At 61.8% G+C, this 56,938-nt stretch carries 49 protein-coding genes and 1 pseudogene (2 of these 50 cut by a window edge); 28 read left to right on the plus strand and 22 right to left on the minus strand.

Annotated features, from left to right (window positions below):
* The 8 genes from ytfQ to HJB82_RS04935 form a co-directional block, all read left to right on the plus strand.
* Positions 1 to 800, plus strand: partial view of a galactofuranose ABC transporter, galactofuranose-binding protein YtfQ gene (gene ytfQ / locus HJB82_RS04900; protein ID WP_207584209.1) — the 3' portion only. 163 nt of this gene lie to the left of the window's left edge; the window shows 800 of its 963 coding nt (coding positions 164-963); the start codon falls outside the window, past its left edge; the stop codon is at positions 798 to 800.
* Between the two features lie 221 nt (positions 801 to 1,021).
* Positions 1,022 to 2,545: a galactofuranose ABC transporter, ATP-binding protein YtfR gene (ytfR, locus tag HJB82_RS04905; protein ID WP_207584210.1), complete on the plus strand. Its 1,524-nt coding sequence runs from the start codon at positions 1,022 to 1,024 to the stop codon at positions 2,543 to 2,545.
* A complete protein-coding gene (locus tag HJB82_RS04910; RefSeq protein ID WP_207584211.1) occupies positions 2,542 to 3,555 on the plus strand; it encodes an ABC transporter permease in 1,014 nt (337 codons plus the stop codon). The genes ytfR and HJB82_RS04910 overlap by 4 nt, the downstream gene beginning before the upstream one ends.
* Positions 3,552 to 4,520, plus strand: a complete 969-nt coding sequence (gene yjfF / locus HJB82_RS04915; protein WP_207584212.1) for a galactofuranose ABC transporter, permease protein YjfF — start codon at positions 3,552 to 3,554, stop codon at positions 4,518 to 4,520. Before HJB82_RS04910 ends, yjfF begins: the two co-directional genes overlap by 4 nt.
* A 15-nt stretch (positions 4,521 to 4,535) precedes the next feature.
* Positions 4,536 to 5,321, plus strand: a complete 786-nt coding sequence (locus tag HJB82_RS04920; protein WP_221115962.1) for a FadR/GntR family transcriptional regulator — start codon at positions 4,536 to 4,538, stop codon at positions 5,319 to 5,321.
* 165 nt (positions 5,322 to 5,486) lie between these two features.
* On the plus strand, positions 5,487 to 6,848 hold the full coding sequence (gene glmU, locus HJB82_RS04925; protein WP_207584214.1) for a bifunctional UDP-N-acetylglucosamine diphosphorylase/glucosamine-1-phosphate N-acetyltransferase GlmU: 1,362 nt from the start codon (positions 5,487 to 5,489) through the stop codon (positions 6,846 to 6,848).
* Between the two features lie 109 nt (positions 6,849 to 6,957).
* Positions 6,958 to 8,784, plus strand: coding sequence for a glutamine--fructose-6-phosphate transaminase (isomerizing) (gene glmS, locus HJB82_RS04930; protein ID WP_221115963.1), 1,827 nt, complete (start codon positions 6,958 to 6,960; stop codon positions 8,782 to 8,784).
* A gap of 134 nt (positions 8,785 to 8,918) precedes the next feature.
* Positions 8,919 to 9,626, plus strand: a complete 708-nt coding sequence (locus HJB82_RS04935) for a DUF502 domain-containing protein (protein WP_207584216.1) — start codon at positions 8,919 to 8,921, stop codon at positions 9,624 to 9,626.
* An 80-nt stretch (positions 9,627 to 9,706) separates the two neighbouring features.
* On the opposite strand, the gene recG is transcribed toward HJB82_RS04935, so the two are convergent.
* Positions 9,707 to 11,824, minus strand: coding sequence for an ATP-dependent DNA helicase RecG (gene recG, locus HJB82_RS04940; protein ID WP_221115964.1), 2,118 nt, complete (start codon positions 11,822 to 11,824; stop codon positions 9,707 to 9,709).
* A gap of 92 nt (positions 11,825 to 11,916) precedes the next feature.
* Here recG and HJB82_RS04945 point away from each other — a divergent pair, with 92 nt between their 5' ends.
* From HJB82_RS04945 to HJB82_RS04955, 3 genes are read left to right on the plus strand one after another with little or no spacing between them, the layout of a single operon-like run.
* Positions 11,917 to 12,222 (plus strand): succinate dehydrogenase assembly factor 2, encoded by a 306-nt coding sequence (locus tag HJB82_RS04945; RefSeq protein WP_207584218.1) that lies wholly within the window; start codon positions 11,917 to 11,919, stop codon positions 12,220 to 12,222.
* The gene (gene mfd / locus HJB82_RS04950; protein ID WP_207584219.1) at positions 12,219 to 15,722 is read left to right on the plus strand and encodes a transcription-repair coupling factor; all 3,504 of its coding nucleotides are present in this window, start codon (positions 12,219 to 12,221) and stop codon (positions 15,720 to 15,722) included. The genes HJB82_RS04945 and mfd overlap by 4 nt, the downstream gene beginning before the upstream one ends.
* A 16-nt stretch (positions 15,723 to 15,738) precedes the next feature.
* Complete coding sequence (locus HJB82_RS04955) at positions 15,739 to 16,206, plus strand: OsmC family protein (protein WP_221139644.1); 468 nt, start codon at positions 15,739 to 15,741, stop codon at positions 16,204 to 16,206.
* A gap of 32 nt (positions 16,207 to 16,238) precedes the next feature.
* Here the strand turns inward: HJB82_RS04955 and HJB82_RS04960 are convergent, their stop codons facing one another.
* Together HJB82_RS04960 and HJB82_RS04965 are read right to left on the minus strand one after the other, a co-directional pair.
* Positions 16,239 to 16,910, minus strand: coding sequence for a DsbA family oxidoreductase (locus HJB82_RS04960; protein ID WP_221139645.1), 672 nt, complete (start codon positions 16,908 to 16,910; stop codon positions 16,239 to 16,241).
* 64 nt (positions 16,911 to 16,974) lie between these two features.
* Entirely contained in the window at positions 16,975 to 18,777 is a 1,803-nt protein-coding gene (locus HJB82_RS04965; protein WP_207584222.1) for an extracellular solute-binding protein, read from the minus strand.
* A gap of 283 nt (positions 18,778 to 19,060) precedes the next feature.
* Here HJB82_RS04965 and HJB82_RS04970 point away from each other — a divergent pair, with 283 nt between their 5' ends.
* A complete protein-coding gene (locus HJB82_RS04970) occupies positions 19,061 to 19,720 on the plus strand; it encodes an invasion associated locus B family protein (protein WP_207584223.1) in 660 nt (219 codons plus the stop codon).
* A 109-nt stretch (positions 19,721 to 19,829) separates the two neighbouring features.
* Here HJB82_RS04970 and hspQ read toward each other — a convergent pair whose 3' ends face one another.
* The 3 genes from hspQ to HJB82_RS04985 all read right to left on the minus strand — a co-directional run bounded on the left by hspQ (position 19,830) and on the right by HJB82_RS04985 (position 22,247).
* Positions 19,830 to 20,159: a heat shock protein HspQ gene (hspQ, locus tag HJB82_RS04975; protein ID WP_003539613.1), complete on the minus strand. Its 330-nt coding sequence runs from the start codon at positions 20,157 to 20,159 to the stop codon at positions 19,830 to 19,832.
* Between the two features lie 260 nt (positions 20,160 to 20,419).
* Positions 20,420 to 21,829 (minus strand): type I glutamate--ammonia ligase, encoded by a 1,410-nt coding sequence (gene glnA / locus HJB82_RS04980; protein ID WP_003559365.1) that lies wholly within the window; start codon positions 21,827 to 21,829, stop codon positions 20,420 to 20,422.
* 79 nt (positions 21,830 to 21,908) lie between these two features.
* Positions 21,909 to 22,247 (minus strand): P-II family nitrogen regulator, encoded by a 339-nt coding sequence (locus tag HJB82_RS04985; RefSeq protein WP_003579240.1) that lies wholly within the window; start codon positions 22,245 to 22,247, stop codon positions 21,909 to 21,911.
* A gap of 343 nt (positions 22,248 to 22,590) precedes the next feature.
* On the opposite strand from HJB82_RS04985, the gene HJB82_RS04990 reads away from it, so the two are divergent.
* On the plus strand, positions 22,591 to 24,063 hold the full coding sequence (locus HJB82_RS04990; RefSeq protein ID WP_221139646.1) for an NAD(P)H-hydrate dehydratase: 1,473 nt from the start codon (positions 22,591 to 22,593) through the stop codon (positions 24,061 to 24,063).
* A 108-nt stretch (positions 24,064 to 24,171) separates the two neighbouring features.
* Here the strand turns inward: HJB82_RS04990 and HJB82_RS04995 are convergent, their stop codons facing one another.
* From HJB82_RS04995 to uvrA, 3 genes are read right to left on the minus strand one after another with little or no spacing between them, the layout of a single operon-like run.
* Positions 24,172 to 24,978 carry a DUF72 domain-containing protein gene (locus HJB82_RS04995; protein ID WP_207584226.1) on the minus strand — a complete coding sequence of 269 codons (807 nt, stop codon included), beginning with the start codon at positions 24,976 to 24,978 and terminating at the stop codon, positions 24,172 to 24,174.
* Positions 24,979 to 25,002: 24 nt separating this feature from the next.
* Complete coding sequence (locus tag HJB82_RS05000) at positions 25,003 to 25,464, minus strand: GNAT family N-acetyltransferase (protein WP_221139647.1); 462 nt, start codon at positions 25,462 to 25,464, stop codon at positions 25,003 to 25,005.
* Positions 25,461 to 28,382 carry an excinuclease ABC subunit UvrA gene (uvrA, locus tag HJB82_RS05005; protein ID WP_207584228.1) on the minus strand — a complete coding sequence of 974 codons (2,922 nt, stop codon included), beginning with the start codon at positions 28,380 to 28,382 and terminating at the stop codon, positions 25,461 to 25,463. Before uvrA ends, HJB82_RS05000 begins: the two co-directional genes overlap by 4 nt.
* A 282-nt stretch (positions 28,383 to 28,664) precedes the next feature.
* Between uvrA and HJB82_RS05010 the strand changes: the two genes are divergently transcribed.
* Entirely contained in the window at positions 28,665 to 29,177 is a 513-nt protein-coding gene (locus tag HJB82_RS05010; protein ID WP_207584229.1) for a single-stranded DNA-binding protein, read from the plus strand.
* Positions 29,178 to 29,268: 91 nt separating this feature from the next.
* Here the strand turns inward: HJB82_RS05010 and HJB82_RS05015 are convergent, their stop codons facing one another.
* Positions 29,269 to 29,916: a MarC family protein gene (locus HJB82_RS05015; protein WP_207584230.1), complete on the minus strand. Its 648-nt coding sequence runs from the start codon at positions 29,914 to 29,916 to the stop codon at positions 29,269 to 29,271.
* A gap of 248 nt (positions 29,917 to 30,164) precedes the next feature.
* On the opposite strand from HJB82_RS05015, the gene gyrA reads away from it, so the two are divergent.
* Complete coding sequence (gene gyrA / locus HJB82_RS05020) at positions 30,165 to 32,984, plus strand: DNA gyrase subunit A (protein WP_207584231.1); 2,820 nt, start codon at positions 30,165 to 30,167, stop codon at positions 32,982 to 32,984.
* A 339-nt stretch (positions 32,985 to 33,323) separates the two neighbouring features.
* Here the strand turns inward: gyrA and HJB82_RS05025 are convergent, their stop codons facing one another.
* Together HJB82_RS05025 and HJB82_RS05030 are read right to left on the minus strand one after the other, a co-directional pair.
* A complete protein-coding gene (locus tag HJB82_RS05025; RefSeq protein ID WP_003586478.1) occupies positions 33,324 to 33,479 on the minus strand; it encodes a hypothetical protein in 156 nt (51 codons plus the stop codon).
* Between the two features lie 130 nt (positions 33,480 to 33,609).
* Positions 33,610 to 33,898: pseudogene (locus HJB82_RS05030) on the minus strand (hypothetical protein).
* Positions 33,899 to 33,988: 90 nt separating this feature from the next.
* On the opposite strand from HJB82_RS05030, the gene coaD reads away from it, so the two are divergent.
* From coaD to tgt, 5 genes are all read left to right on the plus strand, one after another.
* Positions 33,989 to 34,483, plus strand: a complete 495-nt coding sequence (gene coaD, locus HJB82_RS05035) for a pantetheine-phosphate adenylyltransferase (protein WP_207584232.1) — start codon at positions 33,989 to 33,991, stop codon at positions 34,481 to 34,483.
* 74 nt (positions 34,484 to 34,557) lie between these two features.
* Complete coding sequence (locus HJB82_RS05040; protein WP_207580474.1) at positions 34,558 to 35,130, plus strand: peptidylprolyl isomerase; 573 nt, start codon at positions 34,558 to 34,560, stop codon at positions 35,128 to 35,130.
* A gap of 28 nt (positions 35,131 to 35,158) precedes the next feature.
* Positions 35,159 to 35,668 (plus strand): peptidylprolyl isomerase, encoded by a 510-nt coding sequence (locus HJB82_RS05045; protein WP_007628975.1) that lies wholly within the window; start codon positions 35,159 to 35,161, stop codon positions 35,666 to 35,668.
* Positions 35,669 to 35,739: 71 nt separating this feature from the next.
* Positions 35,740 to 36,843, plus strand: a complete 1,104-nt coding sequence (gene queA / locus HJB82_RS05050; RefSeq protein WP_207580475.1) for a tRNA preQ1(34) S-adenosylmethionine ribosyltransferase-isomerase QueA — start codon at positions 35,740 to 35,742, stop codon at positions 36,841 to 36,843.
* Entirely contained in the window at positions 36,840 to 37,970 is a 1,131-nt protein-coding gene (tgt, locus tag HJB82_RS05055; RefSeq protein ID WP_207580476.1) for a tRNA guanosine(34) transglycosylase Tgt, read from the plus strand. The genes queA and tgt overlap by 4 nt, the downstream gene beginning before the upstream one ends.
* 31 nt (positions 37,971 to 38,001) lie before the next feature.
* Here tgt and HJB82_RS05060 read toward each other — a convergent pair whose 3' ends face one another.
* The 6 genes from HJB82_RS05060 to HJB82_RS05085 form a co-directional block, all read right to left on the minus strand.
* Positions 38,002 to 38,385, minus strand: a complete 384-nt coding sequence (locus HJB82_RS05060) for a hypothetical protein (protein WP_207580477.1) — start codon at positions 38,383 to 38,385, stop codon at positions 38,002 to 38,004.
* Between the two features lie 194 nt (positions 38,386 to 38,579).
* Positions 38,580 to 39,008 carry a DUF4864 domain-containing protein gene (locus HJB82_RS05065; RefSeq protein ID WP_207580478.1) on the minus strand — a complete coding sequence of 143 codons (429 nt, stop codon included), beginning with the start codon at positions 39,006 to 39,008 and terminating at the stop codon, positions 38,580 to 38,582.
* A 79-nt stretch (positions 39,009 to 39,087) separates the two neighbouring features.
* Positions 39,088 to 40,353, minus strand: a complete 1,266-nt coding sequence (fabF, locus tag HJB82_RS05070; protein WP_221139648.1) for a beta-ketoacyl-ACP synthase II — start codon at positions 40,351 to 40,353, stop codon at positions 39,088 to 39,090.
* A gap of 13 nt (positions 40,354 to 40,366) precedes the next feature.
* The gene (locus tag HJB82_RS05075; RefSeq protein WP_207580480.1) at positions 40,367 to 40,873 is read right to left on the minus strand and encodes a helix-turn-helix domain-containing protein; all 507 of its coding nucleotides are present in this window, start codon (positions 40,871 to 40,873) and stop codon (positions 40,367 to 40,369) included.
* A gap of 46 nt (positions 40,874 to 40,919) precedes the next feature.
* Positions 40,920 to 41,219, minus strand: coding sequence for a hypothetical protein (locus tag HJB82_RS05080; RefSeq protein WP_221139649.1), 300 nt, complete (start codon positions 41,217 to 41,219; stop codon positions 40,920 to 40,922).
* A gap of 125 nt (positions 41,220 to 41,344) precedes the next feature.
* Positions 41,345 to 43,471, minus strand: a complete 2,127-nt coding sequence (locus HJB82_RS05085; RefSeq protein ID WP_221115977.1) for a calcium-binding protein — start codon at positions 43,469 to 43,471, stop codon at positions 41,345 to 41,347.
* A 259-nt stretch (positions 43,472 to 43,730) separates the two neighbouring features.
* Here HJB82_RS05085 and HJB82_RS05090 point away from each other — a divergent pair, with 259 nt between their 5' ends.
* Positions 43,731 to 46,103: an alpha-amylase family glycosyl hydrolase gene (locus HJB82_RS05090; protein ID WP_221139650.1), complete on the plus strand. Its 2,373-nt coding sequence runs from the start codon at positions 43,731 to 43,733 to the stop codon at positions 46,101 to 46,103.
* A gap of 50 nt (positions 46,104 to 46,153) precedes the next feature.
* Here the strand turns inward: HJB82_RS05090 and HJB82_RS05095 are convergent, their stop codons facing one another.
* The gene (locus HJB82_RS05095) at positions 46,154 to 46,342 is read right to left on the minus strand and encodes a hypothetical protein (protein WP_221139651.1); all 189 of its coding nucleotides are present in this window, start codon (positions 46,340 to 46,342) and stop codon (positions 46,154 to 46,156) included.
* A gap of 138 nt (positions 46,343 to 46,480) precedes the next feature.
* Positions 46,481 to 46,783: a hypothetical protein gene (locus tag HJB82_RS05100; protein ID WP_207584312.1), complete on the minus strand. Its 303-nt coding sequence runs from the start codon at positions 46,781 to 46,783 to the stop codon at positions 46,481 to 46,483.
* 155 nt (positions 46,784 to 46,938) lie between these two features.
* Here HJB82_RS05100 and HJB82_RS05105 point away from each other — a divergent pair, with 155 nt between their 5' ends.
* The 6 genes from HJB82_RS05105 (at position 46,939) to HJB82_RS05130 (ending at position 52,605) form a co-directional block, all read left to right on the plus strand.
* Positions 46,939 to 47,334: a hypothetical protein gene (locus HJB82_RS05105; protein WP_221115980.1), complete on the plus strand. Its 396-nt coding sequence runs from the start codon at positions 46,939 to 46,941 to the stop codon at positions 47,332 to 47,334.
* Positions 47,335 to 47,530: 196 nt separating this feature from the next.
* A complete protein-coding gene (locus HJB82_RS05110) occupies positions 47,531 to 48,361 on the plus strand; it encodes a metallophosphoesterase (protein ID WP_221115981.1) in 831 nt (276 codons plus the stop codon).
* Complete coding sequence (locus HJB82_RS05115) at positions 48,358 to 49,563, plus strand: ABC transporter ATP-binding protein (RefSeq protein ID WP_221139652.1); 1,206 nt, start codon at positions 48,358 to 48,360, stop codon at positions 49,561 to 49,563. Before HJB82_RS05110 ends, HJB82_RS05115 begins: the two co-directional genes overlap by 4 nt.
* The gene (locus HJB82_RS05120) at positions 49,556 to 50,479 is read left to right on the plus strand and encodes a carbohydrate ABC transporter permease (protein WP_221115983.1); all 924 of its coding nucleotides are present in this window, start codon (positions 49,556 to 49,558) and stop codon (positions 50,477 to 50,479) included. The genes HJB82_RS05115 and HJB82_RS05120 overlap by 8 nt, the downstream gene beginning before the upstream one ends.
* Positions 50,476 to 51,312, plus strand: a complete 837-nt coding sequence (locus HJB82_RS05125; protein WP_221115984.1) for a carbohydrate ABC transporter permease — start codon at positions 50,476 to 50,478, stop codon at positions 51,310 to 51,312. The genes HJB82_RS05120 and HJB82_RS05125 overlap by 4 nt, the downstream gene beginning before the upstream one ends.
* Positions 51,313 to 51,339: 27 nt before the next feature.
* A complete protein-coding gene (locus HJB82_RS05130; RefSeq protein ID WP_221139653.1) occupies positions 51,340 to 52,605 on the plus strand; it encodes an ABC transporter substrate-binding protein in 1,266 nt (421 codons plus the stop codon).
* Between the two features lie 69 nt (positions 52,606 to 52,674).
* On the opposite strand, the gene HJB82_RS05135 is transcribed toward HJB82_RS05130, so the two are convergent.
* Positions 52,675 to 53,655 carry a substrate-binding domain-containing protein gene (locus HJB82_RS05135; protein ID WP_221115986.1) on the minus strand — a complete coding sequence of 327 codons (981 nt, stop codon included), beginning with the start codon at positions 53,653 to 53,655 and terminating at the stop codon, positions 52,675 to 52,677.
* A 191-nt stretch (positions 53,656 to 53,846) separates the two neighbouring features.
* Between HJB82_RS05135 and HJB82_RS05140 the strand changes: the two genes are divergently transcribed.
* Complete coding sequence (locus tag HJB82_RS05140) at positions 53,847 to 56,690, plus strand: pitrilysin family protein (protein ID WP_221139654.1); 2,844 nt, start codon at positions 53,847 to 53,849, stop codon at positions 56,688 to 56,690.
* A 106-nt stretch (positions 56,691 to 56,796) separates the two neighbouring features.
* Here HJB82_RS05140 and HJB82_RS05145 read toward each other — a convergent pair whose 3' ends face one another.
* Positions 56,797 to 56,938 carry the end of a GNAT family N-acetyltransferase gene (locus tag HJB82_RS05145; RefSeq protein ID WP_221115987.1) on the minus strand. The gene runs 539 nt beyond the window's last position, so only the last 142 of its 681 coding nucleotides appear in the window; the start codon falls outside the window, past its right edge; it ends in the stop codon at positions 56,797 to 56,799.

Raw genomic sequence — 56,938 nt, forward strand, 5'->3', positions numbered from 1 at the left:
GCATCGATCTGAAGTTCGCCGATGCACAGCAGAAGCAGGAAAACCAGATCAAGGCTTTGCGCTCCTTCATTGCTCAGGGCGTCGATGCCATTCTCATTGCGCCGGTCGTTGAAACCGGCTGGGACGACGTTCTCAAGGAAGCCAAGGAAGCCAAGATTCCGGTCATCCTTCTCGACCGCACCATCAAGGCTCCGGACGATCTCTACCTGACGGCTGTGACCTCCGACCTGGTCCATGAAGGCAAGGTCGCCGGCGACTTCCTGGTCAAGACTGTCGGCGACAAGAAGTGCAACGTCGTCGAGCTGCAGGGCACGACCGGTTCGTCGCCGGCCATCGCCCGCAAGAAGGGCTTCGAAGAGGCTCTCGCCGGTCACGACAACCTCAAGATCGTTCGCAGCCAGACCGGTGACTTCACCCGCACCAAGGGCAAGGAAGTCATGGAAAGCTTCCTGAAGGCCGAGAATGGCGGCAAGGACATCTGCGCACTCTACGCCCATAATGACGACATGGCCGTCGGCGCCATCCAGGCGATCAAGGAAGCCGGCCTGAAGCCAGGCAAGGATATCCTCGTCGTCTCCATCGACGCCGTTCCCGATATCTTCAAGGCGATGTCCGAAGGTGAAAGCAATGCCACGGTCGAGCTGACGCCGAACATGGCAGGCCCGGCCTTCGATGCCCTCGATGCCTACCTGAAGGACAAGAAGGCTCCGGCGAAGTGGATCCAGACCGAGTCCAAGCTCTACACCCCTGCCGACGAGCCGATGAAGGTCTACGAACAGAAGAAGGGTCAGGGCTACTGATCTGATTTGACACCGCTGCATAATCCCTGAATCGGGATCGATTTGAGGGTAGAATTATGCAGCATTCAAAGCGCTGCAGCGTCACGTGCCTGAAAAGTCGCGTGACGCTGTAGAACCGCACCGGCCCGTCATGGACCGGTGCGGAACTGCCTTGCCGCCTTGGGACCTCATGTCCGGCCGCGGCGCGGCTTTTGCGGTCAATATCAGGAAAACAGACCCTTATGACTGACGATTTCGAGAACGTTCTCGCGGCTTCCGGAATATCGAAATTTTTTCCCGGCGCAGTGGCGTTGGACAAGGTCGATTTCACGTTGCGCAAGGGCGAGGTGCACGCGCTGCTTGGTGAGAATGGCGCCGGAAAATCGACGCTGATCAAGTGCATCACCGGCGCCTATCATCGTGACGAGGGCAGTCTGACGCTCGATGGCCACGAAATCAATCCGGCCAATACACTCGCCGCCCAGAAGCTTGGCATCGGCACCGTCTACCAGGAGGTCAACCTCCTTACCAATCTGAGCGTCGCCGAAAACCTGTTTCTCGGACGCCAGCCAAGGCGTTTCGGCATGACCGACGTGCGCGCGATGAACCGCAAGGCGCGCGACCTGCTGACCGGCTACGGCGTCGATATCGACGTCACCGCCGAGCTTGGCCGTTTTTCCGTCGCTGTCCAGCAAGTGGTTGCCATCGCCCGCGCCGTCGATCTTTCCGGTAAGGTGCTGATATTGGACGAGCCGACGGCAAGCCTCGACAACCAAGAAGTGGCGCTGCTCTTCCGCATCATCGAGGACCTGAAGAAGCGCGGTCTGGGCATCGTCTTCATCACCCATTTTCTCGAGCAGGTCTATGCGATCAGCGACCGCATCACCGTGCTGCGCAACGGCAAGCTCGTCGGCACCCGCGACGCCGCCGATCTGCCGCGCCAGGGCCTGATTGCCATGATGCTCGGCCGCGAACTGGCTCATGTCGAGGAGACGGTCAGGGAACGCAGCGTTGCGGCCGGCGAAGTCCGATATCGTTTTGCAGGCTACGGCAAACGCGGCAAGGTCAAGCCCTTCGATCTCGACGTGCGCGCCGGTGAGGTGGTCGGCATTGCCGGGTTGCTAGGTTCCGGCCGCACCGAAACCGCCGAACTGCTCTTCGGCATCGAACATGCCGATAGCGGCAGCGCCACGATCGACGGTCAGCCGGTGGCGCTTTCGAGCCCGCGCGCCGCAATCGAAAAAGGTTTTGGCTTCTGCCCCGAGGACCGCAAGACCGACGGCATCGTCGGCGACCTGTCGATCCGGGAGAACATTGCCTTGGCGCTGCAGGCCCGCCGCGGCTGGACGCGGCCGCTGTCGCGCGCCGAGCAGAATGCGCTTGCCGATCGCTATATCAAGGCGCTCGACATTCGCACCACCGATCGCGAAAAACCGATTCGGCTGCTCTCCGGCGGCAATCAGCAGAAGGCGATCCTCGCCCGCTGGCTGGCGACCAATCCCAAGTTTCTGATCCTCGACGAGCCGACCCGCGGCATCGATGTCGGCGCTCATGCCGAGATCATCAAGCTCATCGAACAGCTCTGCGCCGAGGGCATGTCGCTGATCGTGATTTCCTCGGAACTTGAAGAACTTGTCGCCTATAGTTCACGTGTCATCGTACTTCGCGACAGGCAGCATATCGCCGAACTGACAGGCGAGCGCATCACCGCCGCCGGTATCGTCGATGCCATCGCCGCCGCCGAGCACAAGACGGAGCATGCATGAAGTCCTCGCTGAAGACGCTGGCATATCGCCTGGCGCCGCAATTAATCGCGCTCGTTGTCATTCTTCTATTGAATTTCATAACGTCACCGCAGTTTTTTAATGTTGTGGTTCAAAATGGCCGCCTCTATGGCAGCCTGATCGACGTCCTGAACCGCGGCGCGCCGGTGGCGCTGTTGGCGATCGGCATGACGCTGGTGATTGCCACCAAGGGCATTGATCTATCGGTCGGAGCCGTCGTCGCCATCTGCGGCGCCGTCGCCGCCTCGTCGATTGTCGCTGGAAATTCAGTTGCCTACACCGTCATCCTGACGCTTGCGATCGGCATTGCCTGCGGCGTCTGGAACGGTTTCCTCGTGGCAGTCCTCAATATCCAGCCGATCATCGCCACGCTGGTGCTGATGGTCGCCGGCCGTGGCATCGCCCAGCTCATCACCGAAGGCGCTATCCTGACCTTCAACGATGACGGCCTGACCTTCTTCGGCAGCGGTTCCATGGCCCTGCTGCCGATGCCTGTTGTCATCTGGCTGCTCGTCGGCCTGCTCGTCATCCTGCTCGTCCGCCGCACGGCGCTCGGCATGCTGATCGAGGCCGTCGGCATCAATCGCCGCGCCAGCACGCTCTCCGGCATCCAAACGCCGGTACTGCTGATGGCGGTCTACATGCTGAGCGGGCTCTGCGCATCGATTGCAGGCATCATCGTCGCCGCCGACATCAAGGGCGCCGACGCCAACAATGCCGGCCTCTGGCTCGAACTCGACGCCATCCTCGCCGTCGTCGTCGGCGGCAATTCGCTGCTCGGCGGCCGCTTCAGCATTCTCGGATCGCTGATCGGCGCGATGATCATCCAGGCGGTGAATACCGGCATTCTGTCCTCCGGATTCCCGCCTGAATTCAACCTGATCATCAAGGCCGTCATCATTATCGTCATCCTCGTCATCCAGTCGCCGGCGGTGCAATCGCTCGCCATCTTCGCCAGCCGCCGGCAGAGCGGCAGGGAGCAGCCGAAATGAACTCCAAATACCTGCCGCTGCTTGCGACCATCGTCATTTTCGTGCTCGCTTATGCCGGTTGCACGCTGCAATATCCGAACATGCTGTCGACGCGCGTCATCGGCAATCTCCTGACCGACAACGCCTTTCTCGGCATCGCCGCCGTCGGCATGACCTTCGTCATCATCTCGGGCGGCATCGATCTGTCGATCGGGTCGGTCATCGCCTTCACCGGCGTCTTCCTTGCGGTGATCCTGCAGAAGACCTCGATCCATCCGCTGCTCGCCTTCGCGCTTGTGCTCGTCATCACGACCGCCTTCGGCGCGGTCATGGGCGCAATCATCCACTATCTCGAAATGCCGGCCTTCATCGTCACGCTCGCCGGCATGTTCCTGGCGCGCGGCATGGCCTTCGTGCTCTCGATCGACAGCATTCCGATCGATCATGAATATTATTCGACGCTGACCAGCCTCTATTATCGTCTGCCTGGAGGCGGCCGGCTGACGCTGATCGGCGGCATCATGCTTCTGGTCTTTGCCGTCGGCATTTTCATCGCCCAGCGCACCCGTTTCGGCACCAATGTCTATGCACTCGGCGGCGGCCCGCAGACGGCGCGGTTGATGGGTGTGCCGGTCGGCCGCACAACAATCCAGATTTATGCGCTGTCCGGCTTTCTGGCAGGCCTTTCCGGGATCGTTTTTTCGCTGTACACCTCTGCCGGATATTCTCTTGCAGCAGTCGGCGTCGAACTCGATGCCATTGCGGCCGTCGTCATCGGGGGGACGCTGCTGACCGGAGGAGCGGGATTCGTGGCGGGAACCTTGATCGGTATCCTGATCCAGGGGCTCATTCAGACCTACATCACCTTCGACGGCACGCTGTCGAGCTGGTGGACCAAGATCCTGATTGGCCTTTTGCTTTTTGCATTCATCCTGATGCAGAAAGCCATCCTGTTCGTTTCCAGTCTGAACAAGAGGTACGCCTGAGGGGAGAGGGATCGCTTGCGCAACAAATTGGACGAGACCCGCAAGACGGGGCGCAGAGCCCGGACGAGCCACGCGCAGGTGGTCGACGAACTCGGCAAGGGTATCGTCGCCGGCACCTATCCTGTCGGCTCGATCCTGCCTGGCGACACCGAACTGGCGCAACGCTTCAAGGTGTCCCGTACCGTCTTGCGTGAGACGATGAAGACGCTTGCCGCCAAGGGCATGGTCGTCGCCAAGGCGCGGGTCGGCACGCGTGTGACCGAGAAGAACCTCTGGAACATGTTCGACAGCGAAATCATCGCCTGGCACTTCGACAATGGTGTGACGGAAGAGTTCCTGCTACAGCTCTACGATATTCGTCTCGCCTTTGAACCCTTCGCCGCCGGTCTTGTCGCCGAACGGGCGAATGCAGAGGATATCGAGACGCTGCGCGGACTGGCGCTCGAGATGGCGGCGAGCGGCCACACTGCCGACAGCCTGGCACTTGCCGACCTTAACTTTCACCTGGCACTCGCCGAGGCCTCGCACAATCCTTTCATGCGCACCTTGGGCAGCCTCATCGAAGCGGCCCTCGTCGGCATGTTCCGCATGAGCACGCCGCCATCCGAAAACGGTTTTGCCAATATCGCCGACACCCATATGCGCATCGTCGACGCGATCGTTTCCGGCGACGGCCTGGCTGCGCGCCGCGCCATGGAACTCGTCATCCTGGATGGCCGCCATCATGTGCACGAGGCCTTCGCTGCCCGCGGTTCGGAGACCGTCATAGTGCCGATTTCTGCCGAAATTTCACACCTGTAGAGACTTTGCTTATCTGAGAGCGCCGCGCGTCTTTTTCGGGCGCGCAAGGGACGTGCAAGACCTTCAATCCACGAAGCCTGCTTTCCGAAAATCGATTCCGATTTCAGAAATTATGCAGTATGAGGCATCAAAGCCGCCTCATGGCACGGATTCGCGGAGCACATCATGGAACGCACTTGTCTTGCCGTCATCCTTGCCGCCGGTGACAGCACGCGGATGAAATCCTCGAAATCGAAGGTGCTGCATCCGGTCGCCGGCCGGCCGATGATTGCGCATGTGGTCGAGGCAGTCGCCTCCGCCGGCATCTCGTCCGTCGCCCTCGTCGTCGGCCGCGATGCCGAGGACGTGGCAAAGGCCGCAAGCATTGGCGGTGTCGGCATCGAATCCTGCCTGCAGAAGGAACGGCTTGGCACCGGCCACGCGGTATTGGCGGCGCGCGAAGCGATTGCCAAGGGTTACGACGATATCCTCGTCACCTATGGCGACGTGCCGCTGCAGACCGACGGCCCCCTCAAGGCCGCCCGCCAAGGCCTTGCCGACGGCAGCGATATCGTCGTCATCGGCTTCCACACCGACCGCCCGACCGGCTACGGCCGTCTGCTCGTCAAGGACGGCGAACTCATCGCCATCCGCGAGGAGAAGGACGCGACCGATGCCGAGCGTACCGTCACCTGGTGCAACAGCGGGCTGATGGCGATCAACGGCCGCAAGGCGCTCGATCTTCTCTCGCGCATCGGCAACGCCAACGCCAAGGGCGAATTCTATCTGACCGATCTCGTCGAGATCGCCCGTTCGCTCGGCGGACGCGTCACCGCTGTCGATGCCCCTGAAATCGAGATGACCGGCTGCAACACCCGGGCCGAACTCGCTGTCATCGAGCGCTTCTGGCAGGAGCGCCGGCGCCACCAAATGATGCTTTCAGGCGTCACCATGATCGCGCCGGAAACGGTCTTCCTCTCCTACGACACCGTCATCGGCCAGGATGCGCTGATCGAGCCGAATGTGGTCTTCGGTCCCGGCGCGGTGATCGACAGTGGCGCCGTCATCCATGCCTTCTCGCATATCGAAGGCGCTCATGTCAGCCAGGGCGCGACCGTCGGCCCCTTCGCGCGGCTGCGGCCGGGCGCCGATCTCGGCATCGGCGCCAAGGTCGGCAATTTCTGCGAGGTCAAGAATGGTCGGATCGGCGAGGGCGCCAAGGTCAATCACCTGACTTATATCGGCGATGCCGTCATCGGCGCCGGCAGCAATATCGGCGCCGGCACGATCACCTGCAATTATGACGGCGTCAACAAGAGCGAGACGGTGATCGGCGAAAACGCCTTCATCGGCTCCAACTCCTCGCTGGTCGCGCCGGTGACGATCGGCGACGGCGCCTATATCGCCTCCGGCAGCGTCATCACCGTCAATGTGCCGGCCGATGCGCTGGCACTCGGCCGTGCCCGCCAGGAGATCAAGCCCGGCCGCGCAACGCTGCTGCGCGAGCGCGCGCTCGCCATCAAGGCGGCGAAGAAGGCGAAGGCTTGAGCCTGCTTTGCGTAACCGGCGGAAATTGAAAGTGACCGCCGAGGTGATTGAGAAATAAGCGGAAATCGTTAGGACTGGCCTCGTTATCGAAGCCTTATGGGGATGTTTTATGTGCGGCATTGTCGGGATCGTCGGAACTGCGCCTGTTGCCGGGCGCCTGGTCGATGCGCTGAAGCGTCTCGAATATCGCGGTTATGATTCCGCCGGCGTCGCCACCATCCATGAGGGCGTGATGGATCGCCGCCGCGCCGAAGGCAAGCTGTTCAATCTGGAAAAGCGCCTGGACGCCGTACCGCTGCCCGGTGTGGTCGGTATCGCCCATACGCGCTGGGCGACCCACGGCGTTCCGAACGAGACCAATGCCCATCCGCATTTCGTCGAAGGTGTCGCCGTCGTCCACAACGGCATCATCGAGAACTTCTCCGAGTTGCGCGACGAGTTGACGGCGGAGGGTTCGGTCTTCGAAACCCAGACCGATACCGAGGTCGTCGCTCAGCTGATGGCGAAATACCTGCGCGAAGGCCTGGAGCCGCGCGCCGCAATGTTGCAGATGCTGAACCGGCTGACCGGCGCCTATGCGCTTGCCGTCATGCTCAAGGCCGATCCCGGCACGATCATGGCCGCCCGTTCGGGGCCGCCGCTTGCCGTCGGTTATGGCCGCGGCGAGATGTTCCTCGGGTCGGATGCGATCGCACTGTCGCCCTTCACCAACGAGATCACCTATCTCGTCGACGGCGATTGTGCCGTCCTCACGCGCGACGGTGTCGCCGTCATCGATTTTGCCGGCAAGCCGGTCAAGCGCGCCCGGCAGATCTCGCAGGCGACCGCCTATGTCGTCGACAAGGGCAACCATCGCCATTTCATGGAAAAGGAAATCTACGAGCAGCCGGAGGTGATCTCCCACGCGCTCAGCCATTACGTTGATTTCGCCGAGAACACCATCGGCGCCAACGCCGCCGCGATCGACTTCAAGGCGGCGACCGGCCTGGCGATCTCGGCCTGCGGCACCGCCTATCTCGCCGGCCTCGTCGGCAAATACTGGTTCGAGCGTTATGCCCGTCTGCCGGTCGAGATCGACGTCGCCTCCGAATTCCGCTACCGCGAAATGCCGCTGTCGCCATCGCAGGCCGCTCTCTTCATCTCGCAGTCCGGCGAAACCGCCGATACGCTGGCATCGCTGCGCTATTGCCGCGACAACGGCCTGAAGATCGGCGCCGTCGTCAATGTCCGCGAATCGACGATCGCCCGCGAATCCGATGCCGTCTTCCCGATCATGGCCGGCCCCGAAATCGGCGTCGCCTCGACCAAGGCCTTCACCTGCCAGCTTGCCGTGCTGGCATCGCTGGCGATCGGCGCCGGCAAGGCGCGCGGCACCGTGAGTGCCGATGAGGAGAAGACGCTGGTGCGCCATCTCGCCGAAATGCCGCGCATCATGAGTCGCGTGCTGAACCTCATCCAGCCGCAGATGGAAAGCCTGGCGCGGGAGCTGTCGAAGTGCAAGGACGTGCTCTATCTCGGCCGCGGCACCAGCTTCCCGCTTGCTATGGAAGGTGCGCTGAAGCTCAAGGAAATCTCCTATATCCACGCCGAGGGGTATGCCGCCGGCGAATTGAAGCACGGACCGATCGCGCTGATTGACGAGAACATGCCCGTCATCGTCATCGCCCCCTACGACCGCTTCTTCGAAAAGACCGTCTCGAACATGCAGGAGGTCGCAGCCCGCGGCGGCCGCATCATCTTCATCACCGACGAAGCCGGTGCGGCGGCCTCGAAACTGCCGACCATGGCGACAATCACCCTGCCTGTGGTCGACGAAATCATCGCGCCGATGATCTTCTCGCTGCCGATCCAGCTGCTCGCCTATCACACCGCCGTCTTCATGGGCACCGATGTCGACCAGCCGCGTAATCTGGCGAAATCCGTAACCGTGGAATAAGCCCGCGACAACCCGATCTTCGCGCCGAAACATATTGTGCGACGCCTCGAATTCTGGCAATTTTGGTCTGCGGACAAGGGGGAAGGGCCGGCGTTCCGGCCTGTCCAGGACTGAGATGGAGTTCATCAGTAGAGATGACCGACAACACCCCCAGAATGCCGGTGGCGACCCGGTTGAGGAACAATTTTCTCGCAGGCCTGATCATCTGCGCGCCGATCGCCATTACCATCTGGCTGACCTGGACCTTCATCCACTGGTCTGACAGCTGGGTCAGGCCCTATATTCCGGCGCGCTGGAATCCGGAAAGCTATCTCAATTTCGCCATTCCCGGTTTCGGCCTGTTGACCGCCATCGTGTTGATCACCGTCGTCGGTTTTCTCGGCAAGAACCTGATCGGCCAGAGCATCGTCCGTTTCGGCGAATCGATCGTCCAGCGCATGCCGCTGGTCCGCACGATCTATAGAAGCGTGAAACAGATTTTCGAAACGGTGCTGAAGGAACAGGCGAATTCCTTCAAGAAGGTCGGCCTCATCGAATATCCAGGCCCCGGCCTCTGGGCGCTGGTCTTCATCGCCACCGACGCCAAGGGCGAGATCGCGTCGAAGTTCAACGCCATGGGCCAGGATATGGTGGCCGTCTTCCTGCCGCCGACCCCGGTGCCGACGGCAGGTTTCCTCGTCTTCGTGCCGCGCGAAAAGATCGTCCTGCTCGACATGAGCCCGGAAGACGCCGCCAAATTCCTGATTTCCGGCGGTCTCGTTGCCCCCGGACACAAGCCGCCCGAGCCGAAGCAGAAACATTTGCCGCGGCCGAAGCCGGTGGCGGTTTCAAAGGCGGATTGAAGCATGTCGCCCAAAAGTGTCAGCGGTTTTGGGATAACGACATGCATGTAACAAAGATTTAAAGCGCGTCGCGGCGCGCTTTATCCCGCTCTCAGAAACCGGATCGCCTCGTCGCGGCGGAAGAGATAGAGCAGGGTGCGGATCGCCGTTCCTCTGTCACTGGTCAGCTCCGGATCGCGCTCAATGAGATAGGCCGCATCCTTGCGGGCGATTTCCAAGAGGTCGGCATGCGCCTCGAGGCTGGCGATGCGGAAGCCCGGCGTGCCGGACTGGCGGGTGCCGAGCAATTCGCCTTCGCCGCGCAGCTTCAGGTCCTCTTCGGCGATGCGAAAACCGTCCTCCGTCTCCCGCATGATCGACAGCCTCGCATGGCCGGTCTCGCCGAGCGGTCCCTTGTAGAGCAGGATGCAGGTCGAGGCCTGGTCACCACGCCCGACGCGGCCGCGCAGCTGATGCAATTGCGCCAAGCCGAAGCGTTCGGCATGTTCGATCACCATGATCGTCGCATCCGGCACATCGACACCGACCTCGACGACGGTGGTGGCGACGAGCAGCCGCGTTTCGCCGTTCTTGAACGCCAGCATCGCCGCGTCCTTCTCCGGGCCGTTCATCCGGCCATGGATGAGTCCGATACCCGGGCCGACATTGGAACCGAGCGCGGCGACCAGTGTCGCGTGCCGCTCCTCGGCCGACATCAGGTCGAGCTCTTCGGATTCCTCGACCAGCGGGCAGATCCAGTAGGCCTTCTTGCCCTCGGCGATCGCGCCCTGCAGCCGCCCGACGATTTCGCCGGTCCGCTCCATTGGCACGGTGATCGTCTGGATCGGTTTGCGGCCGGCCGGTTTCTCGGTGAGTTTGGAAACGTCCATATCACCGAAGGCGGCAAGCACCAGCGTGCGCGGGATCGGCGTCGCCGTCATCACCAGCATGTGCGGCGAGATGCCCTTGGCGGTCAGCCTCAGGCGCTGATGCACGCCGAAACGGTGCTGCTCATCGACCACGGCCAGCATCAGCTTGGCGTAGGCGACGCTGTCCTGGAACAGCGCATGCGTCCCAATGATGATCTGTGCTGCGCCCGAGGCGATGCGCTCGAGGATTTCCTCCCGCTCCCGCCCCTTGGTGCGGCCGGTCAGGATCTCGATGCCAAGTCCGGCGGAGGCGGCGAATTTCGAGATCGTCGCATGGTGCTGCCGCGCCAGGATTTCGGTCGGCGCCATCAGCACGGCCTGGCCGCCGCTTTCGATCACCGCCGCCATTGCCATCAGCGCCACCAGCGTCTTGCCAGAGCCGACATCGCCTTGCAGCAGCCGCAGCATGCGCTCGGCTCTGGCCATGTCCTTCAAAACACCGGCGATCGCCTCGTTCTGGCTTGATGTGAGCGAGAAGGGCAGGGACTTCAGAATCTCACCGCTGATGTCTCCCGTCGCATGCACCGGCTGGCCCGCCACCTTGCGCAGCCTCTGTCGCACCAGGCTCAGCGACAGCTGGCCGGCGAGGAATTCGTCATAGGCAAGCCGCCGCCGGGCAGGAGCCTGCGGGTCGATATCGGCAGGATCGTGCGGCTCGTGCAGCATATGAAAGCTGTCGCGGATCGACGGCAGGCCCTCTCTCTGCGTCAAGGCGAGGTCGACCCATTCCGGCAACTCGGGAAAACGCGGCAGGGCGGCGTCGATGATCTTGCGCAGCGTCTTCGGCGAAAGCCCCGCCGTCAGCGGATAGATCGGCTCGACCAGTGGCAGGTTTTCCGCCTCATCGGCCCTGACGATATAGTCGGGATGCACCATCGAGGCGCGGCCGTTGAACCAATCGACCTTGCCGCTGACCGTCACTTCCGCATCGATCGGCAGTTGTTTTTCCAGCCAGGCGGCCTGGCCGCGGAAGAAGACCAGCGTCAGCTCGCCGGTCTCGTCATGCAGGAAGACGCGATAGGGAATATTGCTTTTGCCGCGCGGCGGCACCTGGTGCCGGTCGACACGCGCCGTGATCGTCACGATCGCGCCCTGCGGCGCGCGGGCGATGCCCGGCTGGTTGCGCCGATCGATCAGCGAAAACGGCGCGTGGAAGATCAGATCGATGACCCGGCAATCCTCCGGCGTCTCGCGGCCGAGCAGCTTGACCAGCAGGTCGGCGATCTTCGGGCCGACGCCCGGAAGGCCCGAAATTGGGGAAAACAGAGGATCGAGAATGGCGGGGCGCATGCGGCCAAAATGCGATGAACAATGCGGCCTTGGCAAGGCTGACAAGCCGCTTTCCAGGGTCTATAGAGGCGCATCAACAGGAAGGTAATGCCATGACAGGTGTCACGCTCACCAGTGCCGGTCTCGACCCGCGCCGCCGCCGGATCCTTTTCCGCTGCTGGCACCGCGGCATCCGCGAGATGGACCTGGTCTTCGGCCAGTTCGCCGAAGCCGAGATCGCGACGCTTTCGGAAGCCGAGCTTGACGAGTTCGAGACGATCATGGCGGAAGAGGACAATGACCTTGTTCGCTGGATCATGGGAACATGGCCGGTGCCCGAGCGTTTCCAGACACCGATGTTTACCCGCCTTGCCGCCTACACACCCGATTTCGACAAGCCCCTCAGGACGCCGGAATGATCCCTGGTTTCGATGCGAAGAAGCTTGCGGCCATTGCCGAGCCGCTGACGATCGGCAATGTGCCGTCAGGTCTGGAACCGCTGCTGCTGGCCGAACTCGCCCGAGCGGGAGAGCCGGTCGCTTATGTCATGTCCGACGGCCACCGCATGGCCGATCTCGAGCAGATGCTGGGCTTTGTCGCCCCCGACATTCCTGTTCTCACCCTGCCGGCCTGGGACTGCCTGCCTTATGACCGCGTTTCGCCGAGTGCCGATACCTCGGCCCGCCGGCTTGCAGCACTCGGCGGCCTCATCGCCCACCGCAAGAAGCCGCATGCCGCCATCGTCCTCGTCACCGCCAATGCCATGCTGCAGAAGGTGGCGCCGCAGGATGTCATCGAAAGCCTGACTTTTTCAGCCCGTCCCGGCAACCAGCTGCGCATGGACGATCTTGCCGGCCGCCTGGAGCGCAACGGCTTCGAGCGTGTCGCAACCGTGCGCGAGGTCGGCGAATATGCCGTGCGCGGCGGCATTCTCGACGTCTTCGTGCCGGGTTCGGAAGAGCCGGTCCGCCTCGATTTCTTCGGCGACACGCTGGAATCGATCCGCTGCTTCGATCCGGGAAGCCAGCGCACGACGGGCCAGGTGCGCTCCCTCGATCTCAACCCGATGAGCGAGGTGACACTGACCCCGGATACGATCAGCCGCTTCCGCAAGAATTACCTCTCGGCTTTCGGCGCCACCACGCGCGACGACGCGCTCTATCTCGCCGTCTCCGAGGGTCGGCGTTATCCGGGCATGGAGCATTGGCTGCCGCTCTTCTACGAGAAGCTCGATACCGTCTTCGATTATCTCAGCGGCTTCCGTGTTGTCACCGACCATACGGTGCGTGAGGCAGCCGAGGAGCGCTCCAAGCTGGTCTTCGATTATTACGACGCCCGGCTGAATTCCGGCCAGCCGGCCAAGGGCCAGATGGCGCAGGGCACGCCCTACAAGCCGGTGACGCCGGGCCAGCTCTATCTCGACAGCAAGCTTTTCGCAAAGACCCTCGACGCGCTCGGGGCGATCCGCATCAGCCCCTTCAACGAGCATGAGGGCGAGGCGCGCCGCGTCGTCAATATCGACGCCCGCCAGGGCCAGCGCTGGGCTCGCGCGAATGCCGAAGGCGGCGGCGATGCAGAACGCATCAACATCTTCGACGTCGTCGTCAAACATATCGCCGACCGCCGCGCCGGCGGCGCGAAAGTGCTCGTCACCGCCTGGACCGAAGGTTCGCTGGAGCGCCTGCTGCAGGTGCTGAACGAACACGGCCTGGAAAAGGTCAAGCCGGTCGAGGCGCTGAAGGATCTCGGCTCGTTGGCGAGAGGCGAGGCGGCCGCCGCCGTACTCAGTCTCGAAGCCGGCTTCGAGGCCGGCGACCTCGTCGTCATCGGCGAGCAGGATATCCTCGGCGACCGCATGGTGCGCCGCTCCAAGCGCCGCAAGCGCGCCGCCGATTTCATCTCGGAGGTCGCGGGCCTCGACGAAGGCTCGATCGTCGTTCACGCCGAACATGGCATCGGCCGCTTCATCGGGCTGAGGACCATCGAGGCCGCAGGCGCCCCGCATGCCTGCCTCGAACTGCAATATGCCGACGAGGCCAAGCTTTTCCTGCCGGTCGAAAACATCGATCTTCTCTCGCGCTACGGCGGCGAGGGCACCGAGGCCCAGCTCGACAAGCTCGGCGGCGGCGCCTGGCAGATGCGCAAGGCCAAGCTGAAGAAGCGCCTGCTCGACATGGCCGATGCGCTGATCCGCATCGCCGCCGAGCGCCTGACGCGCCATGCGCCGATGCTGACGACGCCGGAAGGTCTCTACGACGAATTCGCCGCCCGCTTCCCCTATGACGAGACCGAGGACCAGGATGCCGCCATCGAGGCCGTGCGCTCCGATCTCGGCGCCGGCCGGCCGATGGACCGTCTCGTCTGCGGCGACGTCGGCTTCGGCAAGACCGAAGTGGCGCTGCGTGCCGCCTTCGTCGCGGCGATGAACGGCGCCCAAGTCGCCATCGTCGTGCCGACGACATTGCTCTCCCGCCAGCATTTCAAGACCTTTTCCGAGCGGTTCCGCGGCCTGCCGGTGCGCATCCAGCAGGCCTCGCGCCTGGTCGGGGCCAAGGAGCTGGCGCTGACCAAGAAGGAAGTGGCCGAAGGCAAGACCGATATCGTTGTCGGCACCCATGCGCTGCTTGGCGCCGGCATCAAATTCGCCAATCTCGGCCTGCTCGTCATCGATGAGGAGCAGCATTTCGGCGTCAAGCACAAGGAACGGCTGAAGGAGCTGAAGAGCGACGTGCATGTGCTGACGCTGTCGGCGACGCCGATCCCGCGCACGCTGCAGCTTGCGATGACCGGCGTGCGCGAACTGTCGCTGATCACCACGCCGCCGGTCGACCGCATGGCGGTGCGCACCTTCATCTCGCCCTTCGACAGTCTGATCATCCGCGAGACGCTGATGCGCGAGCATTATCGCGGCGGCCAGAGCTTCTATGTCTGCCCTAGGCTTGCCGACCTCGAGGACATACATGCCTTCCTGCAGTCGGATTTGCCGGAGCTGAAGGTCGCCGTCGCCCATGGCCAGATGCCGGCCGGCGAACTCGAAGACATCATGAATGCCTTTTATGAGGGCCGTTACGATGTGCTGCTGTCGACCACCATCGTCGAATCCGGCCTCGATGTGCCCACAGCCAACACGCTAATCGTCCACCGCGCCGACATGTTCGGCCTTGCCCAGCTCTATCAGCTGCGCGGCCGCGTCGGCCGCTCGAAGGTGCGCGCCTTCGCGCTCTTCACCCTGCCTGTGAATAAGGTGCTGACGGCCACCGCCGAACGCCGGCTCAAGGTGCTGCAGTCGCTGGATACGCTCGGCGCCGGCTTCCAGCTGGCCAGCCACGATCTCGATATCCGCGGCGCCGGCAACCTGCTCGGCGAAGAGCAGTCCGGCCACATCAAGGAGGTCGGCTTCGAGCTCTATCAGCAGATGCTGGAAGAGGCGGTCGCCGAGGTCAAGGGTATCGACGAGATCCACGACACCGGCTGGTCGCCGCAAATATCGGTCGGCACGACGGTGATGATCCCGGAGGGCTACGTGCCCGACCTGCATCTGCGCATGGCGCTCTACCGCCGTCTCGGCGAAATCACCGAACTCAAGGAGATCGACGGCTTCGGCGCCGAGATGATTGACCGTTTCGGGCCGATGCCGATCGAGGTCCAGCATCTCCTGAAGATCGTCTACATCAAGTCGCTCTGCCGCACCGCCAATGTCGAAAAGCTCGATGCCGGCCCGAAGGGCGTCGTCGTGCAGTTCCGCAACAAGGAATTCCCCAACCCGGCAAACCTCGTCGGCTACATCGGCAAGCAGGGCGCGATGGCGAAAATCCGCCCCGACCACAGCGTTTTCCTGACCCGCGACCTGCCGACGCCGGAAAAGCGCCTGCAGGGCGCTGCCGTTATCATGACGCAACTGGCCGAGATGGCGAAATAAACGGAAGGACTTGAGGATGGCGACATACGGCGCAAGGATCGCTTGGGACCGGAACGGCGAGACATTCACCGACAACCGCTACAGCCGTGCCCACCGCTGGAGCTTCGACGGCGGCATCGAGGTCAGGGCGTCCTCCTCGGCGCATGTCGTTCAGCTGCCCTATTCGGTCGAAGACGCCGTCGATCCGGAAGAGGCTTTCGTCGCCTCGCTCTCCAGCTGCCACATGCTCTGGTTCCTGTCGATTGCCGCCAAACAGCGGTTCTGCGTCGACAGCTACACCGATGCCGCCGAGGGCATCATGGAGAAGAACGCCGAAGGCCGCCTCGCCATGACCGTCGTGACGCTCCGTCCGCATGTCGTCTTCAGGGGCGACAAACAGCCTTCCCTGAGTGAGCTCGAAAGCCTGCACCATCGCGCCCATGACGACTGCTTCATCGCCAATTCGGTGAAGACCGAGGTGCGCTGCGTTCCAGTTCTGGGCTGACGCTGAAATCGTTGCCGGCCCTTTGCCGTCTGCTAGTTGAGCCCGGATCGCGCCTCGGCCTTCGCTTTGGCGATATCGCGCAACGCGTTTACTAGCACGTCGGGCGTCTGGGCGCCGCTGACGGCATATTGCTGGTCGAAGATGAAGAACGGCACGCCGTTGACGCCCATCTCCTGGGCCGCCGTGATCTCGGCAACGATCAGATCGCGATCGGCATCGGAGGCGAGCAGCGAGGCGGTGGCCGGGCGGTCGAGGCCGGCCTTCTCGGCGATATCGAGCAGCACCGCATGGTCGCCGACATTGCGGCCTTCCTCGAAATTCGCCGTGAACAGGGCGGCAACCACTTTGTCCTGCTTCTCGCGGCCTTCGATCATCGCCCAGTGGATCAGCCGATGTGCATCGAGCGTATTCGGGCCGATCCTGATCGCCTCGAAATCGAAGGCGATGCCGACCTCGCGGCCCAAATCGGTGAGCATCTTGTGGGCCTGCGCCACGCGTTCCTCGCCGCCAAGTTTCTCCGCCAGCGCCTTCTTCTGGTCGACTCCCTTCTTGGGGTACTCGGGATTGAGCCGGTACGGCCGCCAGTTGATGTCGACGCCGATTTGGTCCTGCACCTCGGCAATGGCAAGCTCCAGCCGCGCCTTGCCGAGATAGCACCAGGGGCAGACGACATCCGAGACGACGTCGATGGCGATACGCTCCATGATGATTTTCCTTATTCTCTGCGTCTCAGAACGGAGACATTCAGCCGGCCCGATTCGGCTCTTCTTACTGCACGCTCGTATCCCACCATACCGGCAGCTGATAGCCATTGAGCGGCACGCTCTCGGGATGGCCGATGCGCTTGCTGCGTGCCAGCCATTGCTGGTCTATATGGTAGAGCGGCAGCACGTAATGGCCGGAAAGCAGCAGCCGGTCATAGGAGCGCACCGCCGCGGTGAAATCCTCGGCGGAGCGCGCCCTGAGCAGATGGTCGATCAGCGTGTCGATATCGGGATCGGCGACACCGGCGAAACTGTCGGTGCCTTCGCGGGTCTTGGCGGCGGAAGACCAACGGCCGAGCTGTTCGTTTCCAGGCGATAGCGACGAAGTGTAGGACTTCATGATCATGTCGTAGTCGAAGCTGTTCGTCCGGCTCTGATACTGCGAATCGTCGACGGTGCGGATCGAAGCGGCAATGCCGATCGTCTGCAGCGATCGCTGATAGGCGACGGCGAGCTTCTCCTGGTCGGCATTTTGCGTCATGATTTCAAAGGCGAGCTGGCGGCCGGAGGCATCCACCATCTTGCCGCCCTGGATCGCATAGCCGCCCTCTTTCAACAATCCAACAGCCTGTTTCAGCACATTGCGGTCGCGGCCGGAGCCATCGGTGACCGGCAGCTTGTAGGTGCCGTCGAGAATGTCGGGCGCGATTTTGCTTTTGATCGGCCCGAGCAGGGCAAGCTCGGCGGCATTGACGGGTACGCCGAAGCTCGACAGCTCGGAATTCTGCCAGAAGCTCTGGGTGCGCTTGTAGGCGCCGGAATAAAGGTTCTTGTTCGCCCATTCGAAATCGAACACCAGCGACAGGCCTTCCCGCACCTTGAGATCGGCAAAGATCGACCGGCGCGTGTTGAACACGAAGCCGAGCATGCCGCTCGGCAGTTTCGGCGTGAACGTGTCCTTGAGGACAGAGCCCGAGGTGGCCGCGGGGAAATCATAGGCATTGGTCCAATGGCCGGGATTGCCGTCGGGATAGACGTCGACATCGCCCTTCTTGAAGGCCTCGAATAGCGTCGTATCCTGCAGGAAATACTGGACGGTGATCGTGTCGTAATTGTCGGTGCCGACCTTGGCGGGAATGTCCTTGCCCCAGTAATTCGGATCACGCTCATAGGTGATGCTCTCGCCGGGCTTCACCGTTTTCACCTTGTAGGGACCGGAGCCGATCGGCGGCGTCAGCGACGAACGGTCGAAGGTTTCCGGATCGATCGCATGTTTCGGCAGAACCGGGAAAAGGCCGAAGATCAAAGGCGTCTCCCGGTCGGCCTTGTCGTTGAAGGTGAAGCGCACGCTGTGTTCGCCGACCTTCTCCATCTTGGCGACGACGTTGAGGCGGTTGGCGAAGGGCACGCGGCCCTTGTCGCGCATCAGTTCGAAGGTGAACATCACGTCCTCAGGCGTCACCGGCTGGCCATCGGCCCATTTCGCCTTCGGATTGAGGTTGAACTGGATGAAGCTCCTGTCGTCGTCCCATTCGACCGTCTCGGCCAGCAGGCCGTAGAGCGTGAACGGCTCGTCCCTGGAGCGCTGCATCAGCGATTCGTAGACGAGATTGCCATATTCCGGATCCCACATTCCGCGCGCCGTCGTGCGCATGCTCTTCAGGATAAACGGGTTGAGGCTGTCGAAGGTGCCGACGACGCCGTAGGTGATCTTGCCGCCCTTTTTCACATCAGGATTAACGTAAGGGAAGTGTTTGTAATCCGCCGGCAAAGCCGGCTCGCCGTGCATCGCGATGCCATGCAGCGGCTCGGCGGCGACAGCGCCGCACAGCAGCGACAGGACGAGGGGGACGACGATCCGGAGCATTCGGCAATCCTTGAGACCACGAAAACGGGCATGATTCACCGCGGAGATTATCATGGGGTCGAGCGATTCCAACACGGAGCGCCGATTTCTTTGGCATCGCGACGAAATGCTCCTCAAATTGCCAAAGAAATGCTGGATATCTTGAACGCCGCGATGTAACAGGTGAACCCGAAGTTTCGGGGTCATGCATTTGCCTTATTTTTTTAAGAGGTGAGTGCCGAACGACCCGAGGTTGGGGCGGCAAGTCGCTGTCCTGAACGGATATCAGGAGACGGAATTCGTTATGATGTTCAAGTCTGAAAAGAAAATGCGGGCAGCGCTGTCCGTTCTGGCAGTGATGTTCGGCGCCGCTTCGGCTCCGGTCTCCTCCTTCGCCCAGGAAGCCGCGGCTCCTGCCGATGGCCAGGCGCAGGCCGCCGGCGCGCCGAAGCTCGGCTGGTACAAGACCTGCAGCAAGCAGGAAGACAACGACATCTGTGTTGTCCAGAACCTGATTCTCGCCAATGGCGGCCAACTCGTCACGGCCGTCGGCCTGATCTCGGTTTCCGGCAAGATCAACCGCAAGCTCCTGCAGGTCTCGGTTCCCACGGCACGCCTGATCCCCCCGGGCGTCATCATGCAGATCGACGGCGGCAAGGGCCAGAAGCTCGACTACGCCGTCTGCCTGCCGGACAAGTGCACGGCCGAAGTTCCGCTGACCGACGCGATGATCGCCAGCCTGAAGAAGGGCAGCGACGTGATCTTCACCTCGATCAATTTCCGTCGAGCCCCGAACCCGATCAAGATCTCGCTCGAAGGCTTCACCGGCGCTTATGACGGCGAACCGGTTTCCGAAAACAAGCTCGCCGCAAGTCAGCGCAGTTTGCAGGAAGGCATGCAGAAGAAGGCCGAAGAAGCCCGCAAGAAGCTGGAAGACGCCCAGAAGGCAGCCAAGGCGCAGTAATCCTGCCGCCATACTGAATAGAAACCCGGCTTCAAGCCGGGTTTTTTGTGCGCAAGGAAAAGGCCTCGTCGGGAACGAGGCCTTGAATGATGCTGCGGTCAGACCGAGTTTAGTGGGCGAAGCTCATCTTGGGTTTGAACTGCCCTGACGGGGCCTGATCGAAAATCTGGTAGATCTGCGGGTTGCGAAGCGGCGTGCCGCTTTCATCGTTCATCAGATTCTGCTCGGAGACATAAGCGACATATTCGCTTTCGTCATTTTCCGCGAGCAGGTGATAGAAGGGCTGGTCCCTGCTTGGGCGCACCTCGGCCGGAATGGAATTCCACCATTCCTCCGTATTCGCGAACTCCGGATCAACGTCGAAGATGACGCCGCGAAACGGGAAAACCTTGTGCCGAACCACTTCGCCGATACTGAACTTTGCTACTCTTTCTTTCATGGTACGACTTCCTTTCATCACCAAATTTGGTGATTGGTGCCACGCAAATCAAGATTTTTGCGCAAGCTCGTCACATGAACGTCATATCCTCCTCCTGCATAATTCCTTAGATCGGCATCGATTTAAGGATTAAATTATGCAGCATTTCAAAGTGTTACAGCGTCTTTGTGCGTCTGAAAAGACGCGCGGCGCTGTAATGGCGTCCATGACCCTGGGAGGTGAAAGCCCCGGCGAACCGGGACTTTCCGTGTTCAGGCCAATCAGGCCGAATAGTACATGTCGTATTCGACAGGATGCGGCGTCATTTCGAAACGCATCACCTCAGCCATCTTCAGCTCGATGAACGCATCGATCTGGTCGTCGTCGAACACGCCGCCGGCCGTCAGGAACTTGCGATCCTTGTCGAGGCTTTCCAGTGCTTCGCGCAACGAGCCGCAGACGGTCGGGATCTTCTTCAATTCCTTCGGCGGCAGGTCGTAGAGATCCTTGTCCATGGCCTTGCCGGGATGGATCTTGTTCTTGATGCCGTCGAGGCCGGCCATCAGCATGGCGGCAAAGGCGAGATAGGGGTTGGCGGTCGGATCCGGGAAACGGACTTCGACGCGCTTTGCTTTCGGGTTGGTGCCGAACGGAATGCGGCAGGAGGCCGAGCGGTTGCGAGCGGAGTATGCCAGCAGAACCGGTGCTTCGTAGCCCGGGACGAGACGCTTGTAGGAGTTCGTCGACGGATTGGTGAAGGCGTTGATCGCCTTGGCATGCTTGATGATGCCGCCGATGTAGTAGAGGCAGCTCTCGGAAAGACCTGCATATTCATCGCCTGCAAAGGTCGGCTTGCCGCCCTTCCAGATCGACTGGTGCACGTGCATGCCCGAGCCGTTGTCGCCGAAGATCGGCTTCGGCATGAAGGTTGCCGTCTTGCCATAGGCATTCGCCACCTGATGGACGACGTATTTGTAGATCTGCATCTTGTCGGCGTTGCGCACCAGCGTATCGAATTTGATACCGAGTTCGTGCTGGGCGGCGGCGACTTCATGGTGATGCTTTTCGACGACGACGCCCATCTCGGAGAGAACCGTCAGCATTTCCGAACGCATGTCCTGGGCGCTGTCGACCGGCGGAACCGGGAAATAGCCGCCCTTGACGCGCGGGCGATGGCCAAGGTTGCCGGTTTCGTAGTCGGTGTCGTCGTTCGACGGCAGTTCGGTCGAATCGAGCTTGAAGCCGGTGTTGTAAGGATCGGCCTTGTACTTGACGTCGTCGAAGACGAAGAATTCCGCTTCCGGGCCGACGAAGATCGTGTCGCCGATGCCGGATGCCTTGAGATAGGCTTCGGCCTTCTTGGCAGTGCCGCGCGGATCGCGGTTATAGGCCTCGCCGGAAACCGGATCGAGAATATCGCAGACGATGACCATGGTCGACTGTGCGAAGAACGGGTCCATATGCACCGTCTCGGTATCGGGCATCAGCACCATGTCGGACTCGTTGATGGCCTTCCAGCCGCCGATCGAGGAGCCATCGAACATCACGCCGTCAGCGAACATGTCCTCGTCGACGCAGACAACGTCCATCGTCACATGCTGCAGCTTGCCCTTCGGGTCGGTGAAGCGCAGATCGACGAACTTCACGTCGTTCTCCTTGATCTGCTTCAGAATTTCGCTTGCGGTCGCCATTAAATACCTTCCTCCGATTTGCGATGACAATACATGGCTGCGCTGACCGTATCTAACTTTGCGCGCCAGGCAAAGTGGGTCAGATGGCGTCGATGCCGGTCTCGCCGGTGCGAATGCGGATGACCTCTTCGATATTGGAGACGAAGATTTTTCCGTCGCCGATGCGGCCGGTCTGCGCCGCCTTGCGGATCGCATCGATGACGGCCTCCGCGTTCTCGTCGGCCAGCACGACCTCGACTTTTACCTTCGGCAGAAAATCGACGACGTATTCGGCTCCGCGGTAAAGTTCCGTGTGACCCTTCTGACGGCCGAAGCCTTTGGCTTCCGTGACCGTGATACCTTGCAGGCCGACTTCCTGAAGGGCTTCCTTCACTTCGTCCAGCTTGAAAGGCTTAATGATCGCTTCGATCTTTTTCATGAGAAAATGTCTCTCCGCTTCTCCCGTTATGGCAGGAATTTTCCCGCTCGCCGGATATGATGCAGATATCATGCCAGTTTGAAATCCATCTTCTTAAAAAAATACGAGGATTTTGCCGAAAGCGCCGCGTTTGCGGGGATTTTGATGACGGTTTGGCGGCAAACCAGCGGGAAAACTCGGTCCTTCGATCAAAATCATATCGAAAATCGAAAAAGACATAAGTTTAAGGAGTCGCGCAACTATGTCTCAGTGGGATTAAAATATAGGCAATTGCACAAAATAGGCTCTTTTCTTTGGTGTTTCAGGCGGTTGTTTTTTAGGCGTTTTTTGATTGAATAGGCCGATGAGCCATGAACTTTCCGACCTTCTTCTCACGCCTGCCGAGATGGCCGCGGTCGACGCTGCCGCTGCCGCATCCGGCATCGATTCCTTCGCCTTGATGGAAAGGGCAGGGGCGGCGGTCGCGGCGGCTGCCTTGCGCCTTCATCCCGGAGCTTTGCGCTTCGTCGTGCTCTGCGGGCCTGGTAACAATGGCGGCGACGCCTATGTCGCGGCAAGACATCTGCAGGAGGGCGGGGCTGCCGTGGCGCTCTTCCATCTCGGCGACCCCTCCAGGCTGAAGGGCGACGCTGCCCGTGCCCGCAACGGCTGCGCATTGGAGGGGCAGGCACTCGACCTCTACCGGCCCGAGACCGGCGACGTCGTCATCGACGGCCTGTTCGGGGCGGGGCTTGGCCGCGAGGTGCCGGCCGATGTCCGCACGGTGATCGAGCAAGTCACCGAAGCCGGTCTTCCCGTGCTTGCCATCGATCTGCCCTCCGGACTGGATGGCCGCACCGGCAGGGTGTTGGGGGCCGCCTTCCGGGCCTGCAACACCATCACCTTCATGACGCGCAAACCCGGCCATCTCCTGATGCCGGGCAGGGAGCTTTGCGGCGAGTTGGAGGTTTTCGATATCGGCATTCCCGCCCGCATCGTCAGGGCTGCGGCGGGCGGCGTCTTCGCCGAGAACAGGCCGGATGCCTGGAAGGGTGTGCTGCCGGCCGAGCAGTTGGAAACCCATAAATACAAGCGCGGTCATCTGGTCGTCTTCTCAGGCGAGGCCGACAAGACGGGGGCTGCGCGCATGTCGGCGATCGCAGGCCTGAAGGCCGGCGCCGGCCTGGTGACGATCGCAGCCCCGCGCGCGGCAATGGCCGCCAATGCTGCGCATCTCACCGCTGTCATGCTGCATGCGATCGACAACGCGGCCGACCTCGACGATTGGCTCGCCGACAAGCGGTTGCAAAGCTTCGTTCTAGGCCCCGGCTTCGGCATCGGCGTCAGAGCGCGCGGCTTCGTCTCGGCCCTTGCCGAGCGCCATCTCGTGCTCGATGCCGACGGCATCTCCTCGTTCAAGGACGATCCGCAGCAGCTGTTTGACCTTTTCCGGGGCGAGCCGCGTCTGGTGCTGACGCCGCACGAGGGGGAGTTCGCCCGGCTCTTTCCCGATATTGCCGGCGACGATGGGCTGGGGAAGGTTGATAAATCAGTGGCCGCTGCCCGCCTCGCCAATGCCGCGATCGTCTACAAAGGCGCTGATACCGTCATTGCCGCGCCGGACGGACGTGCGCTGATCAATACCAACGCGCCGGTCTGGCTTGCCACCGCCGGTTCCGGCGACGTGCTCGCCGGCATCATCGGCGGATTGCTCGCCCAGGGCCTGCCGGCCTTCGAGGCAGCGGCCGCCGGCGTCTGGCTGCACGGGGAGGCTGGCCAACGCGCCGGCAAGGGCCTGACGGCGGAGGAGCTCGCGTCCCATGTCTCGCCGCTTTAGCCCGCTCGATGCTTCAGCTTCGAACCGCCGATGCTTCAGCTTCGAGCCGCCGATGCTTTAGCTTCGAGCCGCCGATGCCTATGTCTTCAGCGCAAATCTCAGCCCGGCCTATTTTGCCAGCGCCTGCTGCAGGGCGATCGCCCCATGCGGCGCATTGACCTTGCCCTCGTGGATCATGAAGGCGAAGACGTCGCGTGGCTCGGCCTTCACCTTGCGATCCCCATCGATCAGCGGCAGGTCGTCCGGGACCTTGCCCTCCGCCCAGGTCTCCAGTCGGCCTGCCCAGGCCTTCAGGTCCTTATCAGGATAGCAGGTCGGGATATCGTCCGATCCCTTTTGCAGCCTGGCATAGACGAAGTCGGCCGTGACATCGGCGATCATCGGATATTCGAAATGTTCGGCGCAGACCGGCGCCACGCCGTATTTCGCCAGCAGTGCCACGAATTCCGGCACTTTGAAGGAATCGTGGCGCACCTCGACCACGTGGCGGAGCGCCAGCCCGTCCTGCTTTGCCGGCAGCTGCTTCAGGAAGGCCTCGAAATCTTCCGGATCGAACTTCTTCGTCGGTGCGAACTGCCAGAGCAGCGGCCCGAGATGATCGCCGAGTTCGCTGATGCCCGAGGACAGGAAGCGTTCCATCGATTCACCGGCTTCGGCAAGCACCCGCCGGTTGGTGACGAAACGCGTCGCCTTTAGCGAGAAGATGAAACCGTCGGGTACGTCGGCCGCCCATTTGGCGAAAACCGCCGGCTTCTGCGTGCTGTAATAGGTACCGTTAACCTCGATAACCTTCAGCTGGCGGCTGGCATAATTCAGCTCGTCCTTCTGTTTCAGGTCATCGGGAAAGAAATGCCCGCGCCAGGGCTCGAAGGTCCAGCCGCCGATGCCGGTGCGGATAGTGCCGGATTTGGTCATGTCGTCCTCCCTGTTTGCAGCCGTTCAGGCCGCATCGATCTGTTTCGCCATGTCGACGAGCGTCCATCCTGGCCGATATTGGTTCGGCCGGCGACCCGTTTCGTGAAATCCGACGGCGCGATAAAGGGCGATGTTCCGCTCCATCAGCGCATTGGTGTAGAGCCGGATTTCCGGCTTTGCCCACTCGCGCGCCTTGCCCTCCAGCCACTTGAGCATCGCCAGACCATGTCCGGCCCCCTGAAAGGCCGGCGAGACCGCGATGCTGAACAGCATGAGGTGATCGGAATGCCGCTCGACAACCATCAGCCCCGCGGTTTCGCCGCCGACCTCGCGGAGCCAGACCTCGCCGCGTTCGATGCGAGGCGCGTAATCCTCCGTCATCAGGATCGGCGGAGCGCCGAACAGTTCGGTATAGGGCCGATAGGCGGCTGCTGTCAGCGTCGTGATCCTTTCCAGATCTTCGGGCGACGCCGGCCGCATCGTCATTCCGCCGCAGCCGCCCTCTTCGCCGGCCGCCGTTCCAGCAATTCCTTGAGGAAGTGCCCGGTATAGGAGCGCTTCTCCTTGACGATCGCCTCGGGCGTGCCGAAAGCCACAATCTCGCCGCCGCCATCACCGCCTTCGGGACCGAAATCGAGCACCCAGTCGGCCGTCTTGATGACTTCGAGATTGTGCTCGATCACCACCACGGAATTGCCCTGGTTGACCAGTTCGTGCAGCATTTCAAGCAGCTTGGCGACGTCGTGGAAATGCAGGCCGGTCGTCGGTTCGTCGAGAATGTAGAGCGTGCGCCCCGTCGAGCGTTTCGACAGCTCCTTGGCCAGCTTGACGCGCTGTGCCTCGCCGCCCGACAGCGTATTGGCCTGCTGGCCGACCTTGATGTAACCGAGGCCGACATCCTTCAGCGACTGCAGCTTGTCGCGCACGGCCGGCACCGCCGCGAAGAAGTCGACGCCTTCCTCCACCGTCATGTCGAGCACGTCGGCGATCGACTTCTGCTTGAAGGTGACATCGAGTGTCTCGCGATTGTAGCGCTTGCCGTGGCAGACGTCGCAGGTGACGTAGACATCGGGCAGGAAGTGCATCTCGATCTTGATGACGCCGTCGCCCTGGCAGGCCTCGCAACGCCCGCCCTTGACGTTGAAGGAGAAACGCCCCGGCTGGTAGCCGCGCGCTTTTGCCTCCGGCAGGCCGGCGAACCAATCGCGGATCGGCGTGAACGCGCCGGTATAGGTCGCCGGGTTCGAGCGCGGCGTGCGGCCGATCGGCGACTGGTCGATGTCGATCACCTTGTCGATATGCTCGAAGCCGTCAATGCGGTCGTGATCGGCCGGGTTTTCGCGCGCGCCCATGACGCGGCGCGCTGCCGATTTATACAGCGTCTCGATCAGGAAGGTGGATTTGCCGCCGCCGGAAACGCCGGTCACCGCCGTGAACACCCCGAGCGGGATTGCCGCCGTGACGTTCTTCAGATTGTTGCCGCGGGCGCCGACCACCTTGATCTCGCGGCCCTTCTTCTGTCTGCGGCGCTCGTTGGGAACGGGAACGCCGAGTTCGCCCGAGAGATATTTTCCGGTCAGCGACTTCGGATTGTCCATGATATCCTGCGGCGTGCCGTGGGCGATGACCTCGCCGCCATGAATGCCGGCGGCCGGGCCGATATCGACCACGTCGTCGGCCGTCATGATCGCATCCTCGTCATGTTCGACGACGATGACGGTGTTGCCGATGTCGCGCAGGTGCTTCAGCGTGTCGAGCAGCCGGGCATTGTCGCGCTGATGCAGGCCGATCGAAGGCTCGTCGAGCACATAGAGCACGCCGGTCAGCCCCGAGCCGATCTGCGAGGCCAGCCGGATGCGCTGGCTTTCGCCGCCCGACAGCGTGCCGGAATTGCGCGACAGGCTGAGATATTCCAGGCCGACATCGTTGAGGAAACGCAGCCGGTCGCGGATTTCCTTGAGGATGCGCACGGCAATCTCGTTCTGCTTGGCGTTGAAGCTGGCCGGCAGCGTCTCGAACCAGTCGCGGGCGACGCGGATCGACATGGCAGTCACTTCGCCGATATGCAGCGTGGCGATCTTCACCGCCAGCGCTTCCGGCTTCAGGCGGAAGCCGTTGCAGGAAGGGCAGGGTGCTGCCGACATGAAGCGCTCGATGTCCTCACGCGCCCAGGCGGAATCGGTCTCCTTCCAGCGCCGCTCGAGATTGGTGATGATGCCCTCGAAATTCTTCTGCGTCGTATAGGAGCGGGCGCCGTCGGCATAATGGAATTCGATCTTGTCGTCGGTGCCGTTGAGAATGACGTCCTTGGCCTCGTCGGAAAGATCGTTCCAGCGGGTGCCGAGCTTGAAGCCGTAATGTTTGCCCAGCGCTTCCAGCGTCTGATTGTAATAGGGCGAGGTCGACTTGGCCCAGGGCGCGATCGCCCCGTCGCGCAGCGTCCGTTCCGGCTCGGGCACGATCAGGTCGCGATCGATCTTCTGCTGGGCGCCGAGGCCGTCGCAGGTCGGGCAGGCGCCGAAGGGATTGTTGAAGGAGAACAGTCGCGGCTCGATCTCCGGAATGGTGAAGCCGGAAACCGGGCAGGCGAATTTTTCCGAAAACAGCACGCGCTCATGCGTCTCGTTGAGCGACTTGTTGGCCGAACCGCCGGCCGAGGTCTCTTCCAGCGGCAGCGGCTTGTCGGCGAATTCGGCGACCGCCAGCCCGTCGGCGAGCTTCAGGCAGGTTTCCAGGCTGTCGGCTAGGCGGGCCGAGACATCCGAGCGCACGACGATGCGGTCGACCACCACGTCGATGTCGTGCTTGTATTTCTTGTCGAGCACCGGCGCCTCGGCAATCTCGTAGAACTGGCCGTCGACCTTGACGCGCTGGAAGCCCTTCTTCATCAGCTCCGCCAGTTCCTTCTTGTATTCGCCCTTGCGCCCGCGCACGAGCGGCGCGAGAATATAAAGACGGGTGCCTTCGCCGAAATCGAGCACGCGGTCGACCATCTGGCTGACGGTCTGGCTTTCGATCGGCAGGCCGGTCGCCGGTGAATAGGGCACGCCGACGCGGGCAAAGAGCAACCGCATATAGTCGTAGATCTCGGTCACGGTGCCGACCGTCGAGCGCGGGTTGCGCGAGGTGGTTTTCTGCTCGATCGAGATCGCCGGCGACAGTCCGTCGATCTGGTCGACGTCGGGCTTCTGCATCATCTCGAGAAACTGCCGGGCATAGGCGGAGAGGCTCTCGACATAGCGCCGCTGGCCCTCGGCATAGATCGTGTCGAAGGCAAGCGAGGATTTGCCGGAGCCCGAAAGCCCGGTCATGACGATCAGCTTATTGCGCGGCAGATCGAGATCGATGCCTTTGAGATTATGCTCGCGCGCGCCGCGGATGGAGATCGTCTTCAGTTCGCTCATCGTCTCAGCTTGGTCCTTTGGGATAACAGCCCTTATTTAGTGATGCCGAACGGCGAGTCGAGGCTGAATGTCCGCAACACTGAAGGTTTTCGATTCTGTTGACAGGATCATACGGATAAACTAGAACAAAGAAAGAACAAAAATCCTGATGGATGCATGCGGTGTTCTGACGGAGAAATATGTGGATTAAGTGCCGCCCATGCGCATCGGCGGTCGTTGATGGTTTAAGGTGCGCCGATCGATTGAAACGCCGCCGGGCAGGGCGGCAGGTAGGGTGAGAGCATGGCTGGTAGCGTAAACAAGGTAATTCTGATCGGAAATGTCGGTGCGGACCCGGAAATCCGCCGCACCCAGGATGGCCGGCCGATCGCCAATCTTCGTATTGCGACCTCGGAGACCTGGCGCGACCGCAATTCCGGCGAGCGTCGTGAAAAGACCGAATGGCACACTGTCGTCGTCTTCAACGAGGGCCTGTGCAAGGTCGTCGAGCAATATGTGAAGAAGGGCGCCAAGCTCTATATCGAAGGCCAGTTGCAGACCCGTAAGTGGCAGGACCAGCAGGGACAGGACCGCTACTCGACGGAAGTGGTGCTGCAGGGCTTCGGTTCGACGCTGACCATGCTCGACGGCCGCGGTGAAGGCGGCGGTGCAAGCTCCGGTGGCGGCCGTGGCGGCAGCAGCAGCAATGATTATGGCGACGACTACGGCGCCCCGGCTCCCTCATCATCGCCAAGCCGCGGCGGTGGCGGCGGTGGCAACTTCTCGCGGGATCTCGACGACGACATCCCGTTCTGATCGGCCGTTCGTGGTTTATGATTTATCCGAGAGCATGACGTCTTTAACGGCGTCATGCTCTTTTTCTTTGATCTCGCGGCGGATGCCGTTTTCAGTGCGGCGTTGCGCTGATCAGATTGAACGCCGATTTCGCCCCGTCGACGACGAACTGTGCGGCAAGGGCCGCGAGGATAACGCCGAGAAGCCGCGTCAGAATTGCCCGGCCGGTGACGCCGAGGAAACGGTCCAGCCGTTCGGCGATCAGCAGCATTAGGAAGGTCAGCAGCAGATTGGCGGCAATGACGCCGATCAGTTGGGCTTTCCCGATGGAGGTGGCGAGCGTGCCGGCAAGCAGGATCGTCGCCGAGATGGCGCCCGGGCCGGCAATCAGCGGCAAGGCTAGCGGGAAGACGGCGATATTCTCGATGTGATCCTTGGTGATGGCCGCTTCGGTGGCCTTCTCCTTGCGTTCCTGGCGTCTTTCGAAGACCATCTCGAAGGCGATCCAGAACAGCAGCAGACCGCCGGCGATGCGGAAGGCGCCGATCGAAATCCCGAGCACGCCGAGTACGCCGGCCCCAAACAGCGCGAAGACGGCGAGGATGATGAAGGCGATAACCGAGCCGCGCAGCGCCACCTGCGTGCGCTGGGCGCGGCTCATGCCCATCGTCAGCCCCAGGAAGATCGGTGCGAGCCCCGGCGGATCGATGGTGACCAGCAGCGTCGTGAAGGCGTTGATCAATTGGTCGGCGCTTGCCATCGTCTCTCCGGAACCCCATATAGTCGGGTGGTTTTTATGCGTGGTTTTATGATTGTGAAGCGGCGATTCCGATTTGGCAAATATCCCGCGGCGGCCCGCGGCGGATTTGTCCGGTTCGGCCGCGCAACTTGCATGTTTTACCCTCTTTAAGCCGCAAAAGCCTGTTCAAAACGCCCGGTGAAATTGGCGCTGCAACGGGCTTTCCGCTATAAATCTTCAAGTGATTCTAGAAGAGATCGTGATCTGTTTTGACTGAGCAAACACCCCCCGGCGGCGGGAAGCTCCCGCCAGGCATCGAGCCCATCTCCATCATGGAGGAAATGCAGCGGTCGTATCTCGATTACGCCATGAGCGTCATCGTTAGCCGCGCGCTGCCCGACGTGCGCGACGGCCTGAAGCCCGTGCACCGGCGCATCCTCTACGGCATGTCCGAGCTTGGCATCGACTGGAACAAGAAATACGTCAAATGCGCCCGCGTCACCGGTGACGTGATGGGTAAATTCCATCCGCACGGCAATTCCGCGATCTATGATGCGCTCGCCCGTATGGCGCAGCCCTGGTCGCTGCGTCTGCCGCTGATCGACGGCCAAGGCAATTTCGGCTCGGTTGATGGTGACCCGCCGGCGGCCGAACGGTACACCGAATGCCGCCTCGAAAAGGCTGCCCATTCGCTGCTCGACGATCTCGACAAGGAAACCGTCGATTTCCGCGACAACTATGACGGTACGCTCTCCGAGCCGGTTGTGGTGCCGGCCAAATTCCCGAACCTGCTCGTCAATGGCGCAGGCGGCATCGCCGTCGGCATGGCGACCAACATCCCGCCGCATAATCTCTCCGAAGTCATCGACGGCTGCATCGCGCTGATCGACGATCCGGCAATCGAGCTGCAGGATCTGATCCAGATCATTCCCGGCCCCGATTTCCCGACGGGTGCGAAGATCCTCGGCCGTGCCGGCATTCGCTCCGCCTATGAGACTGGCCGCGGCTCGGTCATCATGCGCGGCGTCGCCGCCATCGAGCCAATGCGCGGTGACCGCGAGCAGATCATCATCACCGAGATTCCCTACCAGGTGAACAAGGCGACGATGATCGAAAAGATGGCCGAGCTGGTGCGCGACAAGCGCATCGAAGGCATCTCCGACCTGCGCGACGAATCCGACCGCCAGGGTTATCGCGTCGTCGTCGAATTGAAGCGCGACGCCAATGCCGAGGTCATCCTCAATCAGCTTTATCGCTATACGCCGCTGCAGACGTCCTTCGGCTGCAACATGGTGGCGCTGAACGGCGGCAAGCCGGAACAGCTGACCCTTCTCGACATGCTGCGCGCCTTCGTCTCCTTCCGCGAAGAAGTTGTTAGCCGGAGAACAAAATTCCTGCTGCGCAAAGCGCGCGACCGCGCCCATGTGTTGGTCGGTCTCGCGATTGCCGTCGCCAATATCGACGAAGTCATTCGCGTCATCCGCCAGGCGCCCGATCCGCAGTCGGCCCGCGAAGAATTGATGACCCGCCGCTGGCCGGCCGAAGATGTCGAAAGCCTGATCCGTCTGATCGACGATCCGCGCCATCGCATCAACGAGGACCTGACCTACAATCTCTCCGAAGAGCAGGCCCGCGCCATCCTCGAACTGCGCCTTGCCCGCCTGACGGCCCTTGGCCGCGACGAAATCGGCGACGAACTCAACAAAATCGGTGAGGAGATCAAGGATTACCTCGATATTCTCTCCTCGCGCGTCCGCATCCAGACCATCGTCAAGGACGAACTCCTCGCTGTCCGCAATGAATTCGGCACGCCGCGCCGCACCGAGATCATCGATGGCGGCCTCGAAATGGACGACGAGGATCTGATTGCTCGTGAAGACATGGTCGTCACCGTCTCGCATCTGGGCTATATCAAGCGCGTGCCGCTGACCACCTATCGTGCCCAGCGCCGCGGCGGCAAGGGCCGCTCCGGCATGACCACCCGCGACCAGGATTTCGTTAGCCGGCTATTTGTAGTCAATACGCATACGCCGGTTCTGTTCTTCTCCTCGCGCGGCATCGTCTATAAGGAGAAGGTCTGGCGCCTGCCGATCGGCACGCCGACCTCGCGCGGCAAGGCGCTGATCAATATGCTGCCGCTTGCACCCGGCGAGCGCATCACTACCATCCTGCCCTTGCCCGAGGACGAGGAGAGCTGGGACAATCTCGACGTGATGTTCTCGACGACGCGCGGCACGGTTCGCCGCAACAAGCTGTCGGACTTCGTCCAGGTCAACCGCAATGGCAAGATTGCCATGAAGCTCGAGGAGGAGGGCGACGAAATCCTCTCCGTCGAGACCTGCACCGAGAATGACGACGTGCTGCTGACGACGGCGCTCGGCCAGTGCATCCGCTTCTCCGTCGACGACGTCCGCGTTTTCGCCGGCCGGAACTCGATCGGCGTGCGCGGCATCAGCCTTGCCGGCGGCGACCGCATCATCTCGATGACCATCGTCCGCCATGTCAATGCCGAGCCGTGGGAGCGCGCCGCCTACCTGAAGCGCGCCGCCAACGACCGGCGTCTGACGACGGGTGAGGCCGAGGAGATCGCGCTGGTCGGCGAGGAAGTCACCGAGGAGGGACAACTGAGCGACGAGCGTTACGAAGAGCTGAAACAGCTTGAGCAGTACGTTCTCACCGTCTCCGAAAAGGGCTTCGGCAAGCGTTCGTCGTCCTACGATTTCCGCATCTCCGGCCGCGGCGGCAAGGGCATTCGCGCCACCGATACGTCGAAAACCGGCGAGATCGGCGAACTGGTCGCGGCATTCCCCATCGAGGACGGCGACCAGATCATGCTGGTTTCCGATGGCGGCCAGCTGATCCGCGTGCCGGTCGGCGGCATCCGCATCGCCAGCCGCGCCACCAAGGGCGTCACCATCTTCTCGACGGCCAAGGACGAGAAGGTCGTTTCGGTCGAGCGCATCAGCGAGCCGGAGGAGGACGAGACGGAGGAGGCCGTCGAGGTCGCCGACGGCGCCGCTATTACCGACGAAGATGCTGCGGGCGAAGCGCCGATTGCCGATGGCGATCCGGGGCCCGCCGAGGAATGATCAGATGAACGGGGCGGCTTCAAGCCGCCCTTTTCTTTTCAGTCCGGGGAATGGTTTAAAGCCACGCCCAAAGAAAAAGCCGGACGCTGGGTGCATCCGGCTTTGAATGGCCTTAGGCGACGGAAGGGTGCCGCTCAAGGTGGGGAAGAGGGAAGTAAAAAAGGAAAGTCAGAACGCTCTATGTTTTTCGTTCAGCGCCTTTACCTCTTCGCCTTCGCGCCGGAGCGCTGATATCGTCGAGGTTACTGACACGATGAACATGACGCTGATAAGGGCCGTGAGCACTGTCAAGATCGTGAACATAGGCATTCCTTTCCTGGGGAGTTGCGTTCCCGCCCCTCAGTACTGGCCCAGTACGGCCGTCCGGGCCGAAGCATAGGGACCATAAACCTTGGACGTATCAATCTTCTGATCATAGAGAGCGACAGTTGCAGTCAGCATGCCCGTGACCATTACCATCCAGAGCACGTTAATCATCGTAATCTTGCCGGGCATCTTTAGTCCTTCCTGCCGCGATAATCGCATCTATGTGTCGGTTGAATGAACGCATCCGTTTTAAAATGGTTCCGCCGGATGTTGACGGGTGTTTACCAACGCCGATCTGAAGCCTCCTTGAATGTCTCGTTCATCTGGCGTTCAGATTCGAACGTCGTTTTTCGCGCAGCCGGCCTTGAGCGCGCACGATCGCCGCATGCTCGGCAAGCGCCGGCCGCACCCAGCTCACCTCGTAGCGATCGGCGAAATAGCCATAGGCCAGCTCGGCGGCGAGGGAGGAAACGACGGCAAGTGCAACGAGCACGATCAGCATGGACTTGGTCTTTCGAGGGGGCGCCGGATGCCGGAATGGCATCGGCTGTCTTGATGATTTGAGTTAAGCAGATCCCGTCTGAAACCGCCTTGAACGGGCCATTCATCCGCCGTTCAACCGTCCGGGACGATTGGCCAAATCACTTGCGGCAAGGCGGCATCCGTGACAAAAGGCGTCAAACCAACGGTCGGGCCAGATGACGACAGCTTTTTATCCGGGGTCCTTCGACCCGATCACCAATGGGCATGTGGATGTTCTGGTCCAGGCGCTGAACGTCGCCGAAAAGGTGATCGTCGCGATCGGCATCCATCCCGGCAAGGCGCCGCTCTTTTCCTTCGAGGAGAGAGCCGAACTGATCCGCCGTTCCCTGGCGCAAGCGCTGCCCGGCAAGACCGGCGACATCGACGTCGTCGCCTTCGACAATCTGGTTGTCGATGCCGCCCGCAGCCATGGCGCCACGCTTCTGATCCGCGGTCTTCGCGACGGCACCGATCTTGATTACGAAATGCAGATGGCCGGCATGAACAGGACGATGGCGCCCGATATCCAGACCATCTTTTTGCCGGCGGGCACGGCCTCGCGGCCCATTACCGCCACATTGGTCCGCCAGATCGCCGCCATGGGCGGCGATGTCAGCGCTTTCGTGCCGGCCGCCGTCTTGCAAGCCCTCACATCCAAGCGCCCAGAATAGCAAGCGCCAAAACCAACAAACGCAAAGACTAGCAAGCGCAAAGACCAGGCGGAACCCGCCGCAACGGAGCCCATATGAAACTGTTTTATCTCGCATTTGCCGGCGTGCTGTATCTCGCCTCCTTCGCGGGGGATGCGTTCGCCCAGTCGGCTGATCATTATCTCACCATCCAGCTGAAGAACGGCCCTGTCGTCATCCAGCTGATGCCTGAGGTTGCGCCGAAGCATGTCGCTCAGATCGAGGCGCTGGCCAAGAAGGGCGAATACGACAACGTCGCCTTCCATCGCGTCATCGACGGCTTCATGGCCCAGACCGGCGACGTCAAATACGGCAACATGGAAAAGGGTTTCGATGCGAGCCTCGCCGGCACCGGCTCCTCCGATATGCCTGATATTCCGGCCGAGTTCTCCAAGACCCCGTTCGTGCGCGGCACCGTCGGCATGGCTCGTTCGCAGGATCCGAATTCCGCCAATTCGCAGTTCTTCATCATGTTCGCCGAAGGCTCCTTCCTCAACGGCCAGTACACCGTCGTCGGCAAGGTCGTTTCCGGCATGGAGAATGTCGACAAGATCAAGCGCGGCGAAGGCCAGAACGGCGAAGTCAAAAGCCCCGACCGGATGGTCAAGGTTACCCTGGGCAAGAAGTAAGTTACCAGAGAAACAAGAGGAGAAGACAATGGCCGAGATCAAGGATCCCGAAAACACCGTCATTCTGGAAACCACCAAGGGCAAGATCGTCATCCAGCTTTTGCCGCAGGTCGCCCCGGAGCATGTCGCCCGCATCAAGGAACTCGCCCGCGAGAAGGCCTATGACGGCGTCGTCTTCCACCGCGTCATCCAGGATTTCATGGCCCAGACGGGCGACGTCGAATTTGGCAAGAAGGGTTCGGAAACCTTCAATCCCGGCCGCGCCGGCATGGGCGGCTCCTCCAAGCCGGATCTGAAGGCTGAATTCTCCGCGACGACCCATACGCGCGGCACCTGCTCGATGGCCCGTTCGCAGAACCCGAACTCGGCCAATTCGCAGTTCTTCATCTGCTTCACCGATGCACCCTGGCTGAACAAGCAGTATTCCGTCTGGGGCCAGGTCATCGAAGGCATGGACAACGTCGACAAGATCAAGCGCGGCGAGCCGGTTTCCGATCCGGATTCGATCGTCTCGATGCGGGTTGCCGCCGACGTCTGATTGTGATTTCTGCTGAAACCCGCTCTTGCGCCTAACCGCGTGGGGGCGGGTTTCGCTTTGAAAGTACCGTTATGCGCGTAGACCTTTTCGATTTCGATCTGCCCGATGAACGCATCGCATTGCGGCCCGCCGAACCGCGCGACAGCGCGCGCCTGCTCGTCGTCAATCCCCACGCGGAAAGCGTGCCTGATGCTGAACGCGTGCTTTCTGATCATCGCGTCGGCGATCTGCCGTCCTTCCTGCGGGCGGGCGATGCGCTGGTCTTCAACGACACCAAGGTCATTCCGGCCCAGCTCGAGGGCATCCGCCATCGGGACGGCGCCGGCGGCCAGCAGGTGTCCGCAACACTGCACATGCGCGTCGGCCCGAGCCGTTGGAAGGCCTTTGCCAAGCCCGGCAAGCGCATCAAGGAGGGCGACCGCATCGCCTTCGGCCATAGCGGCGAAAGCTGCTTGCTCGGCTCGCTCGACGCCACCGTCGAGGAAAAGGGCGAGGCCGGCGAGGTGACGCTCGCATTTGATCTTTCCGGCCCGGCGCTCGACGAGGCGATTGCCGCCGTCGGTCACATTCCGTTGCCGCCCTATATCGCCGCCAAGCGGCCCGAGGACGAGCGCGACCGCGCGGATTACCAGACGATCTATGCCCGCGAGGAGGGCGCCGTCGCTGCGCCCACCGCCGGCCTGCATTTCACGCCCGGCCTGTTCGAGACGCTCGACAAAGCTGGCATTGAACGCCATTTCGTTACGCTGCATGTCGGCGCCGGCACCTTTCTGCCTGTCAAGGCCGACGATACCGACGATCACCGGATGCATCTGGAAAGCGGCACCGTCAGCGCTGAGACCGCCGCCCGGCTGAACGCCGTCAAGGCAAAAGGCGGGCGTATCGTCTGCGTCGGCACCACCTCGCTGCGGCTGATCGAGAGTGCTGCGGAAGAGAGCGGCGAGATCCGCGCCTGGAGCGGCGCCACTGGCATTTTCATCACGCCCGGCTACCGTTTCAAATCGGTCGACATGCTGATGACCAATTTTCACCTGCCGCGCTCGACGCTGTTCATGCTGGTCTCGGCCTTTGCCGGCTTTAAGACCATGCATGCGGCCTACAACCACGCCATTGCGACGGGCTACCGCTTCTACTCTTACGGCGACGCGAGCCTTCTTTTCCGGAAAGACAAATGACAGAAAACTTCCAATTCACACTTGACAAGACCGATGCCGGCGCGCGCCTCGGCGAGATTTCCATGCCGCGCGGCACGATCCGGACGCCCGCCTTCATGCCTGTGGGAACCGTCGGCACCGTCAAGGCGATGTATCTCGACCAGGTGAGCGAAACCGGCGCCGACATCATCCTCGGCAATACCTATCACCTGATGCTGCGCCCCAGCGCCGAGCGCGTCGCCCGCCTCGGCGGCCTGCACAAGCTGATCCGCTGGGAGCACCCGATCCTGACGGATTCCGGCGGCTTCCAGGTCATGTCGCTGTCCGGCCTGCGTAAGCTTGATGAGCAGGGCGTCACCTTCAAATCGCATGTCGACGGCAGCCTGCATCATATGTCGCCGGAACGCTCGATTGAAATCCAGGGGTTGCTCGGCTCCGATATCCAGATGCAACTCGACGAATGTGTGGCGCTGCCGGCCGAGCCGAAGGAGATCGAGCGCGCCATGGAAATGTCGCTGCGCTGGGCCGAGCGCTGCCAGGTCGCCTTCGGCGAACAGCCTGGAAAGGCAATGTTCGGCATCGTCCAGGGCGGCGATATTCCGGCGCTGCGCATCCGTTCGGCTGAGGCGCTGAGCCAGCTCGATCTCAAGGGCTATGCCATCGGCGGCCTTGCCGTCGGCGAGCCGCAGGACGTCATGCTGCAGATGCTGGAAACGACGCTGCCCGTGCTTCCTCTGGAGAAGCCGCGTTACCTCATGGGCGTCGGCACGCCGGACGATATGCTGAAATCTGTCGCTCGCGGCATCGACATGTTCGATTGTGTCATGCCGACCCGTTCCGGCCGCCATGGCCTGGCCTTTACCCGCCGCGGCAAGGTCAATATCCGCAATGCCCGTCATGCCGAGGATATGCGCCCGCTCGACGAACAGTCGAATTGCCCGGCCTCGCGCGACTATTCGCGCGCCTACCTGCACCATCTCGTCCGCGCCAACGAGGCGCTCGGCGGCATGCTCCTCTCCTGGCACAATCTCGCCTATTACCAGGAATTGATGCAGGGTATCCGCAAGGCGATCGCCGAAGGCCGCTTCGCCGATTTCATGGCGGAGACGCAGGAAGAATGGGCAAGAGGCGATCTTCAACCCGTTTGATCTATCTCTCGCTCTATGCGACGCCCTTTAATCAGGGAGCTGGTGTGCAGCTCCCGACATCTGCCGGCTTGACGCGGCCGGCCTGAAGATCGCTCCATTGCGGTATGGACGGATCAGGGCCACCGATCGATGCCTCAAACGCGGCGCGGTTCAGCTTGATGAGCCGTCCGCTTGCAAGGATGCTCACCATCTCTTTCTTGTTGACATAAGCCAGGCTGACATCCAGCCGGCAGAAGAACCGCTTGCTGCCGTTCGAGACGACCCAGCCGTAGCCGCCGGACTTCCCCTTGGTGAGTTTTCCGATGGCGTAATCCCGCCGTGCAAGCTTTGAAAAGGATTCCGCCTGCGCAACACCCGGCATGACGGCAAAGCCGATCGCCGCGGCGGTGACCAACCACTTGAATGAAATGAGCATTGAGTTTTCAACCCCTGGGACAGAACCACATGAGCCCGTACGTTCCAGCAGCGCCGGACACAACTTTAATCTGCAGGGATGCTTAATCCGCTAAACCGCGTCGCGATCTTTCAGGTGCGGCTGTCGCGCTCCAGCTCTTTATTTTCTCGCATGTCGTTATCGCAAAACCGCTGCCCGCTTTTGCGCGACATGCTTTAGATGCCCTTGCTGTCGGCATCCGGCATGATCTGCACGCCGTTGATCCTGTAGCTGCCGTCGGGCTGTCGAGTCATCTGGTAGATCGCCGTCCAGTCCTTGCCGTCGCGGCCTGAAATCAGCACCTCGTGGTAGATCAGCGCGCCGTTGTCGATCGAGCGGCTGCGGCCGAAGGCGTAGTTGCCGGGATGATAGACCGGCTCGTAGCTCTTTTTCACCATGGCGAAGAACAGGTTCTTGTCGGGATACATCGCCCTGATGCCGGGAGCGGCGAAGGAATAGGCGGCTTCGGCATCGTCCTTTAGGAAAGCTGTGATCTGTTCCTCGATCATCGTTCGCGTCGTGTCGATCGGATCTTCGGCAAGGGCCGAGACAGCGGGGAGGATGAACGCGGCACACAGAATAAGAACTGCGAAGAAGGCGCGCATGGGAGATCTCCGGCTCTATCGGGGGAAAGACCCGATAGAGCAGAAGTGTAGGCCATTTCTGGCGCAAGAAAAGTGGACTTTATGACCAGCGCCGGAAGAGGGCGCTGGCATTCACGCCGCCGAAGCCGAAACCGTTGGTGATGGCATAGTCCATTGCCAGCGGCCGCGCCGTCTTGCCGACGATATCGATGCCGTCGGCATCAGGGTCGGCCTCATCAAGGTTGCGGGTCGGCGGCGCGATTTGGTCGCGCAGCGCCAGGATGGTGAAGATCGCTTCCAGCCCGCCGGCGGCCCCGAGCAGATGGCCGGTGGCCGATTTTGTCGCACTGACGACAATGTCGCCATTGCGGCCGAAGACCGTGGCGATCGCCGCGATCTCGCCCCGGTCACCGACCGGTGTCGAGGTCGCATGCGCGTTGAGGTGCTTGACCTCCGAAGCCGGGATCTTCGCCTGCTTGAGCGCTGCCTCCATCGCCCGGCGCGCGCCGTCGCCGTCTTCGGGGCCTGAGGTCATGTGGTAGGCGTCCGCCGCCGTGCCGTAACCGACGAGTTCGGCGAGCGGTGTGGCGCCGCGGGCAAGCGCGTGTTCGAGTGTTTCGATGACCAGGATGCCGGCGCCTTCGCCCATGACGAAACCGTCACGCGCCGTGTCGAAGGGCCGCGACGCCAGCTCCGGGGTGTCGTTGAAACCGGTGGAAAGCGCGCGAGCGGCGGCAAAGCCGCCGAGGCTTACCTTGTCGATACAGGCCTCGGCACCGCCGCAGATTGCCACATCCGCTTCGCCGGAGCGGATCAGCCGCGCAGCATCGCCGATCGCCTGGACGCTGGCCGCACATGCCGTCACCGGAGCGCCGAGCGGCCCCTTGAAGCGGTAGCGGATGCTGACTTGGCCGGCAGCGAGGTTTACGAGGAAGGAGGGCACGGTGAAGGGGGACAGCCGCCGCACGCCGCGCGTCTCGCCGATCCGCACCGCTTCGGCGATCGCCGGGAAGCCGCCGACGCCCGAGGCGATGATCGTTGCGGTGCGTTCGCGTTTCGCTTCGTCGGTCGGCATCCAGCCGGCCTGCTTCACCGCTTCCTCCGTCGCCGCGATGGTGAACTGGATGAAGCGGTCCATCTTCTTCTGGTCCTTAGGGGTGATGTAACGGTCGGGATCGAAACCGCTCTCTGCATCCTCGGCGCTGCCGGGAACGATGCCGCCGACCTTGGCCGGGAGTTCGCCGACGACACCGTCCGAAAGCACCCTCAGCCCCGAACCGCCGTCAAGAAGCCGCTTCCAGGCGAGCTCGACGCCGGTGCCGAGTGGTGACACAAGTCCCATGCCGGTGACAACGATGCGATCCATGATATTTTCCTCTTTATGCGTCGATGCCGAGATACCAGGCGCGCATGCGGGCGATCCGCTTGTGCACCTCGTCATCGGCTGCGGGGCCTGCAAGCAGGCTGGTGTTTTCGGGTGTCACTTGTTCGCCGGTCCGTGTGTCGACCAGCAGCGTCTCGCGCGCTTTGCCGGAGGCGGCATCGCCAAGCAGATAGGCAAGGTCTTCCTCTGGGATGTGCCGGCTTCCCCAGGAAAATAGGGACATCAGCACCGGAAAGAAATCGCGGCCCTTGTCCGTCAGCCGGTATTCGTAGCGGGCAGGGCGCTGATGGTAGAGCCGCCGTTCGAACAGTCCCTGATCCGTTAGGTGTTTCAGCCGCCGCGTCAGGATGTTCGGCGCCACACCGAGGCTCTTCTGGAAATCGTCGAAGCGCGACAGCCCCTGAAAGGCGTCGCGCAGGATGAGGATGCTCCACCAGTCGCCGACGCTGTCGAGCGCGCGCGCCGCCGGGCATTTGAATTGGCTGAAGCTCGTCCGCTGCATGGATCACGTCACTACAGTAGTAACTATCATCATGCAAGTTACTACATCAGCTGTCGCCGTCGAAAATCCGGGCGAGCAGGAGGCCGGTGACAAGCATGCCGGCCGCGAGGAAGATCGTATCGCCCGGCGTGCCGATATAGAGTGGCCCGATATTGGCAAACAGCAGGAGGGCAATGAGAAAATTCGCCCAGCCCCAGACGACATTCGTCGTCGGCGAGCTGAACTGCGCCCGCGGTCCGAACGGAATGCGGAAACGCCGGCCGCTGACGCCGTTGACGAAATGCGGGATGCCGTTTGTCAGAAATGCCGCGGCGATGAAATGGGCGATATAGGCGATCCAGGGCAAAGGCTTCTCCGGTGCTGCGAGTTGCGTCAACGGAGGAATGTGGCCGGGAATATCACGCCGGCAAGGGGTGCCCGGAAACGCGCATGTGCGCTCGCACGCCGTCAGAAGACGACTGGCCGGCCGCATCAGACAAGCCCGAAATCTTTGAAGTGAAGCGCCGCAGAATTGTCGAGATCCGCAACATGGACTGCCGCACCCGCCGCACTTCCATCCGCGTCATAGAAGAGTCTGCCGCTGGCCTGATCGTAGATCAGCTTGTCATCCGCCTCGAGCGCTCTCGTTCCCTGCACGAAATTCTCATCCGAAAATCGAGATAGGCTGAGCGCGGCGAAAATCGAATGGTCGAGCAGCAGCTTGTCGCCCGCCGCGGAGGAGAAATCCGTAATCTTGTCAACGCTGACATTATCGGGCTTCACATCGAAGACGAAGCTATCGCCTCCACCGCCGCCGGTCAGCGTGTCTGCGCCGGCTTTGCCGATCAGCTTGTCGTTACCGAGCCCGCCGGTAAGCTGGTCGGCGCCTTTGCCGCCATTGATCGTGTTGCTGCCGTCGTTGCCGGTGAGAACGTTGGCGGTGTTGTTGCCTGTCGCGCTGAGATTGGCCGTTCCGGTCAAGGCGAGATTCTCGATCGTACCGGCCGCGTGCTTCACATCGGCCAGGCTAAAGGAGGTCGAAGCCTTGACGGTGTCCTTGCCGGATGCCCCTGTTTCATCGACAAAATCGCCCGCATTGTCGACCACATAAGTATCGTTGCCGGCATGGCCCGACATATGGTCGGCGCCAGTGCTGCCATCAAGGATATTGTTGCCGGAATTGCCGACGAGAGCGTTTGCCAGGCCATTGCCGGTGCCGTTCAGATTGGCGGTGCCGGTCAGCGTCAGGTTCTCGACGTTGCCGATCGTATGCGTCGTATCCTTGAGGCTGAAGCTGATCGACGACATGACCGTATCGGTTCCGCCGCCTCGGCTTTCGTCGACGATTTGAGTGGGGCTGCTCACGGTGAATATGTCGTTGCCCCTGCCGCCATAGATATGGCTGGCGGCCGTTGGCGGCGTGCTGGCGCTGCCGCCGCCGATGTCGATGATAACCGGATGGTCGACGACATCCACTGTCAGCGACGACACATTGCTGAGGCTTTTGATCGCCGTCGTCCCGCTCACCGGGTCGAAAACCTTCACGGAGCCGAACGAGGCCCCGAGATTGACCTTGACGCCCGTCGTCGCGGCCTGAATGGCCGTGTCGGTGGACTGGTTCCAGATGTCGGGCTCGTTCCAGATAATGATCTGGTAGCTGCCGTCCGATTTTTCGGTGAGCAAGCTGTGGGCCGAAGACGGCATGCCGTCGATCGAATAATTGAGGGCCCCTGCGCTGAAGCTCGCCTTTGCCGCGCCGTCGTCCGCCAGTATTTCAGTGAGATTGTGGATCGCCGTTGCCGCCGGCTTGGCTGAATAGTCGAGATGAAAAAGCCCGAAATGCTTCTCCTGGTTGGCGCCCTGCGGATCGGAATAGGCGTCCAGCAGCTCGTAGATGAATGTCTGCTTCGATCCGAGTGCTGCGCCGTCCATCAGCGTGTTGAGCACCAGCTTTGCCTGCGTCGCTTCACTGACGCCTTCCCAGCCGCCATTGGTGTCGGCGGTGAGGGAGGTGTGGTAACCGGTCTCGGTGATTGCCAGCGGCTTGCCCGGATCGGCAGCGCGCTGAACGCCGGCTTCGCGGGAAAGCCACGAGAATGGCTGGTCGCCATCCTTCGCATAGGTATGGATCGTCGTGTAGTCGGAGGCGGATGCGACCGTATATCCGGTAAAGCCGAGAACCGGGATGTTTTTCAGCAAGGGATCGGCGTTGACGGCGGCAGACAGGTCCTTTTGATAGGCGACCGCGGCTGCCTGGCCGCTAAGACCGTGATAGCTGACCGGCCAGTTATTGACTTCGTTCGGCCCCTCGATGCCGACGACCGACCCCGGATGGGCCTGCACGAAAGTATGCAGCCGCTGGGCGAGCGTGGTGGGGTCCACTTCCCGCTGGGCGCTGAAGACGAACTGCACGCCGGCTTCGGCAGCATCGCCGAGATGGGTTTGACCGTTAGGATCGGAAGCGGAGTTGGGGGCGTGATCGCGGACCGCATCAAGGCCAAGATAGTCTAAAGCTTTGACAACTTCTCCGACATTGGAATATTTTCCGTCGGTGTAGTCGATATGCGTATCAATTCCAAAGGATTGAATAATATCGTTTATTCTAACGGCTTGAGCCATAAGTTTTTCTCCCAGTTTTAGAGGGAATCGGCGATGGGAATATATCCCCATTTCTGCTGCCGATTCGATTTAATACACGAGGAGGGGCCGTGCAGTATTGCCCGTTAACCATGATATATTGTCTTGAATGTGGCTCGTGCTGGATCGCCTTGAATGCCGAATCGGTGCTTGCATTTTGCATTCAGCCTGCCGATCACTGCTCAAGTGAGACAGCCGCATAAGCGGAGTCCGGCGAAATCCGATACCTCTGGAGGATCCGATGACCGTCAATGTGCAATTCCGGTTTCGCAGCGGCCTGCCGTCGATGGCGTTTGACAATGTCCGTCTCCGCGGCAGTTGGGACGAGCATGGCCGCCCCGCGAATGATTGGACATCGGTTCCTATGCAGGGCTCGCGTGACGAGGATGGATATGATGTCTTTGTCGCCGGGATTTCCTTTCCCGATGCCGAGATCGGCACGAATTTTCGATGGGGCATCGAGCTCGATCGGCCGGGCATGCCGGATCTATGGGCAATCACCGCCGAATTGGACGACGAGGCCTCGTCGGGTCGCGAACGTTCCTTCGATCTCCACCAGGAGATGGCGCCGCAGACCTATCACCTGACATGGATCGGCCGTCTGGGGGCGAACCGGGTTGAGAGGCGTGACGGTGTCGCCGGCATTCGCTTCTCGGTCTGGGCGCCGAACGCTCGGGAGGTCTCGCTCGTCCTCGCTGATCCCGCCATCGGCTACGTCGCCGACGACGGCACCGGAGCGCTCGGGACCATCGGCATGCGAAGGACCGGTGAGGGGATCTGGTCGGTTGAAACCGGCGACGATGGCCGCCTTACCGATTTCGACGGCATGGTCGGCACGCCGTATATGTATCGCGTCACCAAGGATGATGGATCGCTCGCCTACCGGACCGACATCTGGTCGCTGATGCAGATCGGTGCGGGAGATTTCGATCCGGATGGCGCGGCCTATCACGGATCGCCGGCTGGTTTGGACGGACCGCAGAGCTGCTCGGTCGTCTGCGACCCGAAGCGGGTGACGCTGCCGTCCGGGCAGGAGCTTGCCGCCGAGACGTTCTGGGCTGACGAATTCGTGGCCGGCCGCAAACTTCCTGAGCGGCTCGAGGATCTGGTGATCTATGAATTGCATGTCGGCGCGCTCGGTTTCGGCAAGCCAGTGCCGGGAACGCTGGATGATGCGATCGCCTTCGTCGCGCATCTTTCCGCGCTCGGCGTCAACGCCGTGGAACTGCTGCCGATCGCCGAATTCGAGACGCGGGCCAACTGGGGTTACGGCACGTCGCATTTCTTTGCCGCCGATCAGGGGGCCGGCGGCACCGACCGGCTGAAGTTATTCGTCAAGGCCTGCCACCAGCAGGGCATCGCCGTCATTCTGGACGTTTGTTACAACCACTTCGATCCGGATGGCGAGCGGGCGCAATGGGCCTATGATTCCAACGACCCCACCCGCAATATCTACTATTGGTACGAGGGACGCCCCGGCGATTACGCCGATCCGACGGGCGGCTATATCGACAACATCTCGACGGGATGGGCGCCTGCCTTCGATGAGGAGGCCGTGCGCCAGCTTTTCATCTCCAGCGCGGCATTTCTCGTCTCCGTCTGCCATATCGATGGTTTCCGGCTCGATCAGACCAGTTCGATCCATCAATATCCGGTGCTGCATGCCGATGGCCGGCGCGCCGATCGGGCGGCAGCCTTCGGCGCCAAATTCCTGAAGCAGTGGAGCCGCACGATGCGGCTGATCAAGCCCGAGGTTTTCCTGTCGGCCGAGGATTATTCGGACTGGTCGGCGATGACGGAGCCGAGCCTGACCGGCGACGGGCTCGGCTTCGACGCGACCTGGTACGGCGATTTTCATCACAACCTCGTCGAATATCACGGCGGCGCTCAGGCGCAGCTTTTGAAGAATGCCGGTTTTGGCGATAAGCGGGCGCTGACCATGTCGTCTCTTGCCGGCGCATTGCAGGCGAGCGCGCGATCCAAGGTGGTCTACAACCAGTCGCACGACGATTGCGGCAATCGCGAGGGGTCGGCAAGAACCGCAGTCATCGCGGTCAATTTCGCACCGATCGTCGGCGAGACCAGGGCTTGGGCGGAGGCGAGATCCAGGTTCGCGGCAGCGATGACGCTGCTATCGGCAGGCACGCCGATGTTTTTCATGGGCGAGGAAATCGGCGCCCAGAAGCCCTACCGCTACAATGATTTCCTGAAGAACCGGGAGAATATCCTCGGCGAGGCTGCGGGCAACGGGGCAGGGATGATCAGCTGTTATCGCGATCTCATCACCCTCAGCATCCGAGAGGCAGCCATTCGTTCTCGCAACATCGCCGTTCCCTACGTGCATGACGCGCATCGGGTGATCGCGTTTCATCGATGGAACGACGGCGAGGATTTCCTGGTGGTGGGGTCGCTGAACGATGCTACCTTCGAGCACGGCTACCGGCTGCGTAGCGAGCGTCTGGGAGATGACCTTTGGGAGGAAATCTTCAATACCGATGCTCAGACATATGGCGGCTGGAATGTCGGCAACGGCGGTGGAAAGATCAGAGCCGCGGCCGGAGCGCTCGACGCCGTGCTGCCTGCGTCGGGCGTCCTGGTCTTTCGCAGGCTGTGACGCGTCGCGCGTCACGCTTTTCCAAGGCAGCAGGTAATGGGGGGCTGCCCTCAGGCAAACCCGACCGGCAGGTTTTCCAGGTTTCTGCCGGCACCGTAGTCGCGCTCATGCTGCGACCGGCGGCGGCCGTCGCGACGAGCGGGCAGATCGATCCGGTTTTCAGCAAAGATGCCATCGGCATAAGTGCCGGTGTCATGGCAATCGGTGTCGATTTTGGGGGCAAGGATTTTCAGGATCATCGAGGTTCCTCTACGGCGCACCACCAACACTCGGAAAGGCCGCTTCGTTCCCTTTATAAACTCTGAATTATTAATAAATTAACCATAAGGGCCGGGGTCGGTGCTGCCTTTAGTCGGGTCGTTCTCGCTGGATGACGTTCAATGGGCGACTGATGACGAGGACCTCGGCAGCAGCATGTCCTCGCCCGTCCGGATCAGCCGCGCCGTGCGCGCCATCACCTCGAGCCCCGCCTCGGTCTCGGCAATCTCGGGTGCCATTTTGTCCAGCCCATCGGCCACCTGAAACAGCATCGGCAGCATATCACCCCGTCCGACCGCTTCGGCCGATCTGGCGAGCTTGCGCAACGCCTGCGAATATCGCGATATCAAGGCGAGCTTCTGGTCTGCGGGAATGTTGGAGAACGAATGTTTTTCTTGCGGCGACAGTGTTGACTTCGACATGGACGCGGACCTTTTGGACGTCAATGAACGCGCATCCGCCATTCTTTGTTCCAGCGCGGAATGCTGTGCGAGGATCGGTCGCTGCCTTGTCTCGAAGTGGCGTGGAACTCACCGACCGTGATTGCCGTTGATATCGATGAACACAGGAGGTTTCCATGCAGTTGATCGATACGCGAGTGACACAGGCCGGTGACGTCTTCACCGTCGAATTCTTGGGCGAAGGAGGAGAATCGATCTCCGTCAAGATCGACAACTCTCATGGCGAGCTCGACCACTCCACAGCCGTCGACCACGCCAAGGTGATGATGGTCCAGCTGACCAGCTTTGCGGCCGGGGAGGCGGACGGCAGCATCAACCGTTACGATGCCTTGAGCAATGGCAATTTCGACGAAGGCAGCAAGGGCCTGATCGGCCAGCCGAGCGCACGTTCGACCCATGACAGTAAGGTGCTGGAGGAAGAACTCAATGAAGGTCTTGAGGATAGCTTTCCGGCAAGCGACCCTGTTTCGGCCACGGTGTCGTCCATTCCCGCCAACGCGCGACGGCACTGAACTCATGCGTTTCTCATTCCAAATGCAGGCGAAGGCTGCCCGCTCCACCGGGCAGCCTTCTTCTTGCATGACAGATGGATGTCAAAACTGAGAAACAGCTGAAAACCGGCGGTGTCTGATTGACATGCGAGCCTTCTAGAGAGGGCACGAGAAGGAAGCACGCATCACGCGCTTCCCAGGTCTCGGAGACGCGGCCATGAAAATCATTCAGATCACCGACACCCATTTCAGTCCCAATAAGCCGCATTTCAACGGCAACTGGGCGCCGCTTCTGACCTGGATCGAAGCGACCGGCGCCGACTTGATCGTTCATACCGGCGATCTCACGGTCGACGGTGCCGACAAGGACGAGGACATCACCTTCTCGATGGATCTGATGCGCCAGGTGTCGATCCCGATGCTGATCGTCCCCGGCAATCACGATGTCGGCCACCTCAAGGGATCCGACCAGCCGGTCGATGCCGAGCGGCTGTCGCGCTGGCGCAGCCTTGCCGGTCCCGACCGCTGGCTGGAGGATGCGGCCGGCTGGCGTTTCATCGGATTGAATTCGCTGCTTCTCGGTCATGAGGATGACGAGGAGGAAGCCCAGTTCGAATGGCTCGACCAGGCGCTTTCCGACAGCGCGGGGCGGCGTGTGGCGCTTTTCGCCCACAAGCCGCTGTTCGTCGATGCGCCTGACGAAGGCGATACCGGATATTGGAGCGTTCACCCCGCTCAGCGCCGGCGGCTCTACGATATGATCTCAGCCCATGACGTGGCCCTGTTTGCCAGCGGCCACCTTCACTGGGCCTGGCAGGGCCGCTTCGACAATACCCAACTGACCTGGGGTCCGTCGGCCGCCTTCATCATCGGCAAGATGGAGCGGGAGATGCCGGGCGAGCGTCTGATCGGCGCCGTCGTCCACGAATTCGATGCCGATGTCGAAAGCACTATCGTCGCCGTTCCCGGCATGATCGCTCATGTACTCGACGAGGTCGTGCACGAGGTCTATCCGCAGGCGGTCAGAGAGCGGGAACCCGTCGAATGAGCGCGCTCTCGATTCGCGGCATCACCAAGGCTTTCGGCGACAACCAGATCCTCGATGGCGTCAGCCTCGACGTCGAGGCCGGCGAATTCATCGCGCTGGTCGGCCCCTCCGGCTGCGGCAAGAGCACGCTCTTGCGCATTCTTGCCGGCCTGGACCATGCCGACCGCGGTGAGATCCTGATCCGCGGACGGGACATGTCCGGTGTGGCGGCCGCCGACCGCAACATCGCCATGGTCTTTCAGTCCTACGCGCTCTATCCGCACCTGACGGCCTCGCAAAACATTGCGGTGCCGCTGGCAATGCGCCGGTTGTCGAGAGTAGAGCGGCTGCCTTTCGTGGGATCGCTGATTCCAGGTCAGCGCGCTACCCGCGCGGCGATCGCCCGCGACGTCAGGGAGATGGCGACATCGCTGAAGATCGACCATCTGCTCGATCGCAAGCCCGGCCAGATGTCGGGCGGCCAGCGTCAGCGCGTGGCGCTCGCTCGCGCCATGGTGCGCCAGCCAAGCATCTTCCTGATGGACGAGCCGCTGTCCAACCTCGACGCCAACCTGCGCGTCCATGCCCGCGGCGAGATCGTCGACCTGCATCGGCGCGCCGGCGTGCCGACCCTCTATGTCACCCATGACCAGGCAGAAGCGCTGTCGATGGCAGACCGCGTCGCCGTGATGATGGGCGGCAAATTGCTGCAGATCGCCAGCCCTGAGGTCATCTACGACGATCCCGCCCATATCGAGGTCGCCCGCTTCATCGGCCAGCCGCGCATCAATCTGCTTCCGGCTGCGGCCGAAGGCGGCACCATTGCTTTCGGCGGCTTGCGCCTGACACTTGAAAATGCACCAGACAGGAAGGTGCCGGTCACGCTCGCCATTCGTCCCGAATTCGTCTTTCTGTCCAAGAACCGGCATGACGGCCTTGCCGCCCATGTCGAACGCGTCGAGTTCCTGGGCTCCGAGGTCATACTCCATTGCCGGCTTGATGCGGTCGGCGAGACTGTCGTTGCCAAGGTTCAACCATCCGAAGCCTCGGGCCTTACGGCAAGCGATGCGGTGGGGCTTCGATTGTCGCCGGGCCGCACGCTGATCTTTGCCGAGGACGGCAGCCGGCTGGCCGGCAGCGTTGCAACAGGTGATGCCGGGCTCGGCAACGCCGATGCCGGGCTCGCGATGGGCGATGCCCCGCGGGAGAGGGCGCATGGCTAGCGTTGTTTCCATGGCCGCTCCGCACGATTCTGCTGTTGCGCATCGGCGTAGCGAGGCCCGCATCGCCTGGATGCTGGTGCTGCCGGCAATGATCCTGCTTTTTCTCTTCGTGCTTTTGCCGGTTGCTTCAGTCATCATGCTCGGCTTTACCGATTTCGAACTCGGCTACGGCAAGTTCCGTTTCGTCGGCTTCGAGAATTATGCCCATCTGATCACCGACCGGACGTTTCGCAAATCGCTATGGAATACGACGGTCTATACGGCGATTGTCGCACCGGCCTCGATCTTTCTCGGTCTCGGCATCGCCATGCTGATCGAGAGCGAAACCGCGGCCCGCAGCTTTTTCCGCACTGCCTATTTCCTGCCCGTCGCCTCGCTGATCGTCGCCATGGCGACCGTCTGGCAATATATGTTCCATCCGACGATCGGCCCACTGAACGCGCTGCTGGCGCTTGTCGGGCTTCCCGGCCCGAACTGGCTGGGCAGCTCCGGCACGGTACTTTACAGCCTCTCGATCATCGGCGTCTGGCAATCGGCTGGCTTCAACATGGTGCTGTTCCTGGCCGGGCTGACGGCGATCCCGCGCGAGCTTTACGCGGCCGCCGAAGTGGACGGCGCCAAATCTTCGCTCGACCGCTTCCTGCTGGTCACCTGGCCGATGCTCGGTCCGACGACGCTCTTCGTCATCACCATCAGCATCACCAATGCGGTCAAGGTCTTCGAGACGGTGAAGACGCTGACCGAGGGCGGTCCGAACAAGACGTCTGAAGTGCTGCTCTTCACGATCTACCAGGAGGGCTTCGTCTATCTGCGCGTCGGTTATGCCTCGGCGATGACGGTGGTGTTTCTGCTGATCCTGGTGGTGCTGATGTTCCTGCAGTACCGCCTTCTCGATCGCCGGGTACATTACACATGATGACCAGCGCTTTTTCCCTAGGCAGGATCATCCGCCTGAGCCTGCTTTCCCTAGGGGCGATCATCTTCCTGTCGCCTTACATCTTCATGATCTCCGCGGCCGGCAAGACGCAGAGCGATATCTTCACCTCATCGCTGTCGCTGATCCCGGCGCATCTCGCCTATGTCGAGAATTTCGCCAAGGCTTTGAGCCGGGTGCCGATGGGGCGGCTCCTGTGGAACGGCGTCGTCGTCTGCGGGCTGATCTTCTTCTTTCAGGTGCTGGTGGCGATCCCCTGCGCCTACGCCATGGCCAAACTTCGCTTCGGCGCCGCCCGCGCCATGATGGTGCTGGTCATGCTCGGCCTTCTCGTGCCGATCCATGCGACCGCGCTGCCGCTCTATGTCGCCTTCGACCGTGCCTCGCTGCTCAACAGCTATGCCGCTCTGGTCGCGCCCTTCACCATTTCGGTCTTCGCGATCTTCATGTTCCTGCAGTTCTTTCGCGCCATGCCGGACGATCTCATCCATGCCGCCCGTCTCGACGGCATGTCGGAGGTCGGCATCGTCGCCCGCGTCATCGTGCCGAATGCCTGGCCGGCGGTCACCGCCTTTGCCATCTTCTCGGTCGTCGCCCATTGGAACGACCTTTACTGGCCGCTGATCGTCATCAGCAAGCAGGACTATGCCACGCCGCCGCTCGGCCTGATGTATTTCCGCGCCGCCGAGGCCGGCGACGACTACGGCGCGCTGATGGCGGCGACCCTCATCATTACCCTTCCCCTCGTTGTCGCCTTCCTGCTCGCGCAGAAGCGGTTCGTCGAGGGCATCACCATGACCGGTCTCAAAGGCTGACCGGTTTCAACGTAAGGAGAACGAGCGATGAAACATATCACCCAGCTGCTCGCCGCAGCGGCCGTCTCGATGGCAATCGCGCTTCCCGCGCAGGCCGAGACGACGCTGACGGTCCATTACCCGATGCCGGGTTTCTTCAAGGACGTGATGGACACGATCTCGAAGAAGTTCATGGCTGAGAACCCCGATATCAAGATCCAGTTCGCCAGCCCCTCGGCAACCTATGAAGAAGGCATCCAGACGATCCTTCGCCAGGTCGGCACCAGCGAAATGCCCGACATTACCTTCATCGGCCTGAACCGCCTGCGCATGCTCGACGAACGCGACGTCGCCGTCGACCTCGGCCCGCTCGTCCGGAAGGACGGCAACATGGCCGAACAGGGCTTTTCCGACACGATCCTCAAGCTCGCCCAGGTCAAGGGCAAGCAAGTGGGCCTTGCTTTCGCGACCTCCAATCCGATCATGTATTACAACGCCGATCTCGTGAAGACGGCTGGCGGCGATCCCGAAAATCCGCCGAAGACCTGGGATGAGGTCATCGCCCTTGGCGGCAAGATCAAGGCGCTCGGCAATGGCGTCGACGGCATCGATTTCCGCTGGCAGGGTGACGACTGGATGTTTTCGGCGCTGCTCTTCGGCGCCGGCGGCAGGATGCTGAGCGACGACGAAGGCAAGGTTGCCTTCAACGGTGCCGAAGGTCAGAAGGCCGTCGAGGTCCTGCATCGCCTGGTCACCGAAGGCGGCATGCCCGTTTTCACCAAACCCGCCGGCGAGCAGGCTTTCGCAGCCGGCAAGGTCGGTTTCGAATTCCAAACGACCGGCGCTCTGCGCAACACGATCAAGAATGTCGGCAGCAAGTTCGATCTGCGCACGGCCAAGATTCCGCTGATCGACCCGGTGAACGGCCATCTGCCGACGGGCGGCAACGCCGTTGTCATCTTGACGCATGATGCTGCCAAGCAGGATGCCGCCTGGAAATTCGCCAAATTCGCCGCCGGCCCTTATGGCGCCTCCGTCGTCGTGCCCGGCACCGGTTACGTTCCGAACAACGAGCTTGCCGCCAAGTCGCCCGAATACCTCGGCGACTTCTACAAGCAGAACCCGCTGTTCCAGGCAGGCCTCAGCCAGATGCCGGTGATGATCCCCTGGTATGCCTTCCCCGGTTCGAACGGCGTCAAGGTCACGCAGACGATCGTCGACAACCTCTCGCGCATCGTCGACCAGTCGGCCGAGCCGAAGGCAGCGCTTGACGACGCAGCCGCCGATGTCGAAGGCATGCTGCCGCGCAGCTGATTGGTTCCTTAGAAGCAATAAAGCAGGCCGCCACGCCGAGCGCTTGGCGGCCTTCGTGTTTCGCACGCTTCAGATGGCGCGCACCGTGCCGCCGCGGCGAAGGGTATAGGCGATATCGAGATGGCGGGCAGGGGCGGCATTCTCCGCCATGTCGAGAAGCAGCGAGGCGGCCGTTGCTCCCATGCTGGCATCCGGCATTTCAATCGTCGTCAGCGGCGGATCGATCAGCCGGCCGATGGCGATGCCGTCGAAGCCGGCGACCGAAACATCCCCGGGCACCGAGAGCCCCTCACGCTTCAGCGCGCCGATGACGCCGAGCGCCAGAAGGTCGTTGGAGGCGATGATCGCCGTCGGAGAAGGCGAGGCCATCGCGACACCGAGATCGAGCTGGTCATAGCCGCCGACGAAGGGGATCTGCATGGCATCGCGCGGTGTCAGCCCATTCTCGGCCATGGCGTCGAGATAACCCTGGTAGCGAAGGCGCGCGCGGTCGGAGGCGGCGAAATTGCCGGAGAGAAACAGAATGCGGCGATGGCCCATGCCGATCAGGAAGGTCGCGATCTCGCGGCCCGCGCCGCGATTGTCGGCGGTGACGGCCGCCGGAAACTGCGCCGTCGGCAGGTTGTTGAGCAGCACGGTCGGCGGCAGCCTGGCAAGCAGCGCCTCGCTGGTCGACGGATCGCAGACGGTGAGGATCAGCCCGGTCGGCCGGTCGTTCAGCAGTGCTGCGACGGCATCGGCCTCGCGCGCCGGGTCGTAATTCGACTGGGCGATCAACACGCCGTGGCCGGCAACCAGCATGCGGTTCTGGATGCTCGACAGCGACGAGGCAAAGACCGGATTGGTGATGCTCGGAATCAGCACGCCGACCACCGGCCTGCGCCCAATCCGCCCGACGGACAGGCCGGCCGGGCGGTAGCCGAGTTCCGCCGCGGCGCGGCGCACCTTGCGCACCATCAGGTCGCTGGCCGGTCCGTTGCGGTTGAGTACCCGGCTTGCCGTCGCCAGCGAGCATCCCGCCCTGAACGCGACCTGCTCCAATGTCGCCATCGAAAACGCCTCCTGGTGACAGATAAGGCGCAATCCCTTAGGAGACTTCGATGACATTGGTCTGACACAGGCGGCTAATTCGAGTTTTCACTTCTTATCCAATCACACACATGGAAGTTGAAGCGAAATGCAACCTGTGGAATAGTCAGATCAACGCTTCCCATCTCTTAATGCTTATCTCCTGGACAAGAATGTCTCACAAAATGGAATGCGCCGCCGCCTGGCGGTTTCTCGCGACCGTCTCCCTTGTCGCAAACTTCGCCTCGCCGGCCTATGCGGACACCCTGTCCGCGTCCTGGCCACAGACGCAAAGCGATCTCCAGGCCGATTCCGACGTCCATTTCGGCACGCTCGCCAACGGTATGCGGTTTGCGATCATGCGCAATGCCACACCGCCCGGACAGGCCGCAATCCGCTTTCGCATTGGCGCCGGCTCGCTTGAGGAAAACGACAACCAGCAGGGCCTTGCGCATGTTCTGGAGCACATGGCTTTCAAGGGTTCGACGCATGTCGCCGAAGGGGAGATCATCCGTATCCTGCAGCGCAAGGGCTTGGCCTTTGGACCGGACACCAACGCCCATACCTCTTATGATGAGACTGTCTATGCGCTCGATCTTCCCGAGGTCGATGCCGACACGGTTTCAACGGGCCTGATGCTGATGCGAGAGACGGCAAGCGAGCTGACCCTCGATGCCGGCGCCTTTGATCGCGAGCGCGGCGTCATCCTGTCGGAGGAACGGCTGCGCGATACGCCGCAGTATCGCGCCGGGCTCGGAATCATGAATTCGTTGCTCGCTGGCCAGCGCGCGACCATGCGCGCGCCGATCGGCAAAGCCGACATTATCAGCAATGCGCCGGTGGACCTCGTTCGCGATTATTACCGGGCCAACTACCGGCCGGATCGGGCAACGCTGATGGTGGTGGGCGATATCGACCCCGCCGCCATGGAAATCGAAATCCGGCAGCGCTTCGGCGACTGGAAGGGCGTGGGTCCGACGCCTGCTAAACCGGATCTCGGCACACTGGAGACGAAAGGCGAAAGCACCGGCGTCCTCGTCGTTCCCGGCGGCATGACTAGCGTACAGATCGCCTGGACGCGTCCTTACGACGCCACGGCGGACACCTTCGCCAAGCGCCGCACCGAGCTTGTCGAAGATCTCGGCCTGATGGTGCTCAAACGTCGGGTGAGCACCATCGCCAGCAAGGCGGATGCCCCTTTCATCAGCGCGGGCGTCGGCTCCCAGGATCTCCTCGATTCCGCGCATGTCGTGCTGATCTCGGCAAATTCCGAGCCGGACAAATGGCAGGCAGCCCTCACGGCCATTGACCAGGAACAGCGTCGCATCGAAGAGTTCGGCGTTGCGCAGGCTGAGATCGATCGCGAAATCCTCGAATATCGCTCGGCCCTCCAGGCTGCCGTGGCCGGAGCCGAGACGCGCACGACCACCGACATTGCTTCCACACTGGCCAGCAGCGTCGATGATAATCAGGTCTTCACGTCGCCTGCCCAGGATCTCTCGCTGTTCGAAACGATGACGAACGGCGTCACGGCGGCCGAGGTCAATCAGGCCCTGCAACTTGCTTTCACAGGCAACGGTCCGCAGGTCGTGCTGCAGACAGCCCAATCACCGCAGGCCGGCGCCGATGCGGTACGCCAAGCCTATGACGCTTCAAAGGCTATTGCCGTCTCGGCGCCAGCCAGTGTCGCTGACGTCGCCTGGCCCTACACCCATTTCGGCGAACCCGGGGCTGTGGTCGAACGCCGCGCCGTCGATGATCTCGGCTTGACCATGGTGCGCTTTTCCAATGGCGTACGGCTTACCGTCAAGCCGACCAAGCTGCGCGCCAACGAAGTGCTGGTGCGCGAAGATATCGGCCGCGGCCGACTGGATCTACCGCACGACCGTCCCGCCCCGATCTGGGCATCCCCGGCCGTCGCGCTGTCCGGCGTGAGGGCCATGGATTACCAGGATGTACAGAAAGCGCTGACGGCCAACATCGTCGGCATCGACTTCTCGGTCGGCGACAGCTCCTTCCAGTTCGACGGTCGTACACGGACTGAAGATCTTGTGACGCAATTGCAGCTGATGACGGCATATACCTCTGATCCCGCGTACCGCCCCGAGGCGTTCAAGCGTGTGCAGCAGGCCTATTTGAGCGGCCTCGATCAGTATCAGGCGACCCCCGGCGGCGTCGTCAGCCGTGATTTCGCAGGTCTCGTGCATTCCGGCGATCCGCGCTGGACCTTCCCCGATCGCGCTGAGTTGTCCGCCGCCAAGCCAGGCGATTTCGAGGCGGTGTTCCGGCCTATGGTTTCCAGCGGCCCGATCGATATCACCATCGTCGGCGACGTTACGGTGGTCGACGCAATCCGGCTGACAGCTGAAACCTTCGGAGCTTTGCCGCCGCGCCCGGAGGCGGGGCCGAGCAATGCTCGGGGCGACGTGCGGTTTCCGGCGGCGAACGAGAAACCCGTTTTGCTGACCCATAGCGGCAGGGCAGACAACGCCGCCGCCGCCGTAGGGGCTCCGATCGGCGATTTGCTCTCCGATCTGCCGCGGTCCTTCACCGCCAATATTGCCACCCAGATTTTCCAAAACAGGCTGATCGACCGGTTTCGTATTACAGAAGGCGCAAGCTACGCCGTGGAGGGCGACGCTAATCTGTCAAGGGAAGTCCCCGGCTATGGCTACGCATTTTTCTATGTCGAGACGGCCCCGGCAAAGATTGCGCGCTTCTATGCTCTTGTCGACGAGATCGCCAACGACCTGCGGGCGCATGATGTCTCTCCGGACGAGTTCGCGCGTGCACGGGAACCCATTATCGAGACACTGAAGCATCAGCGGCAGAGCAACGAATATTGGATCGAATATCTGCGCGGCGCTCAGACGGATGCGCGTCGTTTAGATCGGATACGCGACAATCTCAGCGGCTACGACAAGGTCACCGCCGGCGATATCCGCGAATTTGCCAAGACCTATTTCAGCCCGGAAAAATTCTGGAAATTCGAAGTGCTGCCGGCTGCGGTCCGATAGGCGCTTCGAAGCCCCGCCGGCGCATCTCGTCTCGGATGGGACCGGATCCCGGCGCGAGACATCGTCCCGCGCAGCCGTGCGGAAAAGAGGTGCGTCGTGCACTCGCTCATGAGCGGCGTTTGACCACGCGCATATTCATCTCCGCGCGAAGCGTAAAGCCGAGCGCGAGATAGAGGGAAATGGCGGATGTGTTTGCCGCATAGGTATGCAGATAGGCGGTATCGCCGTTGGATGCGATTTCGCCGGCA

Source organism: Rhizobium sp. NZLR10, assembly GCF_019685125.1.
GTDB lineage: Bacteria > Pseudomonadota > Alphaproteobacteria > Rhizobiales > Rhizobiaceae > Rhizobium.

What these genes read in the sequence shown, in the direction of transcription:
- HJB82_RS05015 (WP_207584230.1), bottom strand. Translation starts at nt 29,916, where the DNA reads ATGGCAAGCGCCGACCAATTGATCAACGCCTTCACGACGCTGCTGGTC.
- HJB82_RS04935 (WP_207584216.1), top strand. Translation starts at nt 8,919, where the DNA reads ATGACCGACAACACCCCCAGAATGCCGGTGGCGACCCGGTTGAGGAAC.
- recG (WP_221115964.1), bottom strand. Translation starts at nt 11,824, where the DNA reads ATGCGCCCCGCCATTCTCGATCCTCTGTTTTCCCCAATTTCGGGCCTT.
- HJB82_RS04965 (WP_207584222.1), bottom strand. Translation starts at nt 18,777, where the DNA reads ATGCTCCGGATCGTCGTCCCCCTCGTCCTGTCGCTGCTGTGCGGCGCT.
- HJB82_RS05090 (WP_221139650.1), top strand. Translation starts at nt 43,731, where the DNA reads ATGACCGTCAATGTGCAATTCCGGTTTCGCAGCGGCCTGCCGTCGATG.
- HJB82_RS04910 (WP_207584211.1), top strand. Translation starts at nt 2,542, where the DNA reads ATGAAGTCCTCGCTGAAGACGCTGGCATATCGCCTGGCGCCGCAATTA.
- glmU (WP_207584214.1), top strand. Translation starts at nt 5,487, where the DNA reads ATGGAACGCACTTGTCTTGCCGTCATCCTTGCCGCCGGTGACAGCACG.
- HJB82_RS05095 (WP_221139651.1), bottom strand. Translation starts at nt 46,342, where the DNA reads ATGATCCTGAAAATCCTTGCCCCCAAAATCGACACCGATTGCCATGAC.
- HJB82_RS05110 (WP_221115981.1), top strand. Translation starts at nt 47,531, where the DNA reads ATGAAAATCATTCAGATCACCGACACCCATTTCAGTCCCAATAAGCCG.
- HJB82_RS04970 (WP_207584223.1), top strand. Translation starts at nt 19,061, where the DNA reads ATGATGTTCAAGTCTGAAAAGAAAATGCGGGCAGCGCTGTCCGTTCTG.
- HJB82_RS05000 (WP_221139647.1), bottom strand. Translation starts at nt 25,464, where the DNA reads ATGACGATGCGGCCGGCGTCGCCCGAAGATCTGGAAAGGATCACGACG.
- HJB82_RS05060 (WP_207580477.1), bottom strand. Translation starts at nt 38,385, where the DNA reads ATGCTCATTTCATTCAAGTGGTTGGTCACCGCCGCGGCGATCGGCTTT.
- HJB82_RS05130 (WP_221139653.1), top strand. Translation starts at nt 51,340, where the DNA reads ATGAAACATATCACCCAGCTGCTCGCCGCAGCGGCCGTCTCGATGGCA.
- HJB82_RS04945 (WP_207584218.1), top strand. Translation starts at nt 11,917, where the DNA reads ATGACAGGTGTCACGCTCACCAGTGCCGGTCTCGACCCGCGCCGCCGC.
- queA (WP_207580475.1), top strand. Translation starts at nt 35,740, where the DNA reads ATGCGCGTAGACCTTTTCGATTTCGATCTGCCCGATGAACGCATCGCA.
- coaD (WP_207584232.1), top strand. Translation starts at nt 33,989, where the DNA reads ATGACGACAGCTTTTTATCCGGGGTCCTTCGACCCGATCACCAATGGG.
- HJB82_RS05125 (WP_221115984.1), top strand. Translation starts at nt 50,476, where the DNA reads ATGATGACCAGCGCTTTTTCCCTAGGCAGGATCATCCGCCTGAGCCTG.
- uvrA (WP_207584228.1), bottom strand. Translation starts at nt 28,382, where the DNA reads ATGAGCGAACTGAAGACGATCTCCATCCGCGGCGCGCGCGAGCATAAT.
- fabF (WP_221139648.1), bottom strand. Translation starts at nt 40,353, where the DNA reads ATGGATCGCATCGTTGTCACCGGCATGGGACTTGTGTCACCACTCGGC.
- glnA (WP_003559365.1), bottom strand. Translation starts at nt 21,829, where the DNA reads ATGGCGACCGCAAGCGAAATTCTGAAGCAGATCAAGGAGAACGACGTG.
- HJB82_RS05140 (WP_221139654.1), top strand. Translation starts at nt 53,847, where the DNA reads ATGTCTCACAAAATGGAATGCGCCGCCGCCTGGCGGTTTCTCGCGACC.
- HJB82_RS05105 (WP_221115980.1), top strand. Translation starts at nt 46,939, where the DNA reads ATGCAGTTGATCGATACGCGAGTGACACAGGCCGGTGACGTCTTCACC.
- HJB82_RS05010 (WP_207584229.1), top strand. Translation starts at nt 28,665, where the DNA reads ATGGCTGGTAGCGTAAACAAGGTAATTCTGATCGGAAATGTCGGTGCG.
- HJB82_RS05120 (WP_221115983.1), top strand. Translation starts at nt 49,556, where the DNA reads ATGGCTAGCGTTGTTTCCATGGCCGCTCCGCACGATTCTGCTGTTGCG.
- HJB82_RS04985 (WP_003579240.1), bottom strand. Translation starts at nt 22,247, where the DNA reads ATGAAAAAGATCGAAGCGATCATTAAGCCTTTCAAGCTGGACGAAGTG.
- mfd (WP_207584219.1), top strand. Translation starts at nt 12,219, where the DNA reads ATGATCCCTGGTTTCGATGCGAAGAAGCTTGCGGCCATTGCCGAGCCG.
- HJB82_RS05040 (WP_207580474.1), top strand. Translation starts at nt 34,558, where the DNA reads ATGAAACTGTTTTATCTCGCATTTGCCGGCGTGCTGTATCTCGCCTCC.
- HJB82_RS04995 (WP_207584226.1), bottom strand. Translation starts at nt 24,978, where the DNA reads ATGACCAAATCCGGCACTATCCGCACCGGCATCGGCGGCTGGACCTTC.
- HJB82_RS05085 (WP_221115977.1), bottom strand. Translation starts at nt 43,471, where the DNA reads ATGGCTCAAGCCGTTAGAATAAACGATATTATTCAATCCTTTGGAATT.
- HJB82_RS04990 (WP_221139646.1), top strand. Translation starts at nt 22,591, where the DNA reads ATGAGCCATGAACTTTCCGACCTTCTTCTCACGCCTGCCGAGATGGCC.
- HJB82_RS05065 (WP_207580478.1), bottom strand. Translation starts at nt 39,008, where the DNA reads ATGCGCGCCTTCTTCGCAGTTCTTATTCTGTGTGCCGCGTTCATCCTC.
- hspQ (WP_003539613.1), bottom strand. Translation starts at nt 20,159, where the DNA reads ATGAAAGAAAGAGTAGCAAAGTTCAGTATCGGCGAAGTGGTTCGGCAC.
- HJB82_RS05115 (WP_221139652.1), top strand. Translation starts at nt 48,358, where the DNA reads ATGAGCGCGCTCTCGATTCGCGGCATCACCAAGGCTTTCGGCGACAAC.
- HJB82_RS05075 (WP_207580480.1), bottom strand. Translation starts at nt 40,873, where the DNA reads ATGCAGCGGACGAGCTTCAGCCAATTCAAATGCCCGGCGGCGCGCGCG.
- HJB82_RS05025 (WP_003586478.1), bottom strand. Translation starts at nt 33,479, where the DNA reads ATGCCCGGCAAGATTACGATGATTAACGTGCTCTGGATGGTAATGGTC.
- HJB82_RS05135 (WP_221115986.1), bottom strand. Translation starts at nt 53,655, where the DNA reads ATGGCGACATTGGAGCAGGTCGCGTTCAGGGCGGGATGCTCGCTGGCG.
- HJB82_RS04960 (WP_221139645.1), bottom strand. Translation starts at nt 16,910, where the DNA reads ATGGAGCGTATCGCCATCGACGTCGTCTCGGATGTCGTCTGCCCCTGG.
- tgt (WP_207580476.1), top strand. Translation starts at nt 36,840, where the DNA reads ATGACAGAAAACTTCCAATTCACACTTGACAAGACCGATGCCGGCGCG.
- HJB82_RS05100 (WP_207584312.1), bottom strand. Translation starts at nt 46,783, where the DNA reads ATGTCGAAGTCAACACTGTCGCCGCAAGAAAAACATTCGTTCTCCAAC.
- HJB82_RS05045 (WP_007628975.1), top strand. Translation starts at nt 35,159, where the DNA reads ATGGCCGAGATCAAGGATCCCGAAAACACCGTCATTCTGGAAACCACC.
- ytfR (WP_207584210.1), top strand. Translation starts at nt 1,022, where the DNA reads ATGACTGACGATTTCGAGAACGTTCTCGCGGCTTCCGGAATATCGAAA.
- glmS (WP_221115963.1), top strand. Translation starts at nt 6,958, where the DNA reads ATGTGCGGCATTGTCGGGATCGTCGGAACTGCGCCTGTTGCCGGGCGC.
- yjfF (WP_207584212.1), top strand. Translation starts at nt 3,552, where the DNA reads ATGAACTCCAAATACCTGCCGCTGCTTGCGACCATCGTCATTTTCGTG.
- HJB82_RS04955 (WP_221139644.1), top strand. Translation starts at nt 15,739, where the DNA reads ATGGCGACATACGGCGCAAGGATCGCTTGGGACCGGAACGGCGAGACA.